Source organism: Halomonas sp. C22, assembly GCF_007655045.1.
Classification (GTDB): Bacteria; Pseudomonadota; Gammaproteobacteria; order Pseudomonadales; family Halomonadaceae; genus Vreelandella; species Vreelandella hamiltonii.
Genome location: NZ_VBVC01000010.1, coordinates 57,672 through 114,585 on the forward strand (window position 1 = coordinate 57,672; position 56,914 = coordinate 114,585).

The following is a 56,914-nucleotide window of genomic DNA, read 5'->3' on the forward strand; positions in this document are numbered from 1 at the left end:
ATGTCATCAACGGCCATACAGTTCGTTGGCGCGCTTGGTGAAGGCATCGACCAGTTGCCCGGCAATCTGCTGGAATAACTTGCCAAACGCCATGCTCAGCAACCGATTGGCGAAAACGAACTCCATTTCCAGACTGACCTTGCAAGCATCATCCCCCATGGGGATGAACAGCCAGCGGCCTTTGAGCTGCTTGAAGGGCCCTTTGACCAGCGAAAGCTCGATCCGCTCTGGTGCGTGCAGGTCGTTGCGCGTAGTGATGGTTTGCTCGACCCCCGCACGACCCAGAGTCATTTCTCCGACCAGGTGCTGATCGTCCTTTTTCAGCAGACGCGCGCGGCGGCATCCCGGCAGGAACTCGGGATAGCGTTCGAAGTCATTGACCAGATCGAACATTTGCTGGGGGGTATGGCGCACCAAAGCGGTACGATTGACGGTTGGCATTGACCTCTCCGCTGACTTCACAGTGCCCAAAGCGTATCATGGGAAACATAGTTACAGACCTTGAATGGTATCACGCCTCCCCGCATAACGAAGGGGGTGCGAACGACAGATCAACGATGAGGTTCCATGGCCACTAAGAAAGGTAACAGCAAGGGCCCCGGCAGCAGCGTGATAGCCCAGAACAAGAAGGCGCGGTTTGAGTACCATATCGACGAAACCTTCGAAGCGGGCCTGGCACTGGCAGGCTGGGAAGTCAAAAGCATGCGCGCCGGAAAAGCGCAGCTCACCGACACCTATATTTTGATTCGCAACGGCGAAGCATACCTGCTGGGCAGCCATATCACGCCACTGAACACGGCCAGCACCCATGAAATAGCCGACCCCACCCGCACCCGGAAACTGCTGTTGCACCGCAAGGAGATCGCCAAGATCTTTTCGGTCACGCAGGACAAGGGCCACACCTGTGTACCGCTCAAGCTGTACTGGAAGCGCAACAAGGTGAAGTGCGAGCTGGCGCTGGTGACGGGCAAGAAGATCCATGACAAGCGCGCCACCGAGAAGGACCGCGACTGGAATCGCCAGAAAGGCCGAATTATGCGGGAACATAACAAGGCATAACTGGTCAATTGGGCACGAGCACGTTAGAATGCGGCTCTGAACAAGGGGGCGACATGGTTTCGACGCCGGTGACAAACCCTGCGGTGCATGCCGAGAGCGTGATGTATCTCGTAAATACCACATCACGAAAAATAGTCGCAAACGACGAAAACTACGCTCAAGGCGCGCTGGCAGCTTAAACCCTGCTAGCTTCTTGTCTGGCCCCAAAGTGATGTGCCTATTCATCGCAGCGGGGATATGAGCTAAAGCTGATAGGACCGCGGTTGGTGGTGTCTTCTCGCCAACCGTCAAACTTTAGAAGGCTCGCGTAGCTGAATCCTGATCGTCGGAGTCAGACACGTTAAAGCAAATGACGAAATCTAAGCATGTAGAGCCAATGGGCGCGTGCTGGCGGACGCGGGTTCAATTCCCGCCGCCTCCACCAGACACCCCTTCGAATCAAGCACCCTCGGGTGCTTTTTTCGTTTCTGGGCGCGGTGAAAGCGCCCAGAAACCATGGCGTTACGACACCAGCAGCCACTCGATCAGCCGGTGGTAGACCGGGATGCCCAGCATCACGTTGAGCGGGAACGTGATGCCCAGCGAGGCCAGCATGGCGAGGCCGATGTTGGCTTCAGGGATGGCGGCCCGCATGGCGGCCGGGGCCGCGATGTACGAGGCGCTGGCGGCCAGGGCCGCGAGAATCACCACCGAACCAATCGGCAGGCCAACCAGCGCTCCCACGGCAATCCCCATCAGCGACAACACCATGGGCGTGACCAGCGCAAAGGTCACCAATCGCCAGTGATGCCAGGGCATGGGACGCAGCGTTTGGGCGGCAGTCAGGCCCATCTCGAGCAGGAACAGGGCCAACACACCCTTGAAGGCACCGGTAAACAGATTGGTGACCTCTTCGCCCTGGAAGGGGCCGTAAAGCGCACCGATGACGACACCGCCCGCCAGCAGGATGACCCCACGGTTCGTGAGCGTTTCATGCCACAGTTTGCTGGTACTTTCCTTGACGGCTGCGCCCTGGTAGCGCCGGTACAGGGCAATGGCGATCATGATGGCGGGTAGCTCCATGGCCACCAGATAGAGGGTGACCTCGCTGCCCACGGCCAACTGGCGCGCCTCCACATACGCCAGTGCCACGGCGAAGGTACCTGCGCTCACCGAACCGTAGTGGGCGGCAATGCTGGCACTGTCCGCCGGAGATAGGCGTACCAACCGCCTGAGTACGGGCATCAACATCAAGGGAATGACCGCAGACAGCAGCGCTACGCCCATCAGTTCGGGCACCAGCCCCCAGTGCAGGTTGCCATGCAGCGCCATGCCCCCCTTGAGGCCAATGGTCAGCATCAGCAACAGGCTCAGCGTATCGTAGGTGGCCTTGGGAACCTGAAGGTCGGACTTGACCGCGCCAGCCAACAGTCCAAGTAGAAAAAACATGACCACTATATCGGGCATCGCCGCTGCTCCATCGGATGAAAGTGGCCGCATTTTGCGATGTACACGGCAAGACAACTAATCATATATTGAATGCTCGGCATAGATGATTTTCTATACCCTGAATTTGACCTTCGATTTGACCTTCGTATAAAGGCTGTCTTCGTGAATATCCGCCATTTAACCTTTCGTCTGTTGCAAGTGTACGTCGCCGTGGTGCGCCATGGCTCGATCAGCGAGGCCGCCCGGCAGCTGCACCTGACACAACCCACCGTGTCGCAGCAGTTGAAGCGGCTGAGCGAGGCCATTGGCAGCCCGCTGCTGGAACACCACGCTCAAGGGCTGACCATGACCGCCACGGGCCAGGCGCTGTATCAGGCCAGCCGTGACGTATTGGGGCGCTTCGATGATTTCGCGGACCAGCTCAGCGATTTGCAATATGGCAGCAAGGGGCGCTTCAGCATTGCCTTGGTGAACACGGCGCAATACGTGCTGCCGCGCCTGCTGGGCCCGTTCAGCCACGCGTTCCCCGAGGTGGACGTCACCGTCAATATCGGCAATCGGCGGCAGGTCCTGGCTCGCTTCGAGCGGCGCGAAGACGACTTGTATATCTTCAGCCACCCCCCTGCCCTGGCCCACGCCGTGGCGGCCCGCTTCATGCGCAACCCGCTGGTGGCCATTGCTGCCGCCCATCATCCGCTGGCCAGCCAGCCAAACGTGACCATGGAGCAACTGCTCGGCGAGCGCCTGCTGCTCCGCGAGCCCGGCTCGGCATCGCGCATGCTGCTGGAAAGCTGGCTACAGGAGCATGGCCTGACCATGCGCAAGACCCTGCAAATGGCCAGTAACGAAGCCATTCGCGTGGGCGTGGCCGCCGACATGGGGGTAGCGGTATTGTCGGAGCACGTGCTGCCCAACGAGCACTCCGAACTGGCCGTACTTTCCATCACTGGCTTGCCCATCGAAAGCCATTGGCAGTTCATCGTGCGCAACGACCAGCGCTTGCCCCCCACTGCTCAGCGCTTTCTACACTACGTGCATGAGCATTTAAGCCAATGGATCGAGCCACGCTTCGTCTGCAATGAACTAGAACTTTTACTGGAGGCTTACCCCACCTTTCCAGTAAAGGATTGAGGCGCTCGGCCAAGACTTTGCATCGCACCTCAATCCCGCTATGTTGACAACATGAGGCCTGATACCAGGTCAGGCCATTGAACAAGGAAGCGACACCATGCTGTATGGGCTGAGCCTGCTGGCAGGGATTGGATTACTGTTTCTGGGCGGTGAAGCGCTCATCCGTGGAGCCGTTGCCAGCGCACAGCGCATGGGCGTCTCTCCGTTATTGACCGGACTGGTAGTGGTGGGGTTTGGTACCTCCGCGCCCGAGCTGGTGGTATCGGTGGACGCAGCGCTTCGTCAACAGCCGGATATTGCCGTGGGCAATATCGTGGGCAGCAACATCGGCAACATCTTGCTGATTCTGGGCTTGTGTGCTGCCATCTGCCCCATGACCGTACAACCATTGGCACTGCGCCGGGATGGCGTCGTCGTCGTGGCGGCCAGCGTGCTGTTCATCGTGCTCTCATGGGGGGGAGCCTTGGGGGTATGGCAGGCCTTGCTGCTGCTGACCTCACTGGCCGCTTACCTGGTGTGGGCCTATCGTACCGAGCGCAATGTGCCGCAACCTGCCGGTGAGATGCACAGCGCTGAAGCCGAAGAAGTGTCGGCGGTCCCCACGTCTACCGGCATGATCGTCACGGCGCTGGTCGTCGGGCTAGGCATGCTGATTGGCGGCTCGCAGCTGCTGCTATACGGCGCCATCGGGCTGGCGCAGGCCGTGGGTATTTCGCAGGCGGTGATTGGCTTGACCATTGTCGCGGTGGGCACCTCACTACCGGAAATGGCGGTATCGGTCATTGCAGCCCTGCGCCGCCATGCCGACGTTGCCGTTGGCAACATCCTGGGCAGCAATATCTTTAACGTGCTGGGCATACTGGGCATTTCCGCCCTGCTGCAACCCCTGCCCATCGCCGCGCGCGTCGGTCAGTTCGACCAGTGGGTCATGCTGGGTTCGGCAAGCCTGCTGCTGCTGTTCCTGTATACCGGCATGCGCCTTTCACGCGGAGAAGGGGCGGCGCTGCTGGCGGGATATGGCGCTTATATTGCCCTGAGCTTCACGGTCTTCTAACGCAACGCTTCCGGTAGTTCGACGTCGGCTTCGTCATAGTAGCGCAGCGCACCGGGGTGCAGGTCCACCGGCAGATGGGCCAGCAGTTCAGCGGTCACGCTGCCCCACCAGGGTGATGTCTCCGTCAACGCGGCCTGCTGCTCCCAGAATGTCTTGGTCAACCGGTAGGCCACGTCTTCGTCCATGTGCACCGTGGCAAGCGCGAAGACTGGCGACGACGTGGTCACTACCCGCTTGTCGATGCCTGGGTAAGTACCGCCGGGAATGATCTGGCGTACGGCCCCTGTGCGCTCGACCTGCTCATCGCTCAGGCTGATCAGCGTGATGGGCACCAGCGACGCTGTCTCCATCACGTTGGGAGTAGGAAACGAACTGGCCGTGACATAGGCATCGATACGTCCATCCCGCAGGGCCTCGGACGCATTGGTGATCGAAGCATCGGCCAGGCGCACCTTGCCCGTCAGGCCAAACAGTTCGAAGTAGCGCGCTGCTTCGCCCGAGCTGAAGGTGCCGCGCCCCAACAGCACGTGTTTGCCCTCCAGGGCTTCGATGGGTGCCGTGCCTCGGTCACCGGCCATCACGAAGTGCATGGTCAACGGGGGCACCGGAAACAGGCCCCGGATGGCCGCAAAGTGTTCCGGGTCGCGGCCTGCAAAGGGGCCTTGCCCTTCCAGCGCCTCTGCTATCAAGGCAGGCGGTGCGGTAAACACATACAGCCCTTGGCGGTGCATGACCTCCATGATGTTTTGCACCGACCCCTGGCTCTCTTCGGAGCTCAGTAGCAGCGCACCAGCGCTGCCTGCTTGTATGGCCTGCGCCAGCTCTCCGCCCATCTGATGGTAAGCGGTACCCGCGAGGGCAGATTTGTAGGTGACTCGAACAGGGGGCTCGGCCAGCGCAGTGGAAGATAACAGCGCGACAGCCGCGAACGCCAGGCCAGCCAGACGAGAAAGAGGGCAAAGATGAGCGCGCATGAAAGTTCCTTGGCAGGTCTGGGGTGCCTTGTCAGGCCTCGTTTTTATAGGCGCATTGTAGACGTGACTGGCCACCCCCTGCGAGCGCCCTTCAACTTGACATCAACGGTAGGAATGCTCAGGATAAATTTTTATTCTCAATTGAACGTTCAAAAAAAATCCCAGGTAATGGTTTGGATGATTTTCACGGTGCCTGACACGGATAGTGTCATGAAACCCGTGTAACCTATGTGCCATTGCCACCTTCATGAGATGGCTGCACAACAGCCCTGACACTCTATGCCCCAACTCACCTTGCAAGGCACCGCCTACGACATCGATGCCATTTTGTTCGACAAGGATGGCACGCTGCTCAATTTCGGCGACCTCTGGATTGGCTGGTTCGACCAACTGGTCACGACCCTTAACCAAGGCCTTCCCGAGGCACAAGTACTATCGCACCGAGCGCTCTACCCCAAGGTAGGCATCGATCCTGAGCAGCGCCTGTGGGACCCCACCGGCCCGTTGACCATTGGCTCATTGGACGATATTGCCACCATCGTTTCGCTTAGCCTGTTCGAGTCGGGGATCGCCTGGAACGACGCTACCCAGCTTTCCCACGATGCCATCGCCCGCCTGGCCGACACGCTGGACTGGCCCAGCTGCGTGACCCCCGTGAAGGGCCTGGTGAATTTCGTGCAGCAGGCACGACAGGCAGGCATTTCTCTGGCCGTGGTCACCTCCGATGACGCCCACAACGCGCATTTGCATTTAAAGCTGCTTTCGCTGGCCGATGCGTTCTCTGTCGTGTTGGGGCATGATCAAGTGTCGCGCGGCAAGCCCTACCCGGACATGGCGCTACTCGCCTGCGAACAGCTGGGTACGGCACCGCAACGCACGCTGATCATCGGCGACTCCAATGGCGACATGGCCATGGGTCAGGCCGCCGGTCTGCTGGCCGGTATCGGTATCTGCGCCGCTCCTCACCTGGACGGCTCCCATCTCACCCACGCGGATCACGTGATTCGTGACTATGACGAGTTGACTATCGCACGGCCTCATCATTAATCCATCAAGGGAACACACCATGCATCCAACACTCGAGTCTCTCACCCAGCAAGCAAAACGCGGCCAGCTGTCGCGCCGTGACTTCATGCGTCGCGCCATGGCTCTGGGCATTGCCGCGCCCTTTGCTGGCTCGCTGCTCTCCAGCCAGGTATTGGCCAGCACGGGCACTCCTCAACGCGGCGGTATTCTGCGCGCCGGCATGCAAGGCGGGGAGTCGACGGACAGCCTTGACCCGGCCAGCTGGACCAGCCAGGTGCAGCACTCCTTCGGGCAGTCCTGGGGGGAAGCCTTGACCAATGTTTCACCAGAAGGCGAGCTGGTACCCCGCCTTGCGGAAAGCATTGACTCTTCCTCGGATGCCAAAACCTGGGTCTTCAAGCTGCGCCGTGGCGTGCTGTTCCACGATGGCCAGGAGATGACCGCCGACGACGTCGTGGCCACGCTGGAGCGCCATTCGGACGAGAGCTCGCAGTCCGGTGCGCTGGGCATCATGCGCGGCATCGAGTCGATTCGCGCCACGGACACCTACGAAGTCACCATCGTCACGCTGGAGCCCAATGCCGACCTGCCGTTTTTGCTTTCCGATTACCACCTGATGATTCAGCCGGGCGGTGGCAAGCAGGACCCAGCCGCAGGCATCGGCACCGGCCCCTACAAAGTGGTGGAGTTCCAGCCCGGCGTGCGCCAGATCGCCGAGCGTTTCGATGGTTACTGGAACCCGGACGAGTACGGCTTCGCCGACCAGATCGAGATCACCATCATCAACGACCCGACGGCACGCATCTCGGCGCTGCAGAGCGGTCAGGTGCACATGATCAACCGGGTCGAGCCGCGGGTGGTGGACATGGTGCAGCGCCTGCCCAACATCGTGATCAACAACACTTCCGGGCGTGCTCAGTATGTCTTCCCCATGCACTGCGATACGGCACCGTTCGATAACAACGACCTGCGACTGGCCCTGAAGTACGCCATCAACCGCGAAGACATGGTCGAGCGTATCCTGCGCGGGTATGGCAGCGTGGGTAACGATTTCCCCATCAACGCCGCTTACCCGCTGTTTCCCGACAGCATTCCGCAACGGGAATTCGACCCCGAGCGGGCCAGCTATCACTACAAGAAATCCGGCCACGACAGCCCCATCGTGCTGCGCACCTCCGACGTGGCCTTTCCCGGTGCCGTGGATGCCGCACAGCTGTTTCAGCAGAGCTGCGCCCAGGCGGGCATCAACATGGAAGTCCGCCGCGAGCCCAGCGACGGCTACTGGTCGGAAGTGTGGAACAAGCAGCCCTTCTGCGCCTCCTACTGGAGCGGTCGCCCCACTCAGGACCAGATGTACTCCACGGCGTACATTTCCAGCGCCGACTGGAACGACACCCGCTTTTTCCGCGAGGATTTCGATGCCCTGGCCCGCGAAGCACGCGGCGAGCTGGATACAGACCGCCGCAGCGAGCTGTACCACGACATGGCCATGATCGTCCGCGATGAAGGCGGATTGATCCTGCCCATGTTCAATGACTACATCGAGGCCACCCTGAACAACGTGGGGGGCTGGTCAGCCAACCCGATGGGCGAGATGATGGCAGGCTTTGCACTCTCGAAGTGCTGGCTGACGTCATAATCCGGAAGGCTGCCATGAACTCTTTTGTCTTGAAACTGATTGCCCAGCGCCTGGCGCTGGGTCTCTTGCTTCTGCTGGCCGTGTCGGTGCTGATTTTCGCGGGCACCGAAATGCTGCCCGGCGACGTGGCCCAGTCGATCCTGGGTCAAAGCGCCACGCCCCAGGCCGTCGACAACCTGCGCCGGGAACTGGGCCTCGACCAGCCCGCCTGGTCACGCTACATCGATTGGCTGGGCGGCATTCTGCAAGGCGATCTGGGCACGGCCCTGTCCAACCGTCAGGATATCGCCCAGTCTCTTTGGGGCCGCGCAGGCAACACGCTGTTCCTGGCCTTCTGGACGGCGATCGTTGCAGTGCCGCTGGCCATCCTGCTGGGGCTGGTCGCCGTGCGCTACCAGAGCCGCTGGCCGGACCGGGTGATTTCCGGCTCCACGCTGACCGCCATTTCCCTGCCGGAATTCTTTATCGGCTACCTGCTGATCTACCTGTTCGCCGTCCAGCTCAACTGGTTTCCCAGCGTCTCCACGGTGCATGGCGGCATGAGCCTGGGGGAACGTCTGCACGCCATCGCACTGCCTGCGGCCACGTTAACGCTGGTGATTCTGGCCCACATGATGCGCATGACTCGGGCCGCCATTCTCAACGTCATGCAGTCGCCCTATATCGAAACCGCCGAACTCAAGGGGCTGGGCTCGTTTCGCATCATTGCCCGCCACGCGTTTCCCAACGCCATCGCGCCGGTGGTCAACGTGGTGATGCTGAACCTCGCCTTCCTGATCGTCGGCGTGGTGGTGGTCGAAGTGATTTTTGTCTACCCAGGCATGGGGCAGTACTTGATCGACCACGTCTCGAAGCGCGATGTCCCGGTGGTCCAGGCGGTGGGGCTGATCTTTGCGGCGGTGTACATCGGGCTCAATATGCTGGCCGACATCATTGCCATCTTGACCAACCCACGCCTGCGTCATCCCAAATGACCGGCTGCTTGCCAGGCCACAGTGACCAGACAGGAACGTAATACCATGCCGAAACCCTTAACGCTGCTGAAGCGCATGCCCGTGACCGCGCTGGTCGGGCTGCTGCTGACCTTCAGCTTCTTGATCATGGCAATCTTCGCCCCTTGGCTGGCGCCCTACAGCATGTCCGAGAGCGTCGGCGACATGTGGATGGGCCCGTCTGCCGAGTTTTTGCTGGGCACCGACAATCTGGGCCGCGACTTGCTCTCGCGGCTGATCTACGGTGCCCGTACGACCATTACCATTGCCGCCCTGGCCACGGCGCTGGCCTTTTCGATTGGCTCGGTGCTGGGCATTCTGGCGGCCGTCTATGGCGGCTGGATAGACCAGCTGATTTCCCGAGGGGTCGATATCGTGATGTCGATTCCCACGCTGATCTTCGCGCTGGTGATCCTGTCGGTCATGCCCAGCACCCTTCTCATGTTGATTCTGATCATGGGGGTGCTGGACTCCACGCGCGTGTTTCGTATCTCCCGCGCCGTGGCGGTCAATATCAACGTGATGGATTACGTGGAAGCCGCACGGCTACGCGGTGAAGGCAAACGCTGGATCGTCTTTCGCGAGATTCTGCCCAATGCGCTGACGCCCCTGGTGGCCGAGCTGGGCCTGCGGTTCATTTTTGCCGTGCTGTTCTTGTCGTCGCTGTCGTTTCTGGGCCTGGGGGTACAGCCTCCGGAAGCCGACTGGGGCAGCATGGTGCGCGAAAACCGACAGGGCATCGTGTTCGGCGTTCCCGCCGCCCTGATTCCCGCCGCCGCCATTGCCGTGCTGGCGATTTCGGTCAATCTGGTGGCCGACTGGATCCTGCGCCACACCACTGATCTGAAAGGAGGCCGCAGTGGCTGATACGCTGTTAACGATTCGCAACCTGACCATCGATGCCACGGCCTACCCTCCCGGCGAGCCGCCCCAGGAGATCAACATCGTCAAAGGGGTCGACCTGACGCTGGAGCGCGGCAAGGTGCTGGGGCTGATCGGCGAATCCGGGGCAGGCAAGTCCACCATCGGACTCTCGCCGGCTGGCTATGGCCGGGGCGGCATACGCCTGGGCGGCGAAGTCTGGGTCAACGGCCGCAACATTCTCGACGGCTCGCCCAAGGCGCTGCGCCAGCTGCGCGGCAAAGAGGTGTGCTACGTGGCCCAGTCGGCCGCCGCCGCGTTCAACCCTGCCCATACGCTGATGGAACAGGTCATCGAGACCACCCTGCTCCACGGCCTGGCCAGCCGCAAGGAAGCCGAAGCGCGCGCCGTGGAGCTGTTCCGCCAGCTGGGCCTTCCTGATCCGGAACACTTTGGCAGCCGCTACCCGCATCAGGTCTCCGGCGGCCAGCTGCAGCGGGCCATGACGGCCATGGCGCTGTGCCCCGAGCCAGACCTGATCATTTTCGATGAGCCGACCACCGCACTGGATGTGACGACCCAGATCGACGTTCTGGCCGCCATCAAGCATGCCATCAGCAAGACGGGAGTGGGCGCGCTGTATATTACCCACGACCTGGCCGTGGTGGCCCAAGTGGCGGACGACATCATGGTGCTGCGTCACGGCGCCATGGTGGAGTACGGCCCGACGCGACAGATCATCGAGGCCCCACAAGAGCCCTACACCCAGGCGCTGGTCTCGGTGCGCTCCATCGATCATGCGGCCAAGACGCCGGAAGACACGCCGATCCTGGCCATCGAGCAGGTCAGCGCCGCCTACAGCAACAGTGCAGGCAACGTGCTTCACGAAGTCAGCATGGCGGTCAGCCCTGGCCAGACGCTGGCCATCGTCGGGGAGTCCGGGTCGGGCAAATCGACCCTGGCTCGGGTGATCACCGGCCTGCTGCCGCCCAACCAGGGGCAGGTCAGCTTCCAGTCCCGGGCCCTGCCCAACACCCTGGGCGAGCGCGGCAAGGAGACGCTGCGTGAACTGCAGATGATCTACCAGATGGCCGATGTGGCCATGAACCCACGCCACACGGTGGAAACCATCATCGGCCGCCCGCTGACGTTCTATTTCGGCCTGAAAGGCAAGGCGCGACGCCAACGGGTCATCGAACTGCTCGATGAGATCGAACTGGGAGAAAGCTTCATCGACCGCTACCCCGCCGAGCTGTCCGGGGGGCAGAAACAGCGGGTCTGTATTGCCCGCGCCCTGGCGGCCAAGCCCAAGCTGATCATCTGCGACGAAGTGACCAGTGCGCTCGACCCGCTGGTGGCCGACGGCATTCTGAAGCTGCTGCTGCGTCTGCAGGAAAGAGAGAACGTGGCGTATCTGTTCATCACTCACGACCTGGCCACCGTAAAAGCCATCGCCGACAGTATCGCGGTGATGCACCAGGGCAAGGTCGTCCGCTATGGACAGCGTGATGAGGTACTTGCCCCGCCCTTCGACGACTACACCCAGACGCTGCTGGCGTCGGTGCCGCAAATGAAGCTGGGGTGGCTGGAAGAGGCCATGGCGACCCGCTAGCGAGGTTTTCCCGCTCATTGGCGACTAAAGCAGTGGGCGGGACCCAACAGCCGTTACTCATGACACTGTTATGAGTACTTTACTATTAGCGAAACGGATAATTTCAAAAAAAAGACGTAATCGCTTACGTCATGTCGCTTTTCATTCGGTTTTATTCCGTATTGCAATGCAATATAGGTTGTTAAACTGGCGTGGCTTATTAACCCCTTTCTTCTCATCATTATAAGGATAAACACGCCATGTTGACGTTGCATCATGACCCTGGCCAGCCTCGATGGACTCGTGGCTGGCTTTTTTTGTTAGCGGCTTTACTACTGCTGGCAAGCCCGGCCGCCTTTGCGGTCACGGGCGAGATCGACTTGACCAGTTCTGCCATTGGCTTTTTTGCCGTGGCCATCTTCGTGCTGGCCTATGCGCTGGTCATGGCCGAAGAGAAGATCCACATGCGCAAGTCCAAGCCCGTGCTGGTGGCAGCGGGGGTGATATGGGGACTCATTGGCTGGGTGTACGTCCAGAACGGCATGTCGGAAACGTCGGAATATGCGTTTCGGGTGACGCTGCTGGAGTTCACCGAGCTAATGCTGTTCCTGCTGGTCGCCATGACCTATATCAACGCCATGGAAGAGCGCCGAGTCTTTGATGCACTGCGTTCATGGATGCTGCGTAAAGGCTTCAATTACCGCACGCTATTCTGGTTGACCGGGGGTTTGGCTTTTATGCTTTCCCCGATTGCCGACAACTTGACCACGGCACTTTTGATGTGTGCCGTTATTACTAAAGTGGCAGAAGGCGATAAACGCTTTATCAATCTCGCGTGTATCAATATCGTGGTGGCTGCCAATGCGGGCGGTGCTTTTAGTCCTTTTGGCGATATCACGACACTCATGGTCTGGCAGGCCGGTTTGATCCAGTTTCAGGAATTTTTCATCCTGTTCATTCCGTCGCTGGTCAACTTCCTGATCCCTGCCGTCATCATGAGCATGTTCATCAAGAACCAGAAACCCAACAGTGTCTATGAGGACGTGCAGCTCAAGCGCGGTGCACGCCGCATCATTGCGCTGTTCCTGCTGACCATCACCACCGCCGTCGCCTGCCATACGCTGCTGCACCTGCCCCCGGTACTGGGCATGATGACGGGCTTGGGCTATCTGCAGTTCTTTGGCTACTACCTGCGCCAAAGCCTGCCCCGTTCGCTGGAGCGCAAGCGCGAACGCTACAGCCGCCTGGGCGACAACAAAAAGCTTGAGCAACTGGGCGGCGTGGTGCCCTTCGACGTCTTCAACCGCGTGGCCCGCGCCGAGTGGGACACACTGCTGTTCTTCTACGGGGTGGTCATGTGCGTGGGCGGCTTGGGCTTCATGGGTTACCTGGGGCTACTCTCGGACGCGCTGTACACCAACTGGGACGCTACCTGGGCCAATATTGCGCTGGGTGTCGTGTCAGCCGTGGTGGATAACATTCCGGTGATGTTCGCGGTACTGACCATGCAGCCGGACATGTCCCACGGGCACTGGCTGTTGATCACGCTGACCGCCGGGGTCGGGGGCAGCCTGCTGTCGATTGGCTCGGCGGCGGGCGTGGCCGTCATGGGCCAGGCACGCGGCTACTATACCTTCATGGGGCACCTGCGCTGGGCGCCGGTCATCTTGCTGGGCTACATTGCCAGCATCATCGTGCACCTGTGGCTCAACGCAGGCAGCTTTTCGGTATACGGCTGAGCACTGACGGCCTGCCCACCGTTCTGGCAACGCCCACCCCTCCATGGGGTGGGCGTTTTGCTGTGGTGGGCGTTTCACTGGGGTAGGCGCTTTGAGACGAAGGCTTGCGCGCGCTCGGCTAGTAGGACTCGAACAGGTACTCGATCGGTGTAGGACGACCAAACAGGTAGCCTTGATAGCGGTAGCAGCCGTGCCCTTTCAGCCAGTCCAGCTGCTCTTTTTTCTCCACACCTTCGGCGACCACGGTCAGCCCGAGGCTGACCGCCAGAAGGATCGTGGTATCGACGATGGCGGCATCGGTCTTGTCGGTCAACAGCTCACGAATAAAAGACTGATCAATCTTCAGCTCATCCAGAGGCAGACGTTTCAAGTAGCTCAGGGAGGAGTAGCCGGTGCCGAAATCATCCAGCGCAAAGCGAATCCCCTGGGCCCTCAATTTGAGCATGGTGTTGCGCACTCGCGTGGGCTCTCGCATCAGCAGGCTTTCCGTTACTTCCAGCACCAGCCGCCCCGGCGGCGCCTGGGTTTCGGCCAGCAGGGCTTCCACGTTGCGCACGAACTCCGGCTGCTGGAACTGCACCGAGCTGACGTTCACAGAGACGGTCAGCGACGCGTAGGAAGGCTGATTCGACCACTTGGCCAACTGCTCGCATGCACATCGCAAGACCCAGTAGCCAATGGGCACGATCAAGCCGTTTTCTTCAGCCAGCGGAATGAACGTGCCTGGCGACACCCAGCCGCGCTGGGGATGGTACCAGCGCAACAGCGCTTCCACGCCGGTCGTCACTCCCTGATGATCCACCTGTACCTGATAATGCAGCGCCAGTTCCTGACGCTGCAACGCCTGGTGCAGATCGCCTTCCAGGCTCGCCCGCTCCAATACGCTGGTCTGCATGTCCACATTGAAGAAACGCAGCGTATTGCCCCCGGATGATTTGGCCTGCTGCAGCGCCATGTCGGCCTGTTGCAACACCCCGTTCATGGGGTTGCCAGCGCCATCGAAGAGGGCGATCCCCACGCTGGCCGTGATCGGTAGCGCTCGGTCATTGCGCAACTGTGAAATGGTGTCCAGCAACTGCCGAGCCACGCGCTCGACGTAGGAAGCAGCCTCATGCTGCTGCTCGCCAAGCCGATTGATCAGAATCACGAACTCATCACTGCTGAAGCGTGCCAAGATCGCATCCTGAGTCAACCGCTGCTGCAGGTTTTCTGCCACGTTGACGAGCAGCTGGTCACCGCTGTCGTGGCCCTGTATGTCGTTGACCAGCCGGAAATTGTCGAGGTCCACGATCAGCAGGGCGCTGTAGCCCCCAGAAGTGCTGTGGGTGGCTTCGGCCAGTGATTCGAGCAGCAGGCGACGGTTGGGCAAACCGGTCAAGGCGTCATAAAACGCCAGATGGTGGGTACGCGACTGCATCTCCAGGTAATCGGTCAGCTCGGTGGAAATACCGCACAGGCTGGGCGCTTCTCCCGGAGACATGACCAGCGGCATTTTGACCGACAGGAAGGTACGCACACGCTCTTCCCCCTGGAGCACGTTATGCTCTTCGACCGTCGTTTTCTTGCCTGTCGCCAGCACCTGACGGTCTACCTCGGCCATTTCTGCTGCGCTGGCCGCATCGAAAAAGGCATCGTCCCCCTGGCCGACGATCTGATCGACCGGCCGAGCAAACAGGTCACAGATCTGATGGTTCACATAGCGGTATTTGAGGTCAGGGGTCTTGATGTAGATATAGGCATCCACGCTATCCAGAATACTGGTCAGCATATGCTCGTGAGTAGAGAGCTGCTGCCGGTTGAGGCTCTCCCGTCGCCGCAGCAGGACATTGCCCGCCAGCGCTATCACCAATACCACGATCAACACGCCACCCAGCCACCATAGCCAACGTGGCGCCAAGGGTGCAGGCAGGCTGTGGGCGCGCCAAGCGCTCAGCGTCTCGTAGTACGTCGACGCAGCGTCGTTTTTCCACTCCACCAGGGTGGCGTCGATGCGCTCTAGAATGTGGCTGTCCAGACTAGGCGAGGCGGCATAAAAGAGCCGTGAAGGCTGGAAAATGATCGGCGTTTCACGCAAACCATAGTCATTGGCTCGCCAGTCGCCAAACAGATGATTGGAGGCCACCAGATCGGCATCCCCCAGCGCCACTGCCTGAAAACCCGCTGCGAAACTATCCACCGGCAGCCACATGACGTCGATGTCGAAGCGCTGCGTCACGGTCAACAGATAGCTCTGCTGGATGGAGCCCTCCACCACCGCAACACGCTGTTGTTCGAGGTCCAGAATGGCCTCGACGCGGCTGTCGCTGGGCTGATAGAGCTGTGACCAACTGTGCATGACGGGCTCGGCATGAAAGGCGAAGCGCTGGGCACGCTCTTCGCTCCACGCCAAGTCCGGCAACAGGTCGATGGCATCCTGCTCCAGCAGCGTCAGGCACTGTTGAAAATCACACGGGACGCTTTCCAGCTGCCACTGCTCTTTCAAGGCCATTGCCGAGAGCAGCTCACCCAGCACACCACGCAATTGCCCCTGGTCGTCCGTAAACAGTTTAGGCGGGTTGTGATAAACCCCGACACGCAGCATTTCTGCGGCCACCGCTGGAGATGCCATACCGAACAGCACCACCATCAGAAAACCTTGGTAAACGGCCTGTCTAGCACGCCCATCGACGTTGCGCAGCATGGCAGCGGTCACTCACCGGGCATGGTCAGTGGCCCTGCGCGTTCCACGACCCGTTGCCAGGCCGGGTCCTGCTGAATACGTGCCACGAAGGCGGTAATCGCCGGAAAGGCATCCAGCGATTGGGTGGCGGCCACAGCCTGCATGGGAAAGCTCATTTGAACGTCCGCACCGCTCGGGAACTCACCGGCAAAATTGCCGTGGGCCTTCAAGTGCGACTCGATCATGCCAAGATGTTGTTTCAACTGTGGTTGCAGGAAGCGTTTTTGAACAGTGCCGCTAATACCCTGGGCAATGGGTCTGACGAACCAGGGCGATTGTTTAGGAATTTGACTAAAGATCAATCCCATCACCAACAGCGGCATTAAAGAGCCTTCGGCATAATGCATCCAGTAACGATAATTAACCCACTCGTTACTGTCCTCCGCCGAGGGCTGGAAACGTCCTTTTCCGTATCGGTTGACCAGATAATCGATGATTGCCCCCGACTCGGCGACGATCAGTTCGCCATCGGTAATCACGGGTGATTTGCCCAACGGGTGCACTTTTTTAAGCGCATCAGGGGCTTGCTGTGTTTTCGGATCGCGCTGATAGACCTCGATGTCATACTCCAGCTCGAGAGCCTCCAACAGCCACAAAATTCGGTGAGAACGTGATTTTTCCAGGTGATGTACGCGGATCATGACTACTCCATAAGGCGATTTGGTACTCAGCGTTTAGGCTGGTGCCAGCATCCATTGACTGCACGCGTTAGCTTGATGATTTCAGCTTAGCACTATTGCAGCGTTGAACCCCATCGAGACATCGGAGCACTGAGAATATTTAGCACGTCTTTGCGAAAAGCGTCTTTCAGCGCATTTTAGAAAAAACTTAATCACCTGTTTTTAATTATAATAAATCACTAAAAACAGTGGTCACAAGAATCGCCACGAGTCATGTCCTGTACTGTTGCCACATACGGTGAATCACATCCATCGGTGACCATTTTCCCTGCAGCCAAGGCGCCAGCAACCGCGTTGAAAGCGGAATAAAGACAAATACCATCACGGGCGTCAGCACCAGCGTACTGAGCAACACGCGTGGAATCAGCGCCCACTCGGCCAGCAGGCCACCAAACAGCCAGTGAAACAGCAATGAGACAGGAAAAAATGCCAGCCAGACGGCGACGGCTTGTTTCCAACGCGGGGGCGCAGCGCCATTGGGGGCCACGTTGAACCAGCTATCCAGACCGGTAGCGCGGTGCTCGTGAGGTGCATCGTAGAGCCCTTTGCCGCGCTGCAGCCAGGCATGGCGCGAAGCGGAGTGCTCCCAGGAAGCGAGTCGCGCTGCGCTTTCGAAACGGAAAATGATCTGATATTCGTCATCGTCCTGGGGCGGTGCCAGCACCCCTGAGCCCAGATAGCCCGGAAAGTCGGCAGCCAGCTCACGGCCTTCGTTGAGCCAACGGATGAAGTCCTGATAGCGGCCATTGGCCACGCGACGCGCCACCATCAAGGTGACAGGTGAGGTAGACATGGGTGATCTCCTGATAAGTAGGCAACCACTGCCGGGTAGGCGGGTTGCAGGCATTCAGGTGGGTACGCCTGAAGCACACGGCTACATTATAGAGAGAAAACCCCACGGGCACAGCTAGGCATGCGGTGCCAGAGGCACAATATCGTGGAATTTACCCTGATCGGTAAAGAACAGTCGAAACACGCCATTCACGCCGTCACGTCCCACTACGCGGCGCAATGCAGTGGCCGGGAAGATCACCCAGCGGCCATCCACGCTGCGCGCGCGCACGTTGTCGTACTGCCCTTCGTAATGGGCTAGGCATTCGGCTGCCGTCAAATGGATCATCACGTCAATGGAAGGCATGGCGTTGCGTAATCGAGTAGTGTCGCTGATACTGCATCATACTGGATACGATCATCATATCGGTAACTGCTCATGGATCTTTCATCACTCGGCGCTTCCTACAGCGCCACGCTCTGGCCTTCGCCGACCCTGCCCAACGCCAGGGTCGCTGCCGACTCTCAAGCACAGCGCGCAAACGATGCCGACGAGGAAGCTGCCAGCGATGAAACGACCCCGGCAACGGCAGGCCCCACTCGCCCAGACGGCACCCCGCTGGAACCCGAAGAGATCCAACAGCTGGAGCAGCTCAAACAGACCGACCGCGCGGTGCGCCAGCACGAAATGGCACACCAAACCGTTGGTGGGCCTTATACGGGAGGCGCCACCTACGAGTACGAAATCGGCCCTGATGGGCAGCGTTATGCGGTCGCGGGCGAAGTGTCCATCGACTATGGTCCGGTGCCGGGCGACCCCCAGGCCACCATTGAAAAAATGCAGACCGTTATCGCTGCCGCCCTTGCACCCGCCGACCCATCTCCCAAGGACCTTCAGGTGGCCGCCCAGGCACGTCAGTACCTGCTGGAAGCCCGCCTTGAAGCTGCCCGAGAGCAAAGCGAGATGAACCAGGCCCGAGGGGGCGAGCCCAGTGATCCGACCGAGCCCATGCCCCCATCCTCCGAGCAGGCCGCCTGAGCCACCTGCTTCACTGCAGGCGGCTCAAACCATGCCAGTCATCGCGTAGCGGCCACTGCTCAAGCCAGCCCGGCAGCGCTTCGGGCGGCATCGGCCGAGCGATACCATAGCCCTGGGCCAGCTCGCAGCCCAATACCATCAGCGCCCTGGCATGTTCGAGGGTTTCGACCCCCTCGGCCAGCATCGGCCGCTGGAAGCGGTTGGCCATGTAGATGACGCTTTCGACGATCGCCATGTCATCGTGATCCACCAGCATGTCACGCACGAAACTCTGATCGATCTTGATCAAGTTGACCGGCAGTTGACGCAGATGCGTCAGCGATGAGAATCCGGTGCCAAAATCATCGATCGCAAAGCTGACGCCCAGTGCTTGGCAGTGTGCCATGGTTTTCAGCGCGGCGGTCACATCATGCATGGCCGCGCTTTCCAGCACTTCGAGCTTCAGCAACGCAGGCGAGACGGAAGGATAGCGTGCCAACAGCGCTGCCAGACGCTGGCTGAACTGGCTGGTCAGCAGGTGTGCGGGGCTGATGTTGACGTTGATGGGCAGGACGATGTTGGCCACTTGCCAGCTCGCCAACTGGCGCAGTGCCTGCTCGATCACCCATTCACCCAGGTCGATTTCCAGCGGTGTAGCATCGATGGCGGGCAGGAACTGCCCCGGCGACAGCAGCCCGCGTTCGGGATGTTGCCAGCGGATCAATGCCTCCACGCCGACGACCTGACCACTGCGCATGTCCACCTGGGGCTGATAGTGCAGTCGCAGCTCATCGTGGGTCAGGGCATCCATAAAACGCTGGCGCTGCTCATGGCGGACTTGCAGCAAACGGTCGTGATGAGGGTCGAAAAAGTGATAGGTATCGCGCCCGCGCTGCTTGGCGCGATACATGGCCTGGTTGGCGTGGCGCAACAGCACATCCCCCTGCACATGATCATGGGGGTAACGGGTGATGCCCAGGCTCGCGGTCAAGTAAACGGTTTGCCCTTCGATCATCAGCGGCTGACGAATGGAGGCCAGCAGCTTCTCGAAAAACACGTCATCGACCCCATGATGCAGCAGCAAGACGAACTCGTCGCCCCCAATGCGGGCCAGCACGTCATCACCGAACAGCAAGTGGCTGAGGCGCTGCGCAAATGCCGACAACAGCTCGTCCCCCACCGGAAGACCAAGACGCTCGTTGATGAGTTGAAAGTGGTCGATATCCAGTGAGCATACCGCCAGCGTCTGCTGCTGGTTTTCCGCGTGCTGAATCGACTCCTGAATCAGTTGCGTCAACAGCTGCAGGTTGGGCAAACCGGTCAAGGCATCGAAATAGACTTCGCGGTTGAGGTGCCGCGCATGGGCAGGAATGGCCGACAAGTCGGCCAGCACCATGACATGGTGATCCACCCGACCCTGGGTGTCGCGGACGCGATTGACCGACATCATGCCGGGATAAAACTGACCATCATGGCTGCGGTAGCTGACCTGGCTTTTGCTGCGATCACGTAGCTGCAGCTCTTCACGCATCAAACGTACGCTGCGGTGGTCGTCCAGCGGCAGGATACTGAACGTTTCCGGGGTCTTGCCCCGCACATCGTCCAGCGCCAACCCCGTGAGCTCACTGAACGCCGGGTTCACCTCCATCACGCGGTTATCGGCATTGGTGATGATAATGGCTTCATTGGCATAGCGAAATGCCGACTCGCTGGGCGAGGCAGTGTCTTGTGTATCCAGCGTGGACATTGCCACGCGCCACGCCGAGGCTTGCGCATGGGCAGACGTAGCGGTGTGAGGCAAAGACTGCTCCTTTGGGTCATTCAAGGGCGGGCACATGCGTCTCTGCTCTCCTCGTCTAAACAGCGTTAATTTAATGACTTTTCGCCATATTAACACCGTCTTGCCCGCTATGTTCCTGGCGGCAACAGCACTCTATCAACGCGCGTGCCGGCATCCGCAAAGGCAGCGTGTGATTCCCGGAGCCTTTTCGGTTGCTGCTAGGGCGCCAATGAGGCCGCGCCCAGAAAGCGCTGCTGCCAGTAGTCGATATCCAGCGGAACGCTGACCACGGCACGGCCACTGCCCGGGGCATGGATCATCTGGCGATTACCGCCATAAATGCCCACGTGGGTGGCCTTGCTGCCCTCGCCAAAGAACAGCAGATCGCCCGGGCGGGGGGCATCGACACGAGGCAGAGCGCGGTACTGGCCGTCCGCCGTGCGGGGCACACGCAGCCCGGCCGCGCGGTAGGTCATTTCGACCAGGCCAGAGCAGTCCAGACCATCCGGTGAGTTGCCGCCAAAGCGGTAAGGAATGCCGATGGATTGCTGGGCATAAGAGAGAATCAGCGCACGCTCCAGTGACATGCCCCCTTGCACGGGAGGCTTTGCAGGGGGAGCCACGTCCTTGCTGGCACAACCGGCCAGTACTAACAGCAGGGCCAGAGACAGGAGGGAATAAACACGGGCAAACGGCATGGGGCACTCCTGAGAAGCCTCGATAGGGTGACTCTATCATGGCCCAGGTCACGCGTGCCCGCTAGCCGCCTATACGGGAGAGCATCCGAAAGGGCTTATCAGGCAACGCATCTCAGCGCCCGATCCACTCCACGAAGGTCGTTTCGCCCAGCGCATGGCGCTCGTGGCGTAGTCGACTCATGGCGGCGTAAGGCAGGTCCATCACCAGCCCGTGGGTCAGCGGCTGGGCAATCACCTGACGCAGCAGCGCATTGCAGACGAACAGATGCGCCACCACCAGCACGTGCTTGCCCGGCGGGCGGCTCAGCAGGCGCTGCCACGCTTCACTCACCCGGGCATCCAGCGCCGCCAGGCTTTCCCCTTCCGGCGGCGCTGCCGTGGTGGGATCGTGCCAGAAGGCGTTCATCAGCGCGTGCCCCTCCTCGGCAAACACCTGGTCATGGGTCTTGCCTTCCCAGCGTCCCAGATAGAGCTCGGCCAGGTCATCGTCCACCTGCACGGGCAGGTCGAACTCCTCCCCCAACCACAAGGCAAACTCATGGCAGCGCGCCAGGGGGGAACTGACGATGGCATCGAACGGCGGCCTGCCATCGACCGTGTGACGCATCACGGCCGCCGTGGCCTGCTGCCAACCGGTTTCGCTGAGGGGGTGGTCGGTGCTGCCGCGCAGCATGCGGCCACCCAGTGGCTCACCGTGGCGCATCAGGTCGATGGTCATGATGTCGGCATCAGGAAAGCGCATGGTATCTCCCGGTCAGATGATGGCGTGGCGCACGCGGGCAGAGACCCACTCGGACACCAGCACGGTGGCAAAGATCAGCACGAAGATGACGCTGACCTGATTCCAGGCCAGGCTGTTGATCGAGGCGTTGAGCTGCAGCCCGATGCCGCCTGCGCCCACCAGCCCCAGCACCGTGGACTCACGAATGTTGATATCCCAGCGGTACACGCTGATACCGGCGAACGCGGGCATCACTTGGGGCAACACGCCGTAGTTCATCACCTGCAGGCGGCTCGCCCCGGTAGCGCTGATGGCCTCGACGGGCGTGGGGTGGATCTCTTCGATGGCTTCATAGAGCAGCTTGCCCACGAACCCAATGGAGCGTAGCGCAATGGCAATGATGCCCGCCAGCACGCCGGGGCCGAGAATGGTCACCAGCAGCATCGCCCAGATCAGTGAGTTGATGGAGCGTGACGAAACGATGATGGTCAACGCCAGGCTGCGCACCAGCGGGTGGGGCGTCGTGTTGCGAGCCGCCAGAAAAGCCACCGGAAACGCCATGACGATGCCCAGCGCGGTGCCTAGCGTGGCGATGTTGAGGGTGTCCCACATGGGCTTCCAGAGGACGCTGGCATACTCCCACCGGGGCGGCATCATGCGGTTGATCAGGTCACTGCCCTGGCGGCCAGCATCTTCCACGAACACCCACATGGTGTTGTCGGAGATCACTTTCCAGCAGAGCAGGAAAAGGCAGATACCTGCCAGCCAGGCCACATACTGGAGCCACTGGGCACGGGTGGTGCGCCGCTGCCACTGCGGCACGCCTTGGGGGGAACTCGAAACGGGCATGGAAATTTCCTTTACGGGTTAAGGCATCGCAGCGCTACTGGGTCCAGCGGCGCACATGGCTGGAGGCGTATTCACTCATCAGCACGATGGCAATGATGATCAGCAGGATCGCCGCCGAGGTGCCGTATTCGTAACGGCTCAGCGAGGTGTTCAGCGTGGCGCCAATGCCCCCCGCACCGACGATGCCGATCACTGACGATTCACGGAAATTGATGTCCAGACGGTACATGGAGAGCCCGATCAAGCGCGGCATCACCTGCGGCTGCACCGCATGGTTCATGGTTTGCCACCAGCTTGCCCCCGTGGCACGCACCGCTTCGACCTGTTTCCAGTCCAGGTCCTCGATATCTTCTGCCAACAGCTTGGCCATGAAACCGATGGTGGCGAAGGCCAGCGTCAGCATGCCCGCAAACGGCCCGAAGCCGAACATCACCACGAACAGAATGGCGATGATGATCTCCTGAAACGTCCGCGAGATGGCAATGATGCCGCGGCACAGGGTATAGATGGGCAGCGGGGCAATGTTGCGTGCCGCGCCCAGTCCTACCGGGATCGCCAGCAAGACGCCGATCACGGTGGAGGTCAGCGTCATGGTCAGGCTTTCCATCAACCCGGCGATGATGTCGTTCTGGCGGCTGAGGAAATCGGGCTGCAAAAAAGCCCCTAGAAAGTTGAGCGCTCGACCGGAGCCTTCCGCCACCCGCGCCCAGTTGACCTGCACCGACGACAGCGCCAGCACCAGATACACCACCACACCGATGGCCAGGCCCCAGCGCAGCCGTGGGTTTTCGATCAGCGGCAAACGCCGCCACTGACCCTGGCGCGCAGCTTGCTGGCGCGCCGTGGCGTCTGCCGTGCTCATAGCGCGCCTCCATTGGCGACCTGGGCGAGCGGCCGCGCGTCATGGTGTGCTTTGGCTGCCGACGTGGGCGCTGCCGATGTGGGCGCAAGGGCTACCTGCGATGGCTCATCTTCTTCGTCGGCGGGCTCGGGCGTGGTGTCCCAGTCCTCTTCCCCATAGATGGTGGTGAGGATCTCGCTGGTGAGTTCGCTGGGCTTGCCGTCGAAGACGATTTGTCCGGCACGCAGGCCCACGATGCGGTCGGCAAACTGCTGCGCCAGAGCCACGTCATGAATGTTGATGATGGCCGCCAGCTCGCGCTCGGCGCACAGCTCGCGAATCAGACGCATGATTTGGCGCGAGGTTTTGGGGTCCAGGCTGGCGGTGGGTTCATCCACCAGCAATAACTTGGGGCTTTGCAGCAGTGCGCGGGCGATGCCGACACGCTGGCGCTGGCCACCCGACAGCGCATCGGCGCGCTTGTCGATGGCATGGGGCAAGCCCACCCGCTCCAACAGACGAAATGCTTCAGCAACGGCTTCCTGGGGGTAGCGGCGCAAGAAGCTGCGCCAGAAGCCGACATAGCCCAGTTGGCCCGACAGCACGTTTTCCATGACGGTCAGCCGGTCCACCAGGGCGTATTCCTGAAAAATCATGCCCATGGAGCGACGTGCGTGACGCAGGCGGCTGCCCGACAGTTTGGTCAGTTCGGTCTCTTCCAGGCGGATACTGCCCTGGCTGGGTTCCACCAGACGATTGACGCAGCGGATCAGGGTACTTTTGCCTGCACCCGATGGCCCAATCAGCGCCATCACCTGGCCTTTGGGCAGCGATAGGTGAATATCGGTCAGCGCGCGGTCGCCCGTCGGGTAACGCTTGCCAACACCAGTGAGTGTCAACATGGGGAATGCCTCGTTTGCTTGTCGCTCAAAACGTTCAACTGACTCGACCCCATAACGCGTCGGCCAGAAGGTTGCCCTCCTGGCCGACAGGGTCACGCAGCGCTGGAATCAATCGCAGTCGTAAGTGACGCCATTGGCATCGGCAATGGTGCGGATGACCGACCAGTGCTCTTCATAGCTGATGGGAATGAACTGCGCTTCGCCTGAGTTCTCGAACTCCGCCTGCAGGGCGGTGCCTTCCCAGTCGTAGCTGAAGAACGCATCCTGAATCTGCTGCTGCAGTTCGGGCGTCAGGTTGTGGGCGGTGCCGTATGCCGTGGTGGGGAAGGTTTCGGAGGTGTAGATCACCTCGTAGTCACCCTCGTTGATGACACCCCGTGACAGCATGCGATGGGCAACGGAGTTGGCAATGGCCGCCGCATCGTAATCCTTGTTGATGACGCCCAGGATGGAGTTGTCGTGGGAGCCGGAGAAAGCCGTCTCGAAGTCATCACCGGCTTCCAGACCGTACTCGGAGCGCAGCAGCGCGGACGGTGCGCGGAAGCCCGAATTGGACGTTTCGGAAGTGAAGGCCAACTGACGACCCTGCAGGTCTTCCATGCCGTCGATACCGCTACCGGGGTAGGTGATGATCTCCATTTCGTAACCGTAGCTGCCATCTTCGGCCGCCATGATGGCGAAGGGACGGAAGCCGCCACAGTTGACCGCTACCGGTACGCCACCGGTGTTGAAGCCCGCCACGTGCAGACGGCCAGCGCGCAGCGCTTCCTGCTGGGCAGCATTCGACTGCACCGGGAAGAACTGAACGCGTTTACCCGTCGCTTCGCTCAGGTGATCCAGGAAACCCGCCCATACGTCGGCGTAGACCGCCGGGTCTTCAACCGGCGTGTAAGCAAAGACCAGCGTGTCCGGATCGACCAACCGAGACTCATCGCTGGGGATATCGGCCACCATGTCGCCATCGTTGTCCACGTAGCGTGAGGAGAGGTCGGCAGCCGCATTCATCGCACTGAAAGCGAAGGCACTGGCAACGGCAGCACTGATCAGAGTGCGCGAGAGTGACACGGTAGAGAGACGAGAGGATTGCATGGATCACCTAACGGGGTAGTAAGAGGTGGATGTATCCTGACGCCCCAAGATGACAGCGGCGGGTCTGGCGGGTGACAACTTCGTGACGTCTACATGACACCCGTATGAACGACCTGCCGCTTTGTCGGCTCACTGCTCCACGCAACAGCCACGCCGTTCCACGAACAGGCTGTTCCCGGCAATCTTCTTCGCCTGGTGCTTGAGTTCGGAGAGTTGGCTGGCAATGTCCAGGGCCTTGCAGTGGCCCGGGTCACTGATGGGCTTGACGGCTACCGACACGCTGACGAAAGGAAAAAAGCTGACGCCTCCCTGACGGCTTTCGATGGAAAGCCCGCCTCTCTGGCGGTCCTCTTCCTCGTAGAAACTCGGGGCCATGACCTCGAAGGAGGCCAGAATCTGCTGGCACACGCTCTCCCAGTGCTCCAGCGGTAACAGCATCATGAAGTCGTCGCCACCGATATGCCCGATGAAGCCCCCCGCGCTTTCCACCTGAGCCTGCAACAGCCGCGACAGCGAGATGATCACATGGTCTCCGCGGGCATAACCGTAGGCATCGTTGAACGCCTTGAAGTGATCCAGATCCACGTAGGCAGCGGCAAAGCCATTGCCCTGGCTCAGATAGGCCGTGAGGGTTTCATTGATCAGGATGTTACCGGGCAGCCCGGTGAGCGGATTGGCATGGCGCGCCTGACGCACCTGGATGGCGGTAATCTCGCGCAGCAAATCGACGATATTGCCCATACCCAGATACTGCCCTTCGCCATCGACGATGACGAAGTCCTCCTGTTCGATGTCGCGGCTGTCGGTCAGCTGCTGGCTCAGCGTTTCCAGGGGCATGTCGGCGGCGGCCACCAGCATCTTGCGATCGGCGATGTCCAGCACGCAGCGCTTGGCGTACAGCGAATGGCTATAAGGGTTGGTGAACAGCGTCAGGAACCCGTTGCGCCGCACCACGGCAATGGGCACGCCCTGTTCGATCACGGCCACGCAGCGCAGATGCGGCGTTTCACGAAACCGTTCCGCCAACGTGGGCACTGACACACTGGGCGCCACGGCCTCCACGCTGCGCAGGATGGTATGCGCCGTACGCCCGGCGGGAGTTTTCAATTGCGTGGTGGCGGGCAGCAGCGTATTGAGCTGAACAGGCGGCTGAACACTGGGACGTGCGAAGTAGAACCCCTGCAACAGCGCCAATCCACGGTCCAGCTCCCACAGGCACAGGTGCTCTGCCGCGGTTTCGACCCCTTCTGCGATGAGCTGGCAGTCGAGGCTTTTGGCGACGTCCAGTATCGAGCGCAGAAACTCCCGCTTGGCGGGCTCCTGATCGATGCCGGAAATGAAATGGCGGTCCAGCTTGACGAAATCCGGGCGCAGCTCCGCCCAGTGGCGCAGGCTGGAGTGACCGGCCCCCAGGTCATCCAGGGCCACCTGAAACCCCATGTCGCGGTAGTGGGCCACCGCCTGGCGCATCAGGTCGTAATCGTGGATGGGCACGTGCTCGGTCAGCTCGATCACCACCCGCTCCGGCGGCAGGCCACTCTCCTGAATGAAGCCCAGCGTCAGCCCCTCGCGGAAATCACGCTCGACGATGGTCAGCGGCATGACGTTGAGGAACAGCAGCCCTGGGAGAGCGAGTTCGGCAAAACGGCGAATGGCGAGCCGTCGGCAAAGCAGATCCAGCTCCACCAGCAGACCTGCCTGGGTCGCCACGTCGAACAGCCTTAGCGGTGAATGCAACGGAGAGGTGCTGGGGCCACGGATCAGCGCTTCGTAGCCATAAATGGCCTGCTGATTGGCATCGACAATGGGCTGAAAAAGTACGTGCAGCTCTTCTGCCGCGATAATCTGGTGAAGCCACTGGGTTTCTTGTGAGGTCATGTGCCTGCTGCCCTGTCAAACGTCAACGATCCCTATGACTTGTCAACTCCATCAGGAAGGTGCCAGGGCAGCAAGCGTGCGTCATTTACATGACATTTTCATGACGAACCACCGGTGGGCGCCTTCATGCCGGGGATGTCCGGCGGCGGAAACACCGCGTCGCCACCGCGGGCATCCAACTGACGAATATCGGTGGGACGCCCGTTCTCGTCGAGACTGACCAGGCCTATCCCGCTGGCATTCCACAGCCGCTCGCCAGCGCTGGCCTGCTCGGGGTCCCGAGGGTAGATGCTGAGCTTGCGCCGCTGGGTAAACCAGTTGAGCGGCGACAGCGGTGCGTATAGCCAACGATTGAGCCGGTCGAAGGTATCCAGCAGCCGCCGAGGGAAGGTGTTTTTCACGCCGCTGGAAGTGATCTGCCACAGATGCGGGGCCTGCTCCTGCCCGCGTACGACGATGTCGTAGGCAAAGGAGTAGTGCACGTCGCCCGACAGGATCACGTAGTTGCCGGGTGTCTTGGAGTGCCGCCAGATGTGCAGCAGCACGCTGGCGGCACCGCGATGGGCCATCCAGTTTTCGGCATCCACCATCAACGGCTTGCCAGCCAGGGTAAACAGCTTTTGAATGCCCTCGATCAGCTTGACCCCGAACATCGGGGCAGGCGAGACGATCACCGCGCTGGGGGTGCCCAACAGCGCCTGCTGCATCTCCATGAGCGCCTCCCAGTCCATCAGCCCGGAGGGCCGTTTGGGGTTGCGCTCACTGCGCCAGCGGCGCGTACGGGTATCGAGCACGATCAGCGCGGGGGCGCCTGGCACCTGAAACTCCCACCCTTGAAAGCGCAGAAGCCGCTCGATCACGCTGTCCTGGGCCTGGGGGTTCAAGGTGCCCGACCCATCGAACAACGTACCGACCTGATGCAGCAGCGGGTTGAGTTTGTCCGGGGCATTGCCCCACCCTTGGCAAAGCAGGTAGGCCACCAGCGCGTTGCCAATGATGCGCTTGGAGAACGGATGCCCATAAGCACAGCGCTCCCAATCAGCGGTCAGGTTCCAGTCATCGGTGACGTCGTGATCGTCGAAGATCATCAGGCTGGGCACGTGGGCCATCAGCCGCGCGCACTGGGGCAACCCTGCCACGAAGGCATCGATGACCGCCTGTTCGGTACGGTACGCTTCGGCCTCCTGCTCGGCCAGCTCGGGAGGCGTGGGCGCAATGATCTGCCAAGGAGTCGGCGACCAGACCAGGCAATACATGGCCAGCATTTCGGCAAGGGTCATCAGGTGGTTCTGGGCGTGCGCCGAGGTGAACACCGGCTTTTTCACCCCGCCGAAGAAACGCTCGCGCAGGGCCGCGTTACTGGTGACATCCGGCAGCAGCGACTCGCGATGATAATAGGTTTCGGGAGCCGCATAGAGCGCCTGGCTATCGTTCACCGTGGCCCCTTCCAACTGCTCATCGGCCAGCCCCAGCCGGGCGATGAGTGCATGCACGGCGCGCAGGGTGGGGCCTGCCACGTCATCCACGTAGACCTGGTCACCGGTCATCAATAGCCAGGCAGGCCACTCGCCAGGGGCTTCCTGGCGCTCGGCCAGCCAGGCATCGGCACGCACCAAACCATCGGGGCTGTCGTGGTGGGGCTTGCGGCAGGAGCCGTGCATCAGGCGGTGGTGACGCGATGCCAGCACAAAGGCCGGGTAGGCCTGCCCGGCGTGACATAACCACGGTGCCCACTCGGGAAGGCGCTGCCATGCGCCCTGGTGGCTCTGTACCTGCAGGTCGTAGGCGATGCGTGTATCGGTGGGCAGTGCTCTGGGCAAGCTCAGGTCGATGCAGTACAGGTAGGCCCGCTCGCCGATGGCCACACATTGGTGATCCTGGCGAGACAGTGGGTAGGTTTGCTGGTCGGGGGTGTCCGGAAACAGAACCAGCTGGAGAGCCAGCGGTCGCGTGGCCACCAGCCACATCACCAGGCGTGACGGCGACAAGCGACGCAGCAGCGGACCCACCAGTACGTCAGGCAGTGTTTCGGTGACGTCGATCATCGTTGCTCCTTCAGGCCCGCGCGGCCAGCACGGGTAGTTCGATCACCACCTCCAGCCCGCCCTGTTCGGCGCGCTGCAGGCGCATCTGCCCACCATACAGGGCCACCAGATCGGCCACGATGGCCAGCCCCAGCCCACTCCCGGAACGCTGCTCATCCAAGCGCTTGCCGCGCTGCACGGCCTCCTGGCACTCCTCGGCGGTCATGCCGGGGCCGTCATCGCTCACCGTCAGCCTCAATACGCCTTGCTGCGCCTGAAAGCTCACATGCACCGTCTGGCTGGCCCAGCGCAGGGCATTATCGAGCAAATTGCCCACCATCTCCTGCAGGTCCTGGTCGTCCAGGTGTACCCGCATCTGGCTATCCACAGTCTGCGTCAGGGTGATATGCCGCCGCTGGGCAAGACGCGCCAATCCGCTCATCAGCGGCGCCAGGGTGGCCTGCAGGTCAATGGCGGCGAAGCGCCCGCTGTCCCCGGCCGCCGAGGCCCGGGCCAGGTGGTGACGCACCGCATTGTCGATACGCGAAAGCTCTACGTCCCAAGTGGCTCGGCTGTCGCTGGGCAGCTGCTTCACCAGCAGACGCATGACGCTGAGCGGCGTCTTGAGGGCGTGGGCCAGATTACCCGCCGTATAGCGACCGCGCTCGATCAGCCGCTGGTCGCGCGCCAATACGGCGTTCATGGAGCTGGCCAGGGTGGCCAGCTCTTGCGGCAGTCGGGTATCCAATTGTTCGGCACGGCCCTGCTCCACGTCGCGCAGGTTGGCATTCATGCGCCGTAACGGCGCCAACCCCCAACGCACCTGGAGCGCCAGCACCCCCAGCAACACCGCGCCAAGCCCCAGCAGGCCTAGCCACAGCATGCGCTGGAAGGCCTGGATTTCAGCCACCAGGGCATCGTCACGGGCGGCCACGCTGACGTGCAGCGGCGATTCCAAAGGCGCCAGATAGATATCCCGCTCCACCACTCGCAACTGCTGCCCTCTAGGCCCTGGCAAGGTCCGTGCAGACACCTGTTCGCTGTGGGTCACGGGCAGCCGCTGATCCCATAGCGAGCGCGACGCCACCGTGTGCTGCTCGCTGTCGGTGATCTGCCAATACCAGCCTGAAAACACGTATTCGAAGCGGGGGTCGCCCAAGGCACGTTCATAGCGCAGCTGTTGGCTCAGTGGGTCGTAGGCAACACCGGCAATGATCACGTTGAGCGTCGCTTCGAGACGCTCGTCGAACGCGTTCACGGCGGCGCTACGATAATGATGGGCCAGCAGCCCACCCGCCACCGGCAGGGCCAATAGCACGATCAGCAGCGCTGCCAGCAGCAAGCGCAGGTGGATGGAGCGGCTGGCCCAGCGTTGACGCCAATGCAGCCCGGCAGCGCTCATGGCGTGTCGGGCTCATCGGCCAGCAGGCGATACCCCTGGCCGCGCAGGGTGGCGATACGCCAGGCACCCAGCTTTCGCCGCAGGCGGCTGACCTGCACGTCGATGACGTTGGAGTCGGGCTCGTGGTCACGGTCATAGACGTGCTCCGAGAGCTCACTGCGGCTTACTACCCGCGGCGCGGCATGCATGAGATAGCTCAGCAGACGGGTTTCCTGGGCGGTCAGGCTGACGGGCCTGCCTGCCAGAGTAACGTGCTGGGTGTGGGTATCCAGGCTCAGCTCGCCTACCCGTAGCACCGGGTGGGCGTGGCCATGGGTGCGTCGCGCCAGGGCGCGCAGCCGAAACAGCACTTCGGCGGGCTCGAAGGGTTTGGTCACGTAGTCGTCGGCCCCGGCAGTAAACCCCGCAGCCTTGTCAGCCCAACGCTCGCGAGCGGTCAAGATCAGCACCGGCAGGTCGATGCCATCCTCCCGCCAGGAGGAGAGCCAGCGGGTGCCATCGCCATCCGGCAGGCCAATGTCCAGGATCACCGTATCGTAGGCTTCCGTACGCACCAGAAAGTCGGCTTCCTGACCATTCTCGGCTCGCTCGACGATCCAATCGCCTTCACGCAGGGCCTGGCTCAGCTCACGGGCAAGCGCCTGGTCATCCTCTACCAGCAAACACTTCATCACGCTATCCTTTCATGGGTTACGCTGCATCTCGCGAATGCGGACACCTTCGATCTTCATCAACTGGCCACTGTGACCATCGAATTCGAATTCGACCACCTGCCCCTGGGGCCCCAGCATCTTGATCTCATACTCCACCAGCCCGTCGTCCCGGTCGATCTCGATTTCCAGAATATCGCCAATGTAACGCTCTTCGAGCCAGTCGAGTATCGTTTCCAGCGGGACCACATCGCCGCGCCCCACTTCACCGTGCAGCGCTTGCCAGGGCTGGTCGCCAATGGCGTTACCCATCCAGACAAGCGCCAACGCGCAGGCCATCACCCGAAGGCGGGGCCAGGTGCGTAAGGAGCGTAGGAAAGCGGTCATGGTTTTCATGATGCCAGCATGCCAAAGTCAACATGAACGGTAGATGAACGACTTTGTCAGCTTCCGGTAAGACCCCGGCTGCTATAACTGTCTCGTCGCTTCAACTGACATATCGTGAAAAAAGGAGCTTGTGATGAACGCCATGAAAAAAATGCTGATGATTCCTGCCTCTGCCCTGCTGCTGAGCGCAGCCGCCAGCACCGTGTATGCCGACACCCAGCCGGTGGATCGCATCGACGACATTCTGACCTACGCCAGCGATTATGGTTTTACGCACTATGAAGAGATCAGCGTCAAGAGCCGTGGGCGCGCCGAAGTCGAAGGCTGGCTGGACGATGAGTGGTATGCCGATATCGAGTTCTCGCTGGATAACGGCGATACCCTGAAAGAAGAGCGCAAGCGTCTGATCACCGGTGCCTGGGGCATGACCGAAGACGATGTACGTCAGGCGCTCAATATCGCCAGCCAGGAAGGCATGACGGAGTTCGAGGAGATCGAGATCAACAAGAGCGGCAGCATCGACATCGAAGGGCGCGACCAGAATGGCCGCGAACTGGACATCAAGATGCGTCAGGGTTCGTTCCAGATCACCGAGATCGACCGCGACTGATACGCGTGAGCAACCTTGCATGGCGGGCCCTGGTGGCCCGCCTTTTTCATGCCATCGTCATGCCGTCATGACGCCATCGACACTGTGGACTAGCGGCAGTCCTGGCAGTTGCCGCGGGCCATGATCGCCTCGGCAATCCGCTCGATGCCCTGACAGTACGCCGCGTGACGAAACGACACCTGCTCTTGCTCGGCCCGCTTCAGTACCTGGCTTGCCTCGCGCTCCAGGAGGGCATCCAGCCGCTCGTTGACCTGCTCTTCACTCCACTTTTCACCGGCACGATTCTGCAACCACTCGAAGTAGCTGACCACGACCCCGCCGGTATTGACCAGTACGTCGGGCAGCACGTCCACGTCGCGCTTTTCGAGTGCCCGGTCGGCGTCGCTGGTCAGCGGGCCGTTGGCGATCTCCAGGATGGCGCCTGCCTGCACCTCGGCCACGTTGTCGCCATGCACCTGATTCTCCAGCGCGGCCAGGGCCAGCACATCCACCTCCAGCGCCAGCAGCTGCTCGCCACTCAGGGCTTTCCCCTGCTGACTCTTCGACAGCTTGCCGTGGGACTGCTTGTCCTTTTTCAGCGCTTCGATGTCCAGACCGTCCGCCGCATAGCGGCCTCCGCTGGAGTCGGAAACCGCGACCACGCGGTACCCTTCGGCACTGGCCAAACGGGCAAAGTGGTACGCGGCGTTGCCGAAGCCCTGCACCGCCACGGTGGTCTCTTCCGGCGCCCGCTCCCGCTGCGCCGCCCACAGGTCGAGCACCTTGAGCGCGCCACGGCCAGTGGCTTCCACCCGGCCTGGCGAGCCTCCTAGCGGCAGCGGTTTGCCCGTGATGGCGGCTGGCGCCTGGGCGCGCAGGATGTGCTCGTACTCATCGATCATCCAGCCCATCACCGTGGCATCGGTATTCACGTCCGGTGCGGGTATGTCGCGGTCTGGCCCCATGATGTCGGCGATGGCGCGGATATAGCCTCGCGCCAGCCGTTCTCGCTCCAGCGACGACAGCGACTTGGCATCCACCTGAACGCCGCCCTTGCCGCCGCCGTAAGGCAGGTTGACCACCGCGCACTTCACCGCCATCCAGAAGCTCAGCGTGGTGACTTCATGCTGGTTCACGTCCGGATGGAAGCGGACCCCGCCCTTGGCAGGCCCCAGGCTGGTGTCGTACTGCACGCGCCAGGCAGGAAACGCCTTCAGGCTGCCATCATCCATGCGCACCGGCACGCTGACCTGCAAGGAGAGGCTGGGTTGCATCAATCGCGCCTGGGCATCCGGGTGAATCTTCAGCGCCTCGAACACGGCCACCAGCCGCGAACGGGCATCTTCAAACAGGGCAGCCCCGGTATCGGGGGTCAGCTGCTGTGGCGCCTTGGCAGCCGCCGAGGACGCTGTAGAGTCGGACTTGCTCGGCTGGCGTTTCTTCGATTTTCCTTTGCCCATCATGCTGCTCCTGTCGGGTGAATGCTGGCGCTATCGGCCATACTGACTCTCGATGGCCACTTCAGTCAGCGTAGCAGCTCCTGCCGCGTTGGCGGCCAGACTTGCGAAATGCCCGGTTTTTCCCACACTTGGACAAGCTACCCACAGGAAGACGGGGCAATACTCGCCATTCGCAAGGACGCACAAGGAGAAGCATTCGTGAACCACGTCATCCGCCAAGCGCTGCTTTGGGTCACTCTCTACATGGTACTGGCATTACTGCCGGTGAGCTGGCTGCTGGTGTCGCCGCCAGCTCCACGCAGCGCCTTGGCCGAGGCAGGCGTATTGCTGGGCGCGCTGGCGCTGAGCATCATGGCGCTGCAAGCGCTGATTTCAGGCCGTCACGGCTTTGGCAATCGCGCAGGGTTCGACAACGTGCTGCAGTTTCATCGCCAGCTGGGGATCGGTGCCCTGCTGCTGGTACTGGCGCATCCCACGCTGACATTCATCGCCGAGCCCAGCCTGCTGCACTATCTCGACCCCCGCGAGGACACCCTCCGCGCCCTGGCCCTGATGGCCCTGCTGCTGGCCAGCCTGACCCTGGTGGTCACCTCGCTATGGCGCAAGCGGCTGGGGTTGAGTTACGAGACATGGCGACTGCTGCATGGCGGCCTGACCGCTTTCGTGGTCATGGGCGGGCTGGGGCATGCGCTGATGGCTCAGCGCTACACCCAAGGCGTCGTCACCTCGGGCGTCTTTGCCCTGCTGCTCCTGCTGCCGCTAGGGCTGCTGGTGGAAACTCGCCTGCTGCGCCCGTGGCGACTGCGCCGCCATCCCTGGCGCGTGGTGGATAACCAGCTGGAGCGAGGCGATACCACGACGCTGACGCTGGAGGCAGATGGCCAGCACCAGCTGGACTTCCAGCCCGGGCAGTTTTTCTGGATCACCTTGGGCAACACCCCTTTTGCCTTGCAGCAGCACCCTTTTTCCATCGTTTCCAGCGCATCACAGCCGGGCAGGGTGGCTTTCAGTGCCAAGCGGCTGGGGGACTTCACCCGTACGCTGCCCAAGGTCAAGGCCAACACACGAGCGTTCATCGAAGGGCCATACGGCGCCTTCATTCCCAACCCCGATAACTCCCATGGCATCGTGATGCTGGCGGGCGGTATCGGTATCACCCCGTTCATCAGCATGCTGCGCAGCTTTCGTGATACAGGCAAGGCGCCCCCTATCTGGCTGATCTATGCCAACCCCACCTGGCAGGAAGCCACCTTCCGTGAGCACCTGGAAACGCTAAGCAAAGCGCTGCCCCTGACAGTGGTTCACGTGCTGTCCGACCCGCACGAAGGGTGGCAGGGCGAAACCGGCTATGTGGATGAGGCGCTGATCAAACGTGTCTTGCCGGACCTGGACCCGCGGATCGACTGTTACATTTGCGGCCCAGACCCGATGATGGATAGCGCCGAACGCGGGCTGATTGCCCACGGCATCCCGCCGACGCACATTTTTTCCGATCGCTTCGACATCGTCTGAGAGAGGTTCGCATGCTGCACCACTACGCCCGCCACCTGGGCACTGCCACGCTGGTCGTGTTGATTGCCCTGACGCTGCTGGCCTTCTGGCTACGTTGATGGCATGAGCGACGGCTGCCTGGAAGGCGTCTGGCCCCACTCGCCGCAGCGGCTGCTGCGCGACATGCTGTGGCTGCTGGCAACCCCGGACCTGGTGGCGCTGGCCGAGCATCTGGCTGGCCGCCCCACCCCCGCCGAGCTGGGCCTGGCCAGCGCCGCACAGCGTCACGCCTGGCTGGCCCGCCATGCGGACCATTTTCGGCAGGATGAGTCTCCACAGGCCGTGCCTCGACAGACGGCTGCTCGACCGACACGTCGTTTACCGCCTCAGCGCATGGGGCATTACCATGAACGGCTGTGGCATCTGCTGCTGGACAGCGCGCCCAACACTCGCCTGCTGGGCCACAACGTACGCATTACCCAGCGCCGCCTGACGCTGGGCGAGCTGGATATTCTCTACCGTACTCGGCAGAACCCGGCGCCCATCCACCTGGAGGTGGCCATCAAGTTTTATCTGGGATTGCCCGAAGGGCCTGGAGAGCAGACGAGCCAGGGCCGCTGGGTCGGCCCCGGAGGGTTGGATAGTCTGGCGCTGAAGTGCCAGCACTTGCGCCAGCATCAGCTGCCGCTGTCGTGTACGCCACCCGCACGACACTTGCTGCGCCACTGGCTCGCCCCCCGCGACAGCGGCGAAACCCTGCCCGCCTTGCAGCCCCGAGTGGCCATGCCCGGCGTCTTGTTCTACCCGTGGCACGCAACGCTGCCGCCGCCGGGCGGGGCAACGCCTGACCACCGGCGCGGGCTGTGGTGCTACAGGAAGGATTGGCCAGCATTGGCAGAGAGCTACGCCGACGCACCCAGCATGGCCTGGCTGGAAAAGCCCCACTGGCTGGCGCCGCCGCTGCCGGAAGCCTTCGATGCGCTGGCGCTACAAACGGCCAGCGTGATGGCGCTGATCGACCGCTACGGGCCTCAGCAGGTGATGCTCAGCCACCCGGCTCACCCCCCGTTGCGGGTGATGATCGTGCCGGACGGCTGGCCACAGCAAATACCGCTGCCGCCTTACACCACCACCAGATTATCGCGATGAATCAGCTCGTGGGACTCCACATAGCCAAGGATGGCCTCGATCTGGTGGCTGGGCTGGCCCGCCAGCTGACGTGCCTCATCGGCACCGTAGTTGACCAGCCCCTTGGCGACCCGCGCGCCCTGTTCGTCCACACACAGCACCATGTCGCCGCGCCTGAAGCTGCCCTGTACGTCCCGCACGCCCACGGCCAGCAGGCTGGACCCTTTGCCGCGCAGCACGTTGACCGCACCGGCATCCAGCACCAGCGTACCGCGTACCTGTAGCTGCCCTGCCAGCCAGCGCTTGCGGGCCGCCATGGGCGCCTGGTCCGGGCGCAGCAGCGTGCCCAGCGGTTCGCCCTGCACGATACGGGTGATCACCTCGGGCTGACGGCCGCTGGCGATCACCGTTACCGCGCCGGAACGCGCCGCCAGCTGCGCGGCACGCACCTTGGTGCTCATGCCCCCTCGGCCCAGCGCACCGCCGCTGCCTGCCACGGCGGCCAGCCGTGGGTCATCGGCACGGCCTTCGGCAATCAATCGAGCGTCAGGATGATGGCGCGGGTCGGCATCGAACAGGCCCTCCTGATCGGTGAGCAGCAGCAGCGCATCGGCTTCGAGCAGGTTGGCCACCAGCGCGCCCAGGGTGTCGTTATCGCCAAAGCGGATCTCGTCGGTGACGACGGTATCGTTTTCGTTGATCACCGGCACCACGCGCATCTCGACTAGGGTGCGCAGCGCCGACAGTGCGTTCAGGTAGCGCTTGCGGTTGGAGAGGTCGTCGTGGGTGAGCAAAATTTGCGCGGTGAGCATGCCGTGGCGAGCAAAGTGCTGCTCGTAGCACTGGGTGAGCCCGTTCTGCCCCACGGCCGCCGCCGCCTGCAGCTCATGCACGGCGCTGGGGCGTGCCTGCCACCCCAGGCGTACCATGCCTGCCGCCACGGCTCCCGAAGAGACCAGCACCACTTCGATACCCTGCTGGTGCAGGGCAGCAATTTGATCCACCCAGCCGCCTATGGCCGCTTCATCCAGCCCGCGACCATCGTTGGTGAGCAGCGCGCTGCCAATCTTGACCACTATCCGGCGGGCGCTACTCAGCGCCTCACGGCCCGGCAACTGCTCGTTGTGTTCCACGTCGCGACTCTCCCACGCCATTGCGCTCACGCGATTCATCCTGGTCGGCACGCCTGCCGTTTACGGGGCGTACTCTACTTCGACATCGTAATCATCGTCGTCGAAATCGTCATCGTCTTCTTCGTCATCGCGCTTGCGGCGACGGCCAAGGCGCGCTTCGGTACGGGCCACCGACTCCTCTTCCATGCGGCGCCGCATCTCCTGCTCGCGGGCATGGGCCTCTTCGTCTTCGTTTTCCAGACGCTGCTGCTCGGTGAGCCAGCGGTACGCCGCCTGCACCAGCTTGTCGGTGCCTTCGCTGCTGATCGCCGAAATACGGAACACCGGGCCTTCCCAGTTCAACGCATCGATGATCGCCTGGGCCCGCGCTTCGCGCTCCTCTTCCGGCAGCAGGTCGAACTTGTTCAGCACCAGCCAGCGCGGCCGCTCGGAGAGCGCCGGTGAGAACTGGCCCAGCTCGTGCACGATGGCCTGGGCAGCGTCGACCGGATCGGACTCGTCGAACGGCGCCACATCGACCACGTGGAACAGCAGCCGCGTACGGGTCAGGTGCTTCAGAAAACGCAGCCCCAGGCCTGCGCCGTCGGAGGCGCCTTCGATCAGCCCCGGTACATCGGCCATCACGAAGTGCTCGTGCATGCCCAGCTTCACCACGCCCAGGTTCGGCACCAGGGTGGTGAAGGGGTAGTTGGCCACCTTCGGCTTGGCCGCCGACACCGAACGAATCAGCGTCGACTTGCCGGCATTGGGCATGCCCAGCAGGCCCACATCCGCCATCACCTTCATTTCCAGGCGCAAATTGCGGCGGTCGCCTTCGGTACCCGGCGTGGTGCGGCGCGGTGCGCGGTTGGTGGAGGATTTGAAGTGAATGTTACCCAGGCCACGACGACCACCGGCCGCCACCAGCACGACCTGCCCGATCTCGGTCACATCGGCGATCACTTCGAGGGTGTCCTCGTCGATCACGGTGGTGCCCACCGGCACCTTGACGTGCAGGTCTTCACCGGCCTTGCCGCTCATCTGGCGACCCATGCCGCCCTGGCCGTTCTCGGCCTTGTAGAAGCGCTGAAACTTGAAATCGATCAAGGTATTCAGCGCATCGTCACCAATCAGATAAACGCTGCCCCCGTGGCCACCATCACCACCGTCCGGGCCACCCTTGGGCACATATTTCTCGCGGCGAAAGCTCAGACAGCCATTGCCGCCTTTACCTGCCTCAACAATGATCGAGGCTTCATCGACGAACTGCATTGGATTCTCCCGGCCGCTTCCGCCGCCCTGACTGCATCACCCTGTTCCCGGTACGGGCAAAAGGGCTTGAAAAGACAAAAAAGCCCCGCCATGGCGGGGCTTTTCTTTCGTCATCTTCGCACTGCGCAACCTAAGTTGCTTAGGCAGAAACGATGCTGACGAATTTACGGTTTTTCGGACCTTTGGTCTCGAACTTGACGACACCGTCGTTCAGAGCGAACAGCGTGTGGTCACGGCCCAGGCCAACGCCAGTACCGGCGTGGAAGCGCGTGCCGCGCTGACGCACGATGATGTTACCGGCGGTTGCCGCTTGGCCACCGTACAGTTTCACACCCAGGCGTTTGGATTCGGAATCGCGACCGTTACGCGTGGAGCCGGCTGCCTTTTTATGTGCCATTGCAAAATCCTCCTAAAGGGAAGTGACTGCTTACGCAGAAATTCCGGTAATTTTGACTTCAGTGAACCACTGGCGGTGGCCCTGACGCTTCATGTGGTGCTTCCGGCGGCGGAACTTGATGATGGTGACTTTGTCGCCACGGCCGTGGGAAACGATTTCGGCGGAAACTTTGGCACCGCTGATGAAAGGTGCGCCAATGTTCACGTCGTCGCCGTCTGCAACCAGCAGCACTTCATCGAATTCAATCGTTTCGCCGGTCGCGACTTCGATTTTTTCGAGCTTGAGGGTCTGACCTTCTTGAACGCGGTACTGTTTGCCACCGCTTTTGATAACTGCGTACATGTCGCTCTCCGGACTTGTCGTTAATGCCAGTTACGCCCCGCGTAACCAACGCTCATCGCCTTCCGCTCTTATCGACCTGCTGCGAGTGGCGCCTCTTTTGGCAGCCATCTGACAGGGAGCATGATGAGTGGGTCGCGGATTATAACGACTATCGCGCTTTACCACAAGGCCACCGGGGCTTGTCAATCACCCCGCCGCCCGCCCGGCGCCGCTATGCCTTGACGCCTCACAGGCAGCCCCATAGCATGACCCCCACTCTCTTACCTGCCGCGATGAACGGAACCCATGACAGCCAACGTCTCCTCAACCCCGCCTGCCAGCCCTTCGCCTTCACCGCTGCACGCCGTGGTGGCCGACGATTTTGAGGCCGTCAACCGCACCATTGTGACGCAGTTGAATTCTCGCGTGCCGCTGGTGGAAACCATCGGCCAGTACATCATCGAAAGCGGCGGCAAGCGCCTGCGCCCGCTGCTGGTACTGCTGGCAGCGCGCTCGCTGGGCTACGAAGGCGACAAGCACATCACCCTCGCCACGCTGATCGAGTTCATGCACACCTCGACCCTACTGCATGACGACGTGGTGGACGAGTCGCACATGCGCCGTGGCAAGAAAACCGCCAACGACGCCTGGGGCAATGCGCCCTCGGTGCTGGTAGGCGATTTCCTCTACTCCCGCTCGTTCCAGATGATGGTCGATGTCGGCTCCATGCGCATCATGGCGATCCTCTCCGGCGCGACCTGTATCATCGCAGAAGGCGAAGTCCTCCAGTTGACCAACATCGGCAACCCGAGCATCTCGGAAGCCGACTACTTCGAGACCATTCAGGGCAAAACCGCCATGCTGTTCGAAGCCGCTTCCCACAGCGGCGCGGTGCTGGCCGATGCCACCCCGGAGCAGGAGCGCGCGCTGCAGTACTACGGCCGCTATCTCGGCCTGGCCTTCCAGCTCATCGACGACCTGCTGGACTACCAGGGCGACGCCGACGCCATGGGCAAGAACGTAGGCGACGATCTGGCCGAGGGCAAACCGACCCTGCCGCTGATTCACGCCATGGAGCGCGGCACCCCCGAACAGGCCAAGCTGATCCGCCAGGTGATTCGCAAAGGCGGCCTGGAGCAACTGGACGAAGTGCTGGAGATCATTCACGCCACCGGCGCTCTCACCTACACCCGCGACCGCGCCGTCGAGATGGCCGACAAGGCCCTGGCCGAGCTGAACGCGCTGCCCGAGAGCCCCTTCCGCGACAGCATGGCCCAGCTGGCCCGCCTCGCCGTGGAGCGTCAGGCCTGACCGGCGCCCGACAAGCGCAAAAGGGGCTTGAAAAAAGCCCCTGAACTACGTATGATGCGTCCCGTTGTTAAGCACGCCTTGGCAACCCTCGGAATATAGCTCAGCTTGGTAGAGCGCTGCCTTCGGGAGGCAGAGGTCGTAGGTTCGAATCCTGCTATTCCGACCAAGAATTCAACGAAAACGGCCACTTAGCTTTTATAGCAAGTGGCCGTTTTTGTTTTTGCGCCCCTCATCAGCGCCCGCCACGTTTCATGGCCATACCAGATCCACCGCGATGGGATCGTGGTCTGACGAGCGAAACGGGCTGGGCGGGGTATCGTCCGGCTGTTGGTCGTAGCTCAAAAAGCGCGGCTCGTCGGCGTTGATGGGCCAGGTATGCACCTGCTGCACGGCCTCGGCCAGTTCAGCGCTGGCCAGGGCGTGGTCGAGATACCCGGACTCACCGCGAAACACGTAGGTGTAACGGCGCTCGGCGGGGAGATGACGCGCGATCAGGTCGGTCATGCCTGCATGTACCAAAGTGCGGATCGGGTCTTCGGCACCGTAGGCATTGAGGTCCCCCAGTAGCAGCAAACGCTCATGGCCCGCTTCCTCGCGCAAGGTGTCCAGAAAACGCTGGGTGGCCTGCGCCTGGGCAACACGCCGCTCGTTCCAGCAGCCTTGGCCACGGTCGATATCCCCCTGCGCGGGGCAGCCGGATTTGGCCTTGAAGTGCGCGGTCACCACCCCTACCTCTGGCCCTCCTCGCACACTGCGGAAGAAGCCGGCCAGCGGCGGCCGGTCGTGGGCATCGTCACGGTCGATATGCAGGGCTCCCAGGGCCTCCACGCGGTCCGGCCGATAGAGCAACGCCACCCGAATGGCGTCCGTTCCATGGCGCTCGGGCTCGCCCACCGGCTGGTAGCGAATCCCCGTGCGCTGGTGCAACTGCTCGACCAGATCGGTCAACGCGTCGGGGCGGTTCTCTATTTCGATCAGCGCCAGAATATCCGCCTCCAGCCCCGCGATGGCCGCTGCCAGCTTGCCGCGCTGGCGCTCCAGCGCGGGCGCATTGGCGGCACCACGCTCCCCCAGGGTGACGAAGTAGTTCTCGACGTTGAAGGTAGCTACCCTCAGGGCATCACCCGGTGCTTCCAGCGGGCCGGGGCGGGGGTTGCTGTCGGTGAACGTGACCGCTTGCGTGGGGTGCAGACGGTAGTCGCCAAAGGCGTGGGTGAGCACCCCGGTCAGCCCGTCGAGGGTGCTGCCTACGCGGCGCGTCCCCTGCTCGTTCAGATAGGGCACGGGATCGGGGTTCGTGCGGTAGCTGCCATCGTCCAGCAGCAGTGGCGCAGGCGAAGGAGCTGCCTGAGCGGCACTATGGGTCGGCCGAAAGCGTCGCTCGCTGGCCAGCGCCAGCGTGCCGTAACGGCCCAGATCATGGTTATCGGTGACCGTCAGCGGCTCAGGGAAAGTGACTAATAGCGCCTCCATGGCGTCCAGCGAGGCCGCGTCCTGGGGCCAGGATAACGCAATGGGCTCGGGCAGCTCGCCTGCGCTGTCACAGGTCACCAGCTGAGTGACGCGCTGCAGCTGGGGGTTGCCGCGAAAGCTTCCTGTACGCGCCTGTAGCTGCAGATGCTGGCCCGCCACTACCTGCGCGGCCTTGTGCTCGGCCAGCTCCGGCGCATACACGAATATGCCTACCGGGCCCTGCTCGGTGGTTTGCTGCAGGTAGAACCCGCTGAGGCGCTCGCGCCCCAGAAACTCCCCGGTCACGACGCCATCGATGGTCACGCGCTGGCCTTCGGCGAGGGCGGACTGCTCGCCAATGCCTTTGATGTGCGCCAGGTCCGTGGTGGACGCTGCCGGGCAGCTAGCCATGGCAGGTAGCGCCAGCGGCAGCACGAGCCACACGATGCCGTGGGTCGCTCGCCGAAGGGACCTGTGCAGCCGACCTGCACGTTGCAGGCTGGCCAGCGCGTCGATGAATCTCATACTACCACCGCTCCTCTTGAAAGGTGATTTAGCCGGGCATGCTCAGCAAGCCCACCACGCTGACCAGAATCAGCACCGCCCCCAGCACCCGAAAGAACAGCCCGGTATCGGCATGGAGCAGGTAACGGTGCGCCTTCTCGCCCAGCAGGTGGCCAATGAAAGCGCACGGCAACAGCCATAGCTGATGCACCAGCTGCAGGTCGACCCCCGCCACCACGAACGACACCATCTTGATGACCACGAGGATGAACCACAGCACGAACATGGTATCGCGCAGCTGCTCCTTGGCCACATGGGCGGCAAACACCGCCACGATCAGCGGCGCGCCAATCAGCGAGGTGCCGCTGACATAGCCGCCCAGCCCCAGCAGCAGGTAATCCACATAGCGGTGCTTGCTTTGGAACGGCTTGTTCAAGACATAGCCAATGGCGTAGATGATCACGATGCCAAAGATGATGCTGGTCATGACATGGTTGGGCAGGGTCAGCAGGCCCACCACCCCGACCAGCTTGGGGATGATCATGATCTTCAGCGCCTTGACCAGATACCCCCAGTCGATATTGCTTTGCACCGCGGCTCCATTGCCCGCCTGCCGCACCTGCCGGTGCCCGTTCCAGGCAATCCAGCTGGAGAAGATCAGCAGATGAATGGCAATGATGGGCAGAAAGACCAGCGGCTCGTTGCTGACCAGCAGCAAGAACGGCAGCGCCAGCACGGCGCCACCAAAGCCCAAACTGGTGCGCACGAAGCCACTCCAGGCAAAGATCAGCCCAATGAGTACGTACTGGTACCAGAGTAGATCGGCCATGGTGCAATGCGGTCCTTGTGGTTATGGGTTAGGGGACGTGACTCAGCATCAAGGGGTATCCAACTGCCACCAGCGTGGCAGCAGCGCCCGTATACGCGCCTGGGAAAAGCGGTCATCCATTAATACCACAACCCCACGGTCCTCGGGGCCACGGATCACCCGGCCCGCCGCCTGCACGACCTTGACCATGCCCGGCACACGGTAGGTGTAGTCGTCTCCGCGCCCAAAGCGCGCCTGTAACCGAGCCTTCAGCGCTTCGTTGAAGTCGTTGAAGGGCGGCAAGCCCAGCGTGGCCACAAAGGCACCGATCAACCGCTCGCCGGGCAAGTCGATCCCCTCTGCGAAAGCGCCCCCCAGCACTGCAAAACCGATGCCGCAGCCGCCAGGCGTAAAACGCGCCAGAAAAGCGTCGCGCTCGGCCTCCTGCATGCTGCGCGTCTGGGCAAACACGGGAATGTCCGGGTGGGCCTGGGCAAACGCAGCCAGCACCTGTTCCAGATAGGCAAAGCTGCTGAAGAACGCCAGGTAATGGCCAGGGTGGCGCTGGTACTGCGCCGCCAGGGTAGCCACGATGGGCGCCACCGAGGCCCCGCGGTGATGGTAACGGGTGGAGATATCCGTGCGCAGCTGCACTTCCAGCTGCTGCGCCACGAAGGGAGACGCCACCTCGCGCCACACGCTGTGCTCCGGCAGCCCCAGCAGGTCACGATAGTAGTGAAAGGGCGACAGCGTGGCGGAGAACAGCACCGCGCAGTGGGCACGCTTGAAGCGCGAGCCAAGAAAATCCGCCGGGATCACGTTACGCAGGCCGAGGACGGCACTGCCCTTCCCCGCGACGTCCAGGTCGCACAGCGAATGATCGCCAAACTGCTCTGCCAGGCGGCAGAACGCCAGCGCCTCGAACAGCAGTTCCTGAAGCGCCTGGCTCGCCCCGTCGGGATGCTCCACCAGATAATCCGTGATCGCCCCGGCCAAGGTATGCAGTGCACCCAACAATTTGCTGGGTAGCGCATCCAGCAGGTGATAACGACGCTCCGGCGCCTGGTCTGCCACCGCCTTGTTGAGGGCCTGCCACTGCCTGCCAACGCGCGCCAAGGGCTTGGCCAGCGCCGGTGGGGAGTGGCGCCGCAGGTAGCTCAGACGCTGCTGGGAGAGCGCAGCGCTGTACATGCCACGGGCACGCTCGACCAGGTTGTGGGCTTCATCCACCAGCAGGCCCACCCGCCAGTCGTTGGCCTGGGCCAGCCCATGCAAAAGCGCGTGGCTATCGAACCAGTGATTGACATCCCCCACGGCCACATCGGCCCAGCGGGCCAGCTCCTGGCCCAGATAGTAAGGGCACACCTGATGCGCCAGCGCCACCTCGCGCAGGGCCTCGCGGTCTAGCCAGCCATGTTCCACCGCCGCCTGACTGGCCGCGGGCAGGCGGTCGTAAAAGCCTTTTGCCAGCGGGCAGGCATCGCCCTGGCACGCCGTACCGGGGTGCTCGCAGGCCTTGTCACGCGCCACCAGCTCCAGCACCCGCAGCGGCTGCGCGGGGGCCTGCAGGCTGGTGAGGGCATCCAGCGCCAGGCGGCGGCCGGGGGTTTTCATGGTCAGAAAGGCGATTCGGTCGAGCCGCTGGCGGGGCATCGCGGAGAGCATGGGAAACAGCGTGCCCAGGGTCTTGCCGATACCGGTGGGCGCCTGGGCCAGCAGGCAGCGGCCGGTGCTGGCCGCCTTGAAGACATCCTCGGCCAGTGCCCGCTGGCCGGGGCGGAAATCCGCATGGGGAAAGCTCAGCGTGGCGAGCCATGCATCGCGGCGCTTGCGGTGGGCCGCCTCCTGCTCGGCCCAGGCCAGGAAGCGCTGGCACTGGTGGGCAAAAAACGTTTCCAGCTCATCGGCGCGGGCCTCGCAGATCAGCCGGGTTTCCTGACCGCTGGCAATCTCCAGGTACACCAGCGCCAGCGTGATATGCGCAAGGCCCCGCTCGGCACAGAGCAGCGCGCCGTACACTTTCACCTGCGCCCAGTGCAGCGCCCGTTGGTTATCCGCCATGCGCGCCAGGCTACCGCGATGGGTCTTGACCTCTTCGACACAGTTGCCCGCCACATCGAAACCATCGGCGCGGCCAGACACGCGCAGCCCCTGATACTCACCGGAGAGCGGCAGTTCGGCGAGATAACTGGGGATCTTTTCCCGCCGCCTGGCCACCAGAGCGTGCCCCTCGATGCCCTCCTGAGCACTGGGTGCGGGCGTAAACCGGTGGTCCAGGTCGCCCTGGCGGGCGGTGAAGTCACACAGGGTACGCACCGCCACGCGATAGCGGCTCATGGGTCGGGCTGCCAGCGCACGTGGCAAACCTCGACGGGCATCTCCTGGCGGCAGAAGAAGTCGATCCAGCGACGCTGGTTATCCTGCAGGCGGTCCCCCGGCCCTTTGACCTCGATCATCCGATAGCGCGGCTCACCATCCGCTGCTGCCGGCATCAGCTGAATGAGGTCCGGCAGGCCTGCGCGATTGTGCTTGAGATCCCCCAGCAGGCGGGTAAAACAGCCGCGCAGGTGTGCAGCGGGCAGGCAGTCAAGCGCCATGGTGACCAGCGGTTCGCTCAGCACTCCCCAATGCACGAAGGGGGAAGCAAGCCCCTGCTTGTCCTGCCAGGTGGCCAGAATCGTCGCGCGGTAGCGGCCATCCTCCAGCTGCGCCAGGCAGGCGTCGATCTCTGCCTGGCGCTGGCCCACGAAGTCTTCGCGATAGAGGTCCGCAGGCCCGCTGTGGAACGGGTGAAAGAACGCTCCCGGCAGCGGCTTGAAAATGACTGGCCAGAGCAGCAGGCCGAACAGCCCAGTGATCAGGCCGTTTTCCACATAGAAGACCGGCGCACTGGCGGTGGATAAGTGCTCGGCAACGGCGCGCTCCACCGGCTGCGGCCCGGGCAGCTCCAGCACGTAAGTGGGGGCATCGACGGCTTTCGCGGCCGATGGGGCGGGCAAATTCAACTTGCGCGTCAGGCGTGGCAGCAGGCGTCCCAGCGCCTGGGCTTCGCTCTCGCCTGCCTGATCGAGCGACGCCTCGGCAAGTGCGTAAGCCTCCTGATAGCGGCCCAGGCGCTCCAGCACTCGCAGTCGACGAATGCGCGCTTCGCTGTTGCTGGACTCGGCATACAGCGCCAGGGCCAGGGCCGCCTCACCGCTGCGCTCTGCCGTGTGCCCCAGGGTCAGCAGCAGCCGCGAGCGGCGGGCGTCCAGCCAGCGGTTGCCGAAGGCAGCGGGCACGTCCGTGGCGAGCACTCCCGGCGCCTCTCCGCTCTCCAGGCGCTCGCGCAGGCGGTGCAGCGTGAGATAGGTATCGACCTCTTCGCGGCGCTGAAATGCACGCGAATCCGAAGAGAGCGGAAGCTGTTCGAAACGCTGCAAGCCAAGCTCGGTGAGCACGAATTCGGCCCAGTCCTGGCGCAGGTTGCCAAAGAACATCAGCCGCAGGCGGTCGCATAGCGCCATGATGTCGAGGCGCACGATGTTCGTGGTGGCCTCTGGCCACCACTGCTGCAGCGGGCGTGCCTCGGCAAGCTCTGGTGTCAGTGCCGCCTGAAGTTCGCGTTTGGTCGCCCTGGGGGCGATGCCCAGCTCAAGGATCATCGGTTGCAGGGCGTCGCGCAGCTCGCTGAGGCGCAGCAGCCGAAATAGCGCCTCGATGCCCAACGGCGGCGTCTCGTCGACCCACCCCTGGGCCAGTAGCGGGGCCAGTGCCTGCCGGGTGTCGCCAATCTCGGGGTAGCTGAGCTTATCGATGCGGAACAGCTCGCCTTTGCGCATTACCATGCGTACCAGCAGCGCTTGAGCAGCCCGCGGCAGCCGTGACCATTGCTGGAGGGCGTGATGCTCCTCGGCACTCAGCAAATCGCCGTGACGCGACTGCACCCAATCGACCACGAAGCGGAAATTCGCCAGGTAGTAAAAAGGGTCATCAAGGGAGGCGGTGGCCGAAACGGCATGAGCACTGTTCATGCATCCATTGTAACAGCGCTGGATGGCGTGGGTTAACCCACCCGGTGTTGATAAAGCGCGTCTAGCGCGTCGTCCACGAAGGGATCTTCCAAGGAGGCATCATCTATGGAAGGGGCGGCAGGCTCGCTACCGGTCAGGGCATCACGGGGCTGACCCGCGAGAGGTGCAGTGCTGGTAACGTTCGAGGAGGGCGGCTTGCGACCGCCCACCAGCACGTACCACTCTGCTTCGCTGAGGTAGTGCTGGCACCAGCGGCTCAAACCATCGGCGACGGCGTCGCGAGTGCGTTCACCGCTGCGAAACGAGGTGGCCAAATAAATGAGATCCTGACGCGCAATGCGTGCACGGGCATTGCCGCCATGCACTTGGGAGAGCGGGCAGCGTCGGTCATAGGCCGCGTTGGTGAGGGCATTCAGCCAACGCTCCACTTCATGTGCCTGTATTCCGCCGTAGACTGCCACGACACGCTCCCGCCATCATCGATAGGCTAAAAAGGCGTAAGACTGCCCGAATTTGGTGCCGTTGTCATCTCGCACCCGCACCAAAGCCCTGCAAGACATTCACCACATTGACACCGATATCTCCCACTGCATAGCCCCCTTCCAGTAAAAAGACGCAGGGCAAACCACACTGGGCCAGCCGCTGGCCAAGGGCCGTGAAGTCGGCGTGCTGGAAGGTAAAAGCGCTGATCGGGTCGCCTTCGAAGATGTCCACGCCCAGCGACACCACCACCAGCTCACACTCGGCCTGGGCAATCCGGGTCAAGGCATCGTCCAACGCCGCCATCCACCGCGCCACCGACGTACCGGGCGGCAGCGGGTAGTTCAGCGTGTAGCCCTCGCCCTTGCCCTCCCCCGTTTCGTCGGCATAGCCGGAAAAGTAGGGAAAGGTCACGTCGGGGTCGCCATGCAGGGAAGCGAACAGCACATCGTCACGCTGGTAGAAAATCTGCTGGGTACCGTTGCCGTGATGAAAGTCCACGTCCAGCACGGCCACGCGATGCATGCCGCTGGCCAGGGCCCGCTGGGCAGCAATGGCGGCATTGTTGAAGAAGCAGTAGCCACCGAACTGATCGAAGGCTGCATGATGGCCAGGCGGGCGGCACAGCCCAAAGCTGGGCTCGCCGGTGGCCAGCGTATGCTCCACGGCAGCCAGCGCAGTGTCCTTGCTGGCCATGGCCGCCGCAAACGTTCCCTCGCTGATCGAGGTTTCGGCGGCCAGCGCATAGTAGCCCAGTTGGCCGCTCACCGAACTCGGTATCCGGTCGCCGCGCAGGGTCCGCGCTGGCCAGATATTGGGAATGGCCTCGCCTTCATGACCGGCGGCCTGCCATGCCTGCCAGCAGCCCTCCAGGAACGCCACGTAGTCTGCATCGTGCACCGCCAGCACGGGGTCGAGCCCATAGGCCTGCGGTGCCTGCACCTCGATATTGGCCTGCGCCAGCGCCGCCAGCACGAGATCCATGCGCTCCGGGCATTCGAAGGGGCTGACCAGCGTGCCATCGTGCAGTTCACTGCGCGCCTGACGCAGACGACTATCCTCGGAAAAAAACGTACGCATGAAGGCTCCTGTTGCCATGGTGTGTTTACTCGCTTTCCGGGTGCCACCCTTCGACCGGCCATTGGCGGGCCCAGTGGCGCTTTTGATCCGGGGTGCGCTGTTTCAAGCGGTACTCGGCCTGGCTGGCCGTGGCGCGATCGGGAAACGGCTGCGCCCCCAAGAGCGCCGTGGGCGGGTGCGCACGGGTATAGCGCGCGCCCTTGCCGGTTCGGTGGGCCTGGTAGCGCTTCGTCAAATCATTGGTGATGCCCACATAGGTGCCTCGGCGACACTCCAGCAGATACAGGTACCAGGTCGTGGTGGTCAACGCCATGTTTTCTCGTCAGCCAGAGGTGGTCGAAGCCGTGAATGCCGCCATGATGTTTTCGAGCTCCGCCAGCGGCATGGGTTTGGCCAGCCCGAAGCCCTGGAACATGTCACAGCGGTAAGTCATCAAACGTTGGTGCTGGGCGTCATTCTCGACCCCTTCGGCCACCACGCCAAGCCCCAAATGGTGGGCCATGGAAATGATGCCCTGCACGATGGCGGCATCGTCATCGCTGTGAATCAGCTCGTTGATGAAGCTGCGATCGATCTTGATGGTGCTGATGGGCAGGTGTTTCAGATAGCTCAAGCTCGAGTAGCCGGTGCCGAAGTCATCAATGGCGACGCTCACCTGCATGCTGCGCAGCGCATGCAGAATGCCAATCGCCGCCTCGGTGTTGTTCATCAGGATGCCTTCGGTCAGTTCCAGCGTCAGCTGCTCGGCAGGAAGACCGGTCGATGAGAGTGTCTGGCGCAGCGTCGCCAGAAAGCTTGCGCGATGAAACTGCAAAGGCGAGAGATTGACCGCCACCTTCAGGCTTCCCAACCCCTTTTGCTGCAGGCTCAGCATGTCGGTACAGGCACGCTGCAGGACCCACTCGCTGATGGGCACGATCTGCCCCGTTGCCTCGGCCAGCGGAATGAAACGCGCCGGAGAAATATAGCCTTTCACGGGGTGCCGCCAACGTACCAGGGCTTCTACGCTGACGATGTTGCCGGCGCCGTCGAAAAGTGGCTGATAGTGCAGCTCGAAGTTTTGATGGTCGATGGCTTCCTGCAAATCGTTGCGCAGGATGACGCGCTCGCTGGCCAGTTCGTTGATGTCGTTACTGAACCAGGCATACGCATTGCGCCCTTGCTGCTTGGCCTTGTACATCGCCATGTCTGCCTGCTGAATCAAGCTTTGTGGCTGGGGTGTGGTCGGCCCACTGATGGCGATACCGACACTGGCCGTCAGGTACAGCTCGTGGCCATCGATGCAGTAAGGGCGAGCCAAGGCGGGCAACAGGCGCTCGACGATGTCGATCACCTGCTTTTCGTCACTGACCGACGAAATCAGCAGCACGAACTCGTCACCGCCCAAGCGGGCCACCGTATCTTCCTGGCGCAGTGCCGCCTTCAGCCGCTGGCCTACTTCGATCAACACCTGATCTCCCACGGCATGCCCCAGGCTGTCGTTGATCGGCTTGAAATCGTCCAGATCCACGAACAGCACGCTGATGGCATGCCCCCCCAGCTGTGCCTGGGCAAACTGTGCCTGCAGGGCTTCTTCGAAATGCATGCGGTTAGGCAAGCGAGTCAGGTCGTCATGGGTGGCATGATAGGCCAGGCGAGCTTCGTAGGCCTTGTGCTTGGAAATATCGTGCTGAACGCCGACGAAATGGGTCACCCCGCCATCCTGGCCCCGCACCGGTGCGACGTAGAGGTCGTTCCAGAACGGCGTACCATCCTTGCGATAATTGCACAGCGTGACGTGGGTCTCTCGCTGGTTCTGGAGGCCGCAGCGCAGCGCCTCCACCATGTCCGGGTCGCTCTCCGGCCCTTGCAGAAAACGACAGTTCCGACCAATGACGTCTTCCAGCGAGTAGCCGGTCATCACGCTAAACGCACGATTGGCGTAGATGATCGGCAAATCCGGTGCGCGGGCATCGGCAATCAGCACGCCGTTCACGCTGGCTTCCACGCTGCGCTCCAGAATGCGCAGACGAGTCTGCTGGGCGCGGCTTGCGGTGACGTCCTGTGCAATGCCGTACACCCCGTCGACTCGGCCATTGACCGTGATCGGAATACCGATCACATCCAGCAAGCGCTGCTGGCCATCACGGTGGCGCAGCGAGACTTCGAAGCGCGCGATCTCACCGCCCAGCACCTGCTGAAACTGTTGCGCCACATGCGTGACGTCGTCAGGGTCGATAAAGTTGGCAAAGTGACGCTGCAAGACCTCTTCCCGAGGAATGCCGGTCACACGCCCGCAGGTTGCGTTCGCTTCGATGAAACGCCCTTCGGGATCCACGGCAAAAATGGCATCGGGGTGGTGCGCAAACAGCGAACGATAGCGCTGCTCGCTGTCGGCCAAAGAGTGGCGCGCCTCGGCAAGCTCCCTGGCACGCGCCACGCTCGCGCCCACCAACCCCACGCTGAACGCCAGCAGCCAGCTCATCACCAGCCCACCCAGCGTGACGCTCAGCGGCATCACGCCCAACAGTGCCCAGTTATAGTGTTGGCCGGGATAGGCGCTCAGCATGAGGTTGATCCCCCCCGGCAACCCCATATGCCGAGATGCCAGCATCAGCGTGGAGGCTTCGCCATCATCGACCGTGAACCCGGAAGGGTGCAGCCGAATCAGCCGTTGGTCCGCCCGGCTGACGTCCACATGAAAAGGCCCCAGCGCCAGCCGCAGCTCGTTGCCCAGCAGCTCGCCCAGATGCAACGAGGCCAGCAGCTGCTCAGGCTGGCCAGGAATGGGGACGACCATCAATATCTGGCTGGGCTGACGGCTGTCCGGGATCAGTAACCGGGGGCGTTCGAACGGAATGTTCATCCAGGCCTGTACCGCAGGCATGGCCAGCTGCTCCAGCAGCCAGCCATCACTGCGTTGCCTGCGCCCTTGCGACCACCGCAGCGCGCCCGTCTCCTCCCTCAGTGCCATGGCATGCAGGCTGAGCGTATCGCGAAAATAGTTCTGGGCATCTTGTGCCAGCAACCGCTCACGCTGCGCGCCTGTCACCCCGTTCAGGCGCTCAGCCATGCGCTGCATCAGCTGTAGCCGTTCCGACATGGCCTGTTCGGCGTTGAGCTGCACATTATCTAGCAGGTAACTGGCCTGCAACTCGGCAGAGGAGCGCTGATGCATGCTCAGCAGCAACCACGCCAGACTACTGGCCAACACCCCTGCCAACCCGACCACCACGGTCAAGCGGCCCGGGCTGAGCCGCTCATGACGCTGCCGCCAGCCGGCCACCAACAGCGCAGCCCCCAACAGCACGATGAATACCAGTACCGCCAGAGGCGAGGAGGTAAAGAGCGTCGCCTGGTTTGCCTGAGGACGCCATAGCTGGAGAACCACCACGCCGCCAAACAGCAGCAAACCTATTCCTGCCGCGCGCCACCAGCGCTTTTTTGCCGCCCCTTCCACACCACGCCATAGGCAGACATTGATCATCAGCAACACCACCGCCGCCAAACTGGTCATGCGCGGTTGCCCAGTGACCCACGATTCGCTGACGCCCTGCGCCATCAGGTTGTGCAGCAAGGTGTACAGCAGCAGCGCCGTCAAGCCTCCGGCACTTGCCAGCCTCAGCACGCGCCATCGGCACAGCGTGGCCAGCAGGCTGACGCCGATCAGCAGCGTCGCCAGCGCGGCATCCGGCACCAGCATCGGGCCGAATACCACTTGTGGCAGCACCAGTCCCACCAACAGGCTGGTCGCTCCCATGCACAGGAGCGTCGCCGAGACCAGCAGCAGTAGCGTCTCGGCGGCTAAATCACGAGTATTCAAGGGCATTAGACGTGGTGGCTCCGGTCGATGGTCTGGCTAGCGCTCGAACGCTAACCGCTGGGTCAGGCTTTCCAACTGTTGATACTGCTCATCCAGATACTGCCCATAGGCCTCCAGCGGGCGAAAGTCCACCAGAGAGCCGTGGGTGTCCATCAAGCGACGTGCCAGGTCAGGCGCTTCCAGCGCCTGACGGAAGGCGGTGGCAATGACGTCAAGACGCTCAGGAGGCGTGTTCAAGGGAGCAAACAAACCGCGGTCCGTGGTATTGACCAGCGTGATGCCCTGCTCCAGAAGCGTCGGCACGGACGGTAGCGCCGCAAGACGCTGCTCGCTGGCAGCGCCCAGAGGCACCAGGGCACCCGACGCAAACAGGGCACCTGCCGACGGCAGGTTGAGCATGGCAAAATCAAGCTCTCTGCCTAACAAGGCCACGACCTGGGCACCGGTATCAGGATATTGGACGAACTGTACATCGCTGGCATCGATACCGGCCTGGGCGAAGAAGTGTAGCCAAAAAAAGTGGTCCGTTGAGTTGGGAATCACCCCGAACAGCAGCTTGCCCGGCTGTTCGCGCACCTTTTCGGCAATCTGGGAAGCACTGCTGACCGAGTGACCTGCATAGGTGGCCGGAATGTTCACGGTGCGGGTCAGCAGGGCAATGGGGGCGAATGCCTCATGCGAAAAGTTGGAAAGCCCCGACAGGTAGGCGAGGTCGATGGTTTGATGGCTGCCCAGTACGGTGTAGCCATCGGGCGGGGATTCCTTGACGAACTGCGCCCCCAGCGTGGCCCCGCTGCCGGGCATGTTCACGACGACGATGGGGGCCTGTAGCGCGACCTGGGCACGCTCGGCAATGGCTCTGAACAAGACGTCCGTTGCGCCGCCTTCCCCGTAGGGCAGCACCAGCGTCATGTCCGTGGCAGGGTAAGGCTCCGCTTGCGTCTGGCCATGGGCAGAGGCGCCCACAAAAAGGCTTAGCCACCCCAACAGCACGATGGCCCCCCAGCCGCTCGATGAAGACCATAAACCACGCTGCCGTCGCCGTTCGGTTTGCTTCGTGTTCATCGGGGGTGCCTCATGCTACTTAGTCTTATAGCTGGCAACATACCTTGAATTTGCGTCCGCTTCCACAAGGGCAGGCATCGTTACGGCCCGGCTTCAGGCGTATCACGGTGGGCTTTCCATCGACGTACCACCACCGCTGCTCTTCCCATACGAACCGCGAGGCTTCTTCCAGCACATGCCAACGGCCTGATTCCCTGAACGTTGCCTTGAAGTGCACGTGCCCTTCATCGCGGGAAGGCTGCGGTGCCGACACGATGACCAGCGATTGCCACTGCGTCGTGGGGTCGGGTGGCAGTGTGGCTGGGCGCGTGGTGATGTGCCAAGTGGCCAGCAAATAGTCACGCTCATTCAACGCAAAGGCGGTGTATCGTGAACGCATCAGGGCTTCCGGGGTTTCTGGAACGGCCTGGCCCTGATGAAACGGCTGGCAGCAGGCTACCAGTGGCAACGTGCTGCCACAGGGGCAACTTTCCGGCATGGGGTGGGTCATAACGGTGACTCTGGCTTGTGCAATGAATAAAGGCTGTAGACGTTTTGTTTCGGTAATAGGGCCCGAGTCAGGTATAGTAGCAGAGCAAGATCTTCAGACAGACGGAGTACGACAACACGATCGATCATTCTTTCCAAACGCAGTGGAGGTTCTCCTATGAAGGTTTACAGACCGGAATGGCAGTGCACGTTTAGCGTAAACGAAGGCGCGGAAGAATCAGCAAACTGGAAAGAGCGAATCGCGTGGCGGCTTAGAGCCGTGGCAGACCGCCTGGAAGGCAAAGGGCGTACGGTGAAAATCGACTATGACGTGTCGCCCACGGTTAGCCGAGACGAAGTCGACCACTGCCTGGGCAAAGGCTTTGAAGTCACCCAGAAGCTGTTGACCCAACTGGCTCGCCAGCAGGCCTGCGAAGATGTCATGCGCCATGCGAAAGCCGAGCTTTATGAAGAGCATTACCCTCAGCATTGATCGCTTTAAAGCATCATGAAAACATCCGCCGCGTCACCGGGCGGATGTTTTTTTATGGGCGTAAGCGCTCGACTTCAGGCATGGTCATCGGCTTGATAGGCCGATTGCAGGGAGCCACCCAAGCGCTGCATGAACTGCTGGCATGCCTCGAGCTGTGAGATCTCGATATACTCATCCGGCTGGTGCGCCTGGGCAATGCTGCCCGGCCCCAGAATGATCGTCTGCAGCCCCTGCCCCTGAAACTGGCCAGCCTCGGTGGCGTAGGCCACGGCATGCTGGCAACAGCCTGCCGGAAGGTGCGCTTCTGCCAGTTGCAGCACCTGCTGGTTGTCACGGTTTGCCAACCCGGGCACCGTCACGTTCAAGGGCTCTGTGGTGATGTCGACGGTTTTCCCCTGAGCCGCCAGGGCCTCACTCAGCGTGGCGCAGTAGTCGCTGAAGCGGGCATACACCTCTTCGAAGGTTTCCGTGGGCAGGTGGCGTATCTCCCACTCGAACTGGCACTCCCGCGCCATGATGTTGATGGCCGTGCCCCCCTTGATCTTGCCAACGTGCAGGCTGGTATGCGGCACGTTGAACGCCTCGTCCACGCGTCCTTCTGCGACCAGCGTGGCCATGGTGTCCTCGATGAAAGTGACCAGCCTGGCCGCCACATGAATCGCCGAGGTGCCCTGGTTCACCTGGCTGCTGTGGGCCTCGCGCCCCACTACGGTAGTGCGCAGGTTGGTAGCGCCTTTCTGGGCAACCACTGGCTGCATGCTGGTCGGCTCGCCGACGATGACCCGTGCCGTGGTGGAGTAGTGCTCATAAAAGCGCTTGATCAGGCTCGGCGCCCCGACACAGCCGATCTCTTCGTCATAGGAAAAGCCCAGGTAGACCGGCTGCTGCAAAGGCGCCTTGACCCACTCGGGCACCATGGCCAGCGCGCAGGCGATGAAGCCTTTCATGTCGCAGGTACCTCGCCCATACAACCGACCATCGCCCCCATCACGCAGGGTGAACGGGTCGCTGCTCCACGGCTGCCCTACGACGGGCACCACATCCGTATGCCCGGAAAGCATCACCCCGCCGGGCGCATCAGGGCCGATGCGCGCAATCAGGTTGGCTTTGGTACCACAGGGGCTCATCACCCGCTCGGAAGCGACGCCAGCCTTGGTCAGGTACGCTTCGACAAATTCGATCAGGGCCAGATTGGACGCGCTGGAGGTGGTATCGAAGGCGACCAATCTGGTCAGTAGCGTGGTGACATCGCTCATAGTGCTCTCGCTGTGCAGGCTTTTGGCCACCCTAGCACCGCCATGGGCATTTGGAAATGCTGACCGTCACGACAACTTCACCGTGCGTTCATGAAAGCGTCATCTACACTTTCTACTGTGCAGTGCACCCAAAAAATTCAACAAACGTACTGCGCATGACCTACAAGGAGTCGTTATGTCTCGTTTCACGTTGCATGCTCTTGCCCTCGGTGTGGCGACGGCCACTTTCAGCCTGTCGGCCCAGGCCACGACCAACATTCAGTGGTGGCACGCCATGGGAGGTCAGCTCGGTAACCTGCTGGAAGAGATGACCGAAGACTTCAATGCTTCCCAGGACGATTACCGCGTCACCCCCAGCTATCGGGGCAACTACACCGAAACGATGACTGGCGCGATCGCGGCCTTCCGTGCAGGCGAACAGCCCCACATCCTGCAAGTATTCGAAGTCGGTACCGGCACCATGATGAATGCCGACGGTGCGATCTACCCAGTCTACGAGCTGATGGAAG

At 62.0% G+C, this 56,914-nt stretch carries 52 protein-coding genes, 1 tRNA gene and 1 other RNA gene (2 of these 54 only partly in view); 18 read left to right on the top strand and 36 right to left on the bottom strand.

Translation table 11 applies throughout. The annotated features are described in order from the left end of the window. Both FEU76_RS16055 and FEU76_RS16060 read right to left on the bottom strand, forming a co-directional pair. On the bottom strand, positions 1-17 hold the start of the coding sequence (locus FEU76_RS16055) for an RnfH family protein (RefSeq protein WP_144984297.1). It extends 295 nt beyond the left edge of the window; only the first 17 of its 312 coding nucleotides appear in the window; the start codon lies at positions 15-17; the stop codon falls past the left edge of the window. Next, positions 7-441, bottom strand: coding sequence for a type II toxin-antitoxin system RatA family toxin (locus tag FEU76_RS16060; protein ID WP_144984300.1), 435 nt, complete (start codon positions 439-441; stop codon positions 7-9). Before FEU76_RS16060 ends, FEU76_RS16055 begins: the two co-directional genes overlap by 11 nt. A gap of 126 nt (positions 442-567) precedes the next feature. Between FEU76_RS16060 and smpB the strand changes: the two genes are divergently transcribed. Both smpB and ssrA read left to right on the top strand, forming a co-directional pair. Then, positions 568-1,059, top strand: a complete 492-nt coding sequence (gene smpB, locus FEU76_RS16065; protein WP_039181437.1) for an SsrA-binding protein SmpB — start codon at positions 568-570, stop codon at positions 1,057-1,059. 44 nt (positions 1,060-1,103) lie between these two features. After that, positions 1,104-1,483, top strand: a transfer-messenger RNA (tmRNA) gene (gene ssrA / locus FEU76_RS16070). A gap of 77 nt (positions 1,484-1,560) precedes the next feature. Here the strand turns inward: ssrA and FEU76_RS16075 are convergent. After that, positions 1,561-2,505 carry a sodium-dependent bicarbonate transport family permease gene (locus FEU76_RS16075; protein WP_016915898.1) on the bottom strand — a complete coding sequence of 315 codons (945 nt, stop codon included), beginning with the start codon at positions 2,503-2,505 and terminating at the stop codon, positions 1,561-1,563. A 144-nt stretch (positions 2,506-2,649) separates the two neighbouring features. Here FEU76_RS16075 and FEU76_RS16080 point away from each other — a divergent pair, with 144 nt between their 5' ends. Next, positions 2,650-3,618, top strand: coding sequence for a LysR family transcriptional regulator (locus FEU76_RS16080; RefSeq protein ID WP_039181440.1), 969 nt, complete (start codon positions 2,650-2,652; stop codon positions 3,616-3,618). Between the two features lie 97 nt (positions 3,619-3,715). Further along, entirely contained in the window at positions 3,716-4,672 is a 957-nt protein-coding gene (locus tag FEU76_RS16085) for a calcium/sodium antiporter (protein ID WP_144984303.1), read from the top strand. Here the strand turns inward: FEU76_RS16085 and FEU76_RS16090 are convergent. Further along, positions 4,669-5,646, bottom strand: a complete 978-nt coding sequence (locus FEU76_RS16090; protein WP_039181447.1) for a TAXI family TRAP transporter solute-binding subunit — start codon at positions 5,644-5,646, stop codon at positions 4,669-4,671. The two genes, FEU76_RS16085 and FEU76_RS16090, sit on opposite strands and share 4 nt — an antisense overlap. A gap of 279 nt (positions 5,647-5,925) precedes the next feature. Between FEU76_RS16090 and FEU76_RS16095 the strand changes: the two genes are divergently transcribed. From FEU76_RS16095 to nhaD, 6 genes are all read left to right on the top strand, one after another. Next, a complete protein-coding gene (locus FEU76_RS16095) occupies positions 5,926-6,693 on the top strand; it encodes an HAD family hydrolase (protein ID WP_144984306.1) in 768 nt (255 codons plus the stop codon). A gap of 19 nt (positions 6,694-6,712) precedes the next feature. Next, a complete protein-coding gene (locus FEU76_RS16100) occupies positions 6,713-8,311 on the top strand; it encodes an ABC transporter substrate-binding protein (protein ID WP_096921586.1) in 1,599 nt (532 codons plus the stop codon). Between the two features lie 14 nt (positions 8,312-8,325). Next, entirely contained in the window at positions 8,326-9,285 is a 960-nt protein-coding gene (locus FEU76_RS16105; RefSeq protein ID WP_016915892.1) for an ABC transporter permease, read from the top strand. A 45-nt stretch (positions 9,286-9,330) separates the two neighbouring features. After that, positions 9,331-10,170 carry an ABC transporter permease gene (locus FEU76_RS16110; protein WP_096921587.1) on the top strand — a complete coding sequence of 280 codons (840 nt, stop codon included), beginning with the start codon at positions 9,331-9,333 and terminating at the stop codon, positions 10,168-10,170. Continuing rightward, on the top strand, positions 10,163-11,776 hold the full coding sequence (locus tag FEU76_RS16115; protein WP_144984309.1) for an ABC transporter ATP-binding protein: 1,614 nt from the start codon (positions 10,163-10,165) through the stop codon (positions 11,774-11,776). Before FEU76_RS16110 ends, FEU76_RS16115 begins: the two co-directional genes overlap by 8 nt. 239 nt (positions 11,777-12,015) lie before the next feature. Beyond that, complete coding sequence (gene nhaD / locus FEU76_RS16120; protein ID WP_096921589.1) at positions 12,016-13,494, top strand: sodium:proton antiporter NhaD; 1,479 nt, start codon at positions 12,016-12,018, stop codon at positions 13,492-13,494. 118 nt (positions 13,495-13,612) lie between these two features. On the opposite strand, the gene FEU76_RS16125 is transcribed toward nhaD, so the two are convergent. The 4 genes from FEU76_RS16125 to FEU76_RS16140 all read right to left on the bottom strand — a co-directional run bounded on the left by FEU76_RS16125 (position 13,613) and on the right by FEU76_RS16140 (position 18,031). After that, on the bottom strand, positions 13,613-16,120 hold the full coding sequence (locus tag FEU76_RS16125; RefSeq protein WP_096923346.1) for an EAL domain-containing protein: 2,508 nt from the start codon (positions 16,118-16,120) through the stop codon (positions 13,613-13,615). A 62-nt stretch (positions 16,121-16,182) separates the two neighbouring features. Beyond that, the gene (locus FEU76_RS16130) at positions 16,183-16,854 is read right to left on the bottom strand and encodes a glutathione S-transferase (RefSeq protein WP_144984312.1); all 672 of its coding nucleotides are present in this window, start codon (positions 16,852-16,854) and stop codon (positions 16,183-16,185) included. 250 nt (positions 16,855-17,104) lie between these two features. Beyond that, positions 17,105-17,686 carry an antibiotic biosynthesis monooxygenase gene (locus FEU76_RS16135; RefSeq protein WP_144984315.1) on the bottom strand — a complete coding sequence of 194 codons (582 nt, stop codon included), beginning with the start codon at positions 17,684-17,686 and terminating at the stop codon, positions 17,105-17,107. Between the two features lie 114 nt (positions 17,687-17,800). Then, complete coding sequence (locus FEU76_RS16140; RefSeq protein ID WP_039181469.1) at positions 17,801-18,031, bottom strand: DUF2835 family protein; 231 nt, start codon at positions 18,029-18,031, stop codon at positions 17,801-17,803. A gap of 72 nt (positions 18,032-18,103) precedes the next feature. On the opposite strand from FEU76_RS16140, the gene FEU76_RS16145 reads away from it, so the two are divergent. Beyond that, entirely contained in the window at positions 18,104-18,703 is a 600-nt protein-coding gene (locus FEU76_RS16145) for a putative metalloprotease CJM1_0395 family protein (protein ID WP_144984318.1), read from the top strand. A gap of 10 nt (positions 18,704-18,713) precedes the next feature. Here the strand turns inward: FEU76_RS16145 and FEU76_RS16150 are convergent, their stop codons facing one another. The 12 genes from FEU76_RS16150 to FEU76_RS16205 form a co-directional block, all read right to left on the bottom strand. Further along, entirely contained in the window at positions 18,714-20,429 is a 1,716-nt protein-coding gene (locus tag FEU76_RS16150; RefSeq protein ID WP_039181497.1) for a putative bifunctional diguanylate cyclase/phosphodiesterase, read from the bottom strand. 251 nt (positions 20,430-20,680) lie between these two features. Continuing rightward, on the bottom strand, positions 20,681-21,160 hold the full coding sequence (locus FEU76_RS16155) for a C40 family peptidase (RefSeq protein ID WP_144984320.1): 480 nt from the start codon (positions 21,158-21,160) through the stop codon (positions 20,681-20,683). Positions 21,161-21,272: 112 nt separating this feature from the next. After that, on the bottom strand, positions 21,273-21,902 hold the full coding sequence (locus FEU76_RS16160; protein ID WP_039181483.1) for a histidine phosphatase family protein: 630 nt from the start codon (positions 21,900-21,902) through the stop codon (positions 21,273-21,275). 12 nt (positions 21,903-21,914) lie between these two features. After that, positions 21,915-22,730 (bottom strand): phosphonate ABC transporter, permease protein PhnE, encoded by an 816-nt coding sequence (gene phnE / locus FEU76_RS16165; RefSeq protein ID WP_016915879.1) that lies wholly within the window; start codon positions 22,728-22,730, stop codon positions 21,915-21,917. A 34-nt stretch (positions 22,731-22,764) separates the two neighbouring features. Further along, positions 22,765-23,592 (bottom strand): phosphonate ABC transporter, permease protein PhnE, encoded by an 828-nt coding sequence (gene phnE / locus FEU76_RS16170; protein ID WP_144984323.1) that lies wholly within the window; start codon positions 23,590-23,592, stop codon positions 22,765-22,767. After that, positions 23,589-24,473 carry a phosphonate ABC transporter ATP-binding protein gene (gene phnC, locus FEU76_RS16175; RefSeq protein ID WP_144984326.1) on the bottom strand — a complete coding sequence of 295 codons (885 nt, stop codon included), beginning with the start codon at positions 24,471-24,473 and terminating at the stop codon, positions 23,589-23,591. Before phnC ends, phnE (FEU76_RS16170) begins: the two co-directional genes overlap by 4 nt. Positions 24,474-24,581: 108 nt before the next feature. Beyond that, entirely contained in the window at positions 24,582-25,562 is a 981-nt protein-coding gene (phnD, locus tag FEU76_RS16180) for a phosphate/phosphite/phosphonate ABC transporter substrate-binding protein (protein WP_039183168.1), read from the bottom strand. Positions 25,563-25,691: 129 nt separating this feature from the next. Beyond that, positions 25,692-27,440 carry a bifunctional diguanylate cyclase/phosphodiesterase gene (locus FEU76_RS16185; RefSeq protein ID WP_144984329.1) on the bottom strand — a complete coding sequence of 583 codons (1,749 nt, stop codon included), beginning with the start codon at positions 27,438-27,440 and terminating at the stop codon, positions 25,692-25,694. A 98-nt stretch (positions 27,441-27,538) separates the two neighbouring features. Next, on the bottom strand, positions 27,539-29,485 hold the full coding sequence (locus FEU76_RS16190) for a hypothetical protein (protein ID WP_039183174.1): 1,947 nt from the start codon (positions 29,483-29,485) through the stop codon (positions 27,539-27,541). A gap of 10 nt (positions 29,486-29,495) precedes the next feature. Next, on the bottom strand, positions 29,496-30,866 hold the full coding sequence (locus tag FEU76_RS16195) for a sensor histidine kinase (protein WP_039183177.1): 1,371 nt from the start codon (positions 30,864-30,866) through the stop codon (positions 29,496-29,498). After that, positions 30,863-31,537 carry a winged helix-turn-helix domain-containing protein gene (locus tag FEU76_RS16200; RefSeq protein WP_144984332.1) on the bottom strand — a complete coding sequence of 225 codons (675 nt, stop codon included), beginning with the start codon at positions 31,535-31,537 and terminating at the stop codon, positions 30,863-30,865. Before FEU76_RS16200 ends, FEU76_RS16195 begins: the two co-directional genes overlap by 4 nt. A 12-nt stretch (positions 31,538-31,549) precedes the next feature. After that, the gene (locus FEU76_RS16205) at positions 31,550-31,912 is read right to left on the bottom strand and encodes a PepSY domain-containing protein (protein WP_144984335.1); all 363 of its coding nucleotides are present in this window, start codon (positions 31,910-31,912) and stop codon (positions 31,550-31,552) included. A gap of 124 nt (positions 31,913-32,036) precedes the next feature. Here FEU76_RS16205 and FEU76_RS16210 point away from each other — a divergent pair, with 124 nt between their 5' ends. Further along, positions 32,037-32,513 carry a PepSY domain-containing protein gene (locus FEU76_RS16210; RefSeq protein ID WP_039183184.1) on the top strand — a complete coding sequence of 159 codons (477 nt, stop codon included), beginning with the start codon at positions 32,037-32,039 and terminating at the stop codon, positions 32,511-32,513. An 89-nt stretch (positions 32,514-32,602) separates the two neighbouring features. Here FEU76_RS16210 and FEU76_RS16215 read toward each other — a convergent pair whose 3' ends face one another. Beyond that, the gene (locus tag FEU76_RS16215; protein WP_260851415.1) at positions 32,603-33,952 is read right to left on the bottom strand and encodes a Glu/Leu/Phe/Val family dehydrogenase; all 1,350 of its coding nucleotides are present in this window, start codon (positions 33,950-33,952) and stop codon (positions 32,603-32,605) included. Between the two features lie 198 nt (positions 33,953-34,150). On the opposite strand from FEU76_RS16215, the gene FEU76_RS16220 reads away from it, so the two are divergent. Beyond that, positions 34,151-35,464, top strand: a complete 1,314-nt coding sequence (locus FEU76_RS16220) for a ferredoxin reductase family protein (protein WP_144984338.1) — start codon at positions 34,151-34,153, stop codon at positions 35,462-35,464. Between the two features lie 102 nt (positions 35,465-35,566). After that, complete coding sequence (locus FEU76_RS16225) at positions 35,567-36,592, top strand: DUF1853 family protein (protein WP_096921605.1); 1,026 nt, start codon at positions 35,567-35,569, stop codon at positions 36,590-36,592. Here the strand turns inward: FEU76_RS16225 and proB are convergent. From proB to rplU, 4 genes are all read right to left on the bottom strand, one after another. Beyond that, positions 36,565-37,725 carry a glutamate 5-kinase gene (proB, locus tag FEU76_RS16230; RefSeq protein ID WP_227408083.1) on the bottom strand — a complete coding sequence of 387 codons (1,161 nt, stop codon included), beginning with the start codon at positions 37,723-37,725 and terminating at the stop codon, positions 36,565-36,567. The two genes, FEU76_RS16225 and proB, sit on opposite strands and share 28 nt — an antisense overlap. Positions 37,726-37,764: 39 nt before the next feature. After that, on the bottom strand, positions 37,765-38,955 hold the full coding sequence (gene cgtA / locus FEU76_RS16235) for an Obg family GTPase CgtA (RefSeq protein ID WP_016915865.1): 1,191 nt from the start codon (positions 38,953-38,955) through the stop codon (positions 37,765-37,767). 139 nt (positions 38,956-39,094) lie between these two features. Further along, positions 39,095-39,352, bottom strand: a complete 258-nt coding sequence (gene rpmA, locus FEU76_RS16240; protein WP_016915864.1) for a 50S ribosomal protein L27 — start codon at positions 39,350-39,352, stop codon at positions 39,095-39,097. A gap of 30 nt (positions 39,353-39,382) precedes the next feature. Beyond that, positions 39,383-39,694, bottom strand: a complete 312-nt coding sequence (gene rplU, locus FEU76_RS16245) for a 50S ribosomal protein L21 (RefSeq protein ID WP_016915863.1) — start codon at positions 39,692-39,694, stop codon at positions 39,383-39,385. A gap of 285 nt (positions 39,695-39,979) precedes the next feature. On the opposite strand from rplU, the gene ispB reads away from it, so the two are divergent. Further along, complete coding sequence (gene ispB / locus FEU76_RS16250; RefSeq protein WP_144984341.1) at positions 39,980-40,984, top strand: octaprenyl diphosphate synthase; 1,005 nt, start codon at positions 39,980-39,982, stop codon at positions 40,982-40,984. An 89-nt stretch (positions 40,985-41,073) separates the two neighbouring features. Continuing rightward, a tRNA-Pro gene (locus tag FEU76_RS16255) sits at positions 41,074-41,150 on the top strand. An 83-nt stretch (positions 41,151-41,233) separates the two neighbouring features. On the opposite strand, the gene FEU76_RS16260 is transcribed toward FEU76_RS16255, so the two are convergent. The 10 genes from FEU76_RS16260 to FEU76_RS16305 all read right to left on the bottom strand — a co-directional run bounded on the left by FEU76_RS16260 (position 41,234) and on the right by FEU76_RS16305 (position 54,678). Beyond that, entirely contained in the window at positions 41,234-42,961 is a 1,728-nt protein-coding gene (locus FEU76_RS16260) for an ExeM/NucH family extracellular endonuclease (RefSeq protein WP_144984344.1), read from the bottom strand. A gap of 28 nt (positions 42,962-42,989) precedes the next feature. Continuing rightward, positions 42,990-43,769 carry a sulfite exporter TauE/SafE family protein gene (locus FEU76_RS16265; RefSeq protein ID WP_144984347.1) on the bottom strand — a complete coding sequence of 260 codons (780 nt, stop codon included), beginning with the start codon at positions 43,767-43,769 and terminating at the stop codon, positions 42,990-42,992. A 48-nt stretch (positions 43,770-43,817) separates the two neighbouring features. Next, positions 43,818-46,085: an ATP-dependent DNA helicase gene (locus FEU76_RS16270; RefSeq protein WP_144984350.1), complete on the bottom strand. Its 2,268-nt coding sequence runs from the start codon at positions 46,083-46,085 to the stop codon at positions 43,818-43,820. Next, positions 46,082-47,761, bottom strand: a complete 1,680-nt coding sequence (locus tag FEU76_RS16275; protein WP_144984353.1) for a VRR-NUC domain-containing protein — start codon at positions 47,759-47,761, stop codon at positions 46,082-46,084. The genes FEU76_RS16270 and FEU76_RS16275 overlap by 4 nt, the downstream gene beginning before the upstream one ends. 32 nt (positions 47,762-47,793) lie before the next feature. Continuing rightward, on the bottom strand, positions 47,794-48,222 hold the full coding sequence (locus FEU76_RS18755) for a hypothetical protein (RefSeq protein ID WP_039183209.1): 429 nt from the start codon (positions 48,220-48,222) through the stop codon (positions 47,794-47,796). A gap of 64 nt (positions 48,223-48,286) precedes the next feature. After that, on the bottom strand, positions 48,287-49,321 hold the full coding sequence (locus FEU76_RS16285) for a histone deacetylase family protein (protein WP_039183212.1): 1,035 nt from the start codon (positions 49,319-49,321) through the stop codon (positions 48,287-48,289). Between the two features lie 25 nt (positions 49,322-49,346). Further along, on the bottom strand, positions 49,347-49,634 hold the full coding sequence (locus FEU76_RS16290) for a GIY-YIG nuclease family protein (protein WP_039183214.1): 288 nt from the start codon (positions 49,632-49,634) through the stop codon (positions 49,347-49,349). A 9-nt stretch (positions 49,635-49,643) separates the two neighbouring features. Then, on the bottom strand, positions 49,644-53,129 hold the full coding sequence (locus FEU76_RS16295) for a bifunctional diguanylate cyclase/phosphodiesterase (RefSeq protein ID WP_144984356.1): 3,486 nt from the start codon (positions 53,127-53,129) through the stop codon (positions 49,644-49,646). A 30-nt stretch (positions 53,130-53,159) separates the two neighbouring features. Next, a complete protein-coding gene (locus tag FEU76_RS16300; protein WP_144984359.1) occupies positions 53,160-54,188 on the bottom strand; it encodes a Bug family tripartite tricarboxylate transporter substrate binding protein in 1,029 nt (342 codons plus the stop codon). Between the two features lie 25 nt (positions 54,189-54,213). Next, on the bottom strand, positions 54,214-54,678 hold the full coding sequence (locus tag FEU76_RS16305; protein WP_096921613.1) for a YchJ family protein: 465 nt from the start codon (positions 54,676-54,678) through the stop codon (positions 54,214-54,216). Between the two features lie 156 nt (positions 54,679-54,834). On the opposite strand from FEU76_RS16305, the gene FEU76_RS16310 reads away from it, so the two are divergent. Beyond that, entirely contained in the window at positions 54,835-55,149 is a 315-nt protein-coding gene (locus tag FEU76_RS16310; RefSeq protein WP_039183225.1) for a hypothetical protein, read from the top strand. 74 nt (positions 55,150-55,223) lie between these two features. On the opposite strand, the gene argE is transcribed toward FEU76_RS16310, so the two are convergent. After that, a complete protein-coding gene (argE, locus tag FEU76_RS16315; protein ID WP_144984362.1) occupies positions 55,224-56,405 on the bottom strand; it encodes an acetylornithine deacetylase in 1,182 nt (393 codons plus the stop codon). A gap of 175 nt (positions 56,406-56,580) precedes the next feature. On the opposite strand from argE, the gene ugpB reads away from it, so the two are divergent. Then, a protein-coding gene (ugpB, locus tag FEU76_RS16320; RefSeq protein WP_144984366.1) for a sn-glycerol-3-phosphate ABC transporter substrate-binding protein UgpB crosses the window boundary here: on the top strand, positions 56,581-56,914 show its 5' end (the start). Its footprint extends 992 nt past the window's final position; only the first 334 of its 1,326 coding nucleotides appear in the window; its start codon is at positions 56,581-56,583; its stop codon lies off the right edge, out of view.

Excerpts from the sequence above, each read along its gene's own strand:
- FEU76_RS16060 (WP_144984300.1), bottom strand. The coding sequence starts at position 441 with ATGCCAACCGTCAATCGTACCGCTTTGGTGCGCCATACCCCCCAGCAA.
- smpB (WP_039181437.1), top strand. The coding sequence starts at position 568 with ATGGCCACTAAGAAAGGTAACAGCAAGGGCCCCGGCAGCAGCGTGATA.
- FEU76_RS16075 (WP_016915898.1), bottom strand. The coding sequence starts at position 2,505 with ATGCCCGATATAGTGGTCATGTTTTTTCTACTTGGACTGTTGGCTGGC.
- FEU76_RS16085 (WP_144984303.1), top strand. The coding sequence starts at position 3,716 with ATGCTGTATGGGCTGAGCCTGCTGGCAGGGATTGGATTACTGTTTCTG.
- FEU76_RS16090 (WP_039181447.1), bottom strand. The coding sequence starts at position 5,646 with ATGCGCGCTCATCTTTGCCCTCTTTCTCGTCTGGCTGGCCTGGCGTTC.
- FEU76_RS16095 (WP_144984306.1), top strand. The coding sequence starts at position 5,926 with ATGCCCCAACTCACCTTGCAAGGCACCGCCTACGACATCGATGCCATT.
- FEU76_RS16100 (WP_096921586.1), top strand. The coding sequence starts at position 6,713 with ATGCATCCAACACTCGAGTCTCTCACCCAGCAAGCAAAACGCGGCCAG.
- FEU76_RS16105 (WP_016915892.1), top strand. The coding sequence starts at position 8,326 with ATGAACTCTTTTGTCTTGAAACTGATTGCCCAGCGCCTGGCGCTGGGT.
- FEU76_RS16110 (WP_096921587.1), top strand. The coding sequence starts at position 9,331 with ATGCCGAAACCCTTAACGCTGCTGAAGCGCATGCCCGTGACCGCGCTG.
- nhaD (WP_096921589.1), top strand. The coding sequence starts at position 12,016 with ATGTTGACGTTGCATCATGACCCTGGCCAGCCTCGATGGACTCGTGGC.
- FEU76_RS16125 (WP_096923346.1), bottom strand. The coding sequence starts at position 16,120 with ATGGTGGTGCTGTTCGGTATGGCATCTCCAGCGGTGGCCGCAGAAATG.
- FEU76_RS16130 (WP_144984312.1), bottom strand. The coding sequence starts at position 16,854 with ATGATCCGCGTACATCACCTGGAAAAATCACGTTCTCACCGAATTTTG.
- FEU76_RS16135 (WP_144984315.1), bottom strand. The coding sequence starts at position 17,686 with ATGTCTACCTCACCTGTCACCTTGATGGTGGCGCGTCGCGTGGCCAAT.
- FEU76_RS16140 (WP_039181469.1), bottom strand. The coding sequence starts at position 18,031 with ATGCCTTCCATTGACGTGATGATCCATTTGACGGCAGCCGAATGCCTA.
- FEU76_RS16145 (WP_144984318.1), top strand. The coding sequence starts at position 18,104 with ATGGATCTTTCATCACTCGGCGCTTCCTACAGCGCCACGCTCTGGCCT.
- FEU76_RS16150 (WP_039181497.1), bottom strand. The coding sequence starts at position 20,429 with ATGTCCACGCTGGATACACAAGACACTGCCTCGCCCAGCGAGTCGGCA.
- FEU76_RS16155 (WP_144984320.1), bottom strand. The coding sequence starts at position 21,160 with ATGCCGTTTGCCCGTGTTTATTCCCTCCTGTCTCTGGCCCTGCTGTTA.
- FEU76_RS16160 (WP_039181483.1), bottom strand. The coding sequence starts at position 21,902 with ATGCGCTTTCCTGATGCCGACATCATGACCATCGACCTGATGCGCCAC.
- phnE (WP_016915879.1), bottom strand. The coding sequence starts at position 22,730 with ATGCCCGTTTCGAGTTCCCCCCAAGGCGTGCCGCAGTGGCAGCGGCGC.
- phnE (WP_144984323.1), bottom strand. The coding sequence starts at position 23,592 with ATGAGCACGGCAGACGCCACGGCGCGCCAGCAAGCTGCGCGCCAGGGT.
- phnC (WP_144984326.1), bottom strand. The coding sequence starts at position 24,473 with ATGTTGACACTCACTGGTGTTGGCAAGCGTTACCCGACGGGCGACCGC.
- phnD (WP_039183168.1), bottom strand. The coding sequence starts at position 25,562 with ATGCAATCCTCTCGTCTCTCTACCGTGTCACTCTCGCGCACTCTGATC.
- FEU76_RS16185 (WP_144984329.1), bottom strand. The coding sequence starts at position 27,440 with ATGACCTCACAAGAAACCCAGTGGCTTCACCAGATTATCGCGGCAGAA.
- FEU76_RS16190 (WP_039183174.1), bottom strand. The coding sequence starts at position 29,485 with ATGATCGACGTCACCGAAACACTGCCTGACGTACTGGTGGGTCCGCTG.
- FEU76_RS16195 (WP_039183177.1), bottom strand. The coding sequence starts at position 30,866 with ATGAGCGCTGCCGGGCTGCATTGGCGTCAACGCTGGGCCAGCCGCTCC.
- FEU76_RS16200 (WP_144984332.1), bottom strand. The coding sequence starts at position 31,537 with ATGAAGTGTTTGCTGGTAGAGGATGACCAGGCGCTTGCCCGTGAGCTG.
- FEU76_RS16205 (WP_144984335.1), bottom strand. The coding sequence starts at position 31,912 with ATGAAAACCATGACCGCTTTCCTACGCTCCTTACGCACCTGGCCCCGC.
- FEU76_RS16210 (WP_039183184.1), top strand. The coding sequence starts at position 32,037 with ATGAACGCCATGAAAAAAATGCTGATGATTCCTGCCTCTGCCCTGCTG.
- FEU76_RS16215 (WP_260851415.1), bottom strand. The coding sequence starts at position 33,952 with ATGGGCAAAGGAAAATCGAAGAAACGCCAGCCGAGCAAGTCCGACTCT.
- FEU76_RS16225 (WP_096921605.1), top strand. The coding sequence starts at position 35,567 with ATGAGCGACGGCTGCCTGGAAGGCGTCTGGCCCCACTCGCCGCAGCGG.
- proB (WP_227408083.1), bottom strand. The coding sequence starts at position 37,725 with ATGGCGTGGGAGAGTCGCGACGTGGAACACAACGAGCAGTTGCCGGGC.
- cgtA (WP_016915865.1), bottom strand. The coding sequence starts at position 38,955 with ATGCAGTTCGTCGATGAAGCCTCGATCATTGTTGAGGCAGGTAAAGGC.
- rpmA (WP_016915864.1), bottom strand. The coding sequence starts at position 39,352 with ATGGCACATAAAAAGGCAGCCGGCTCCACGCGTAACGGTCGCGATTCC.
- rplU (WP_016915863.1), bottom strand. The coding sequence starts at position 39,694 with ATGTACGCAGTTATCAAAAGCGGTGGCAAACAGTACCGCGTTCAAGAA.
- ispB (WP_144984341.1), top strand. The coding sequence starts at position 39,980 with ATGACAGCCAACGTCTCCTCAACCCCGCCTGCCAGCCCTTCGCCTTCA.
- FEU76_RS16260 (WP_144984344.1), bottom strand. The coding sequence starts at position 42,961 with ATGAGATTCATCGACGCGCTGGCCAGCCTGCAACGTGCAGGTCGGCTG.
- FEU76_RS16265 (WP_144984347.1), bottom strand. The coding sequence starts at position 43,769 with ATGGCCGATCTACTCTGGTACCAGTACGTACTCATTGGGCTGATCTTT.
- FEU76_RS16270 (WP_144984350.1), bottom strand. The coding sequence starts at position 46,085 with ATGAGCCGCTATCGCGTGGCGGTGCGTACCCTGTGTGACTTCACCGCC.
- FEU76_RS16275 (WP_144984353.1), bottom strand. The coding sequence starts at position 47,761 with ATGAACAGTGCTCATGCCGTTTCGGCCACCGCCTCCCTTGATGACCCT.
- FEU76_RS16285 (WP_039183212.1), bottom strand. The coding sequence starts at position 49,321 with ATGCGTACGTTTTTTTCCGAGGATAGTCGTCTGCGTCAGGCGCGCAGT.
- FEU76_RS16290 (WP_039183214.1), bottom strand. The coding sequence starts at position 49,634 with ATGGCGTTGACCACCACGACCTGGTACCTGTATCTGCTGGAGTGTCGC.
- FEU76_RS16295 (WP_144984356.1), bottom strand. The coding sequence starts at position 53,129 with ATGCCCTTGAATACTCGTGATTTAGCCGCCGAGACGCTACTGCTGCTG.
- FEU76_RS16300 (WP_144984359.1), bottom strand. The coding sequence starts at position 54,188 with ATGAACACGAAGCAAACCGAACGGCGACGGCAGCGTGGTTTATGGTCT.
- FEU76_RS16305 (WP_096921613.1), bottom strand. The coding sequence starts at position 54,678 with ATGACCCACCCCATGCCGGAAAGTTGCCCCTGTGGCAGCACGTTGCCA.
- FEU76_RS16310 (WP_039183225.1), top strand. The coding sequence starts at position 54,835 with ATGAAGGTTTACAGACCGGAATGGCAGTGCACGTTTAGCGTAAACGAA.
- argE (WP_144984362.1), bottom strand. The coding sequence starts at position 56,405 with ATGAGCGATGTCACCACGCTACTGACCAGATTGGTCGCCTTCGATACC.